The 56,731-nt window shown below is 62.9% G+C and carries 53 protein-coding genes and 1 tRNA gene (1 of these 54 cut by a window edge); 22 read left to right on the top strand and 32 right to left on the bottom strand.

The window, feature by feature from the left end; genetic code table 11:
• Positions 1-59 precede the first annotated feature (59 nt).
• From A3AC_RS0106790 to A3AC_RS0106765, 6 genes are all read right to left on the bottom strand, one after another.
• Positions 60-1,163 (bottom strand): CobW family GTP-binding protein, encoded by a 1,104-nt coding sequence (locus A3AC_RS0106790; protein ID WP_025598030.1) that lies wholly within the window; start codon positions 1,161-1,163, stop codon positions 60-62.
• Positions 1,164-1,363: 200 nt separating this feature from the next.
• A complete protein-coding gene (locus tag A3AC_RS0106785) occupies positions 1,364-2,566 on the bottom strand; it encodes a class I SAM-dependent rRNA methyltransferase (RefSeq protein ID WP_025598029.1) in 1,203 nt (400 codons plus the stop codon).
• 89 nt (positions 2,567-2,655) lie between these two features.
• The gene (gene xerC / locus A3AC_RS0106780) at positions 2,656-3,579 is read right to left on the bottom strand and encodes a tyrosine recombinase XerC (protein WP_025598028.1); all 924 of its coding nucleotides are present in this window, start codon (positions 3,577-3,579) and stop codon (positions 2,656-2,658) included.
• A gap of 64 nt (positions 3,580-3,643) precedes the next feature.
• Positions 3,644-4,363 (bottom strand): DUF484 family protein, encoded by a 720-nt coding sequence (locus A3AC_RS0106775; protein ID WP_025598027.1) that lies wholly within the window; start codon positions 4,361-4,363, stop codon positions 3,644-3,646.
• A 94-nt stretch (positions 4,364-4,457) separates the two neighbouring features.
• Entirely contained in the window at positions 4,458-5,321 is an 864-nt protein-coding gene (gene dapF / locus A3AC_RS0106770) for a diaminopimelate epimerase (protein WP_025598026.1), read from the bottom strand.
• A 111-nt stretch (positions 5,322-5,432) separates the two neighbouring features.
• Positions 5,433-6,317 (bottom strand): lipid A biosynthesis lauroyl acyltransferase, encoded by an 885-nt coding sequence (locus A3AC_RS0106765; RefSeq protein WP_025598025.1) that lies wholly within the window; start codon positions 6,315-6,317, stop codon positions 5,433-5,435.
• 273 nt (positions 6,318-6,590) lie between these two features.
• On the opposite strand from A3AC_RS0106765, the gene metK reads away from it, so the two are divergent.
• On the top strand, positions 6,591-7,781 hold the full coding sequence (gene metK, locus A3AC_RS0106760; RefSeq protein WP_025598024.1) for a methionine adenosyltransferase: 1,191 nt from the start codon (positions 6,591-6,593) through the stop codon (positions 7,779-7,781).
• Between the two features lie 270 nt (positions 7,782-8,051).
• On the opposite strand, the gene A3AC_RS0106750 is transcribed toward metK, so the two are convergent.
• Complete coding sequence (locus A3AC_RS0106750; RefSeq protein WP_025598023.1) at positions 8,052-8,423, bottom strand: hypothetical protein; 372 nt, start codon at positions 8,421-8,423, stop codon at positions 8,052-8,054.
• Positions 8,424-8,931: 508 nt separating this feature from the next.
• Here A3AC_RS0106750 and A3AC_RS0106745 point away from each other — a divergent pair.
• Positions 8,932-9,693 carry a phytanoyl-CoA dioxygenase family protein gene (locus A3AC_RS0106745; protein WP_025598022.1) on the top strand — a complete coding sequence of 254 codons (762 nt, stop codon included), beginning with the start codon at positions 8,932-8,934 and terminating at the stop codon, positions 9,691-9,693.
• 76 nt (positions 9,694-9,769) lie between these two features.
• On the opposite strand, the gene A3AC_RS0106740 is transcribed toward A3AC_RS0106745, so the two are convergent.
• Complete coding sequence (locus tag A3AC_RS0106740; RefSeq protein WP_025598021.1) at positions 9,770-9,976, bottom strand: DUF3185 family protein; 207 nt, start codon at positions 9,974-9,976, stop codon at positions 9,770-9,772.
• A gap of 210 nt (positions 9,977-10,186) precedes the next feature.
• Here A3AC_RS0106740 and mgrA point away from each other — a divergent pair, with 210 nt between their 5' ends.
• Positions 10,187-11,230: an L-glyceraldehyde 3-phosphate reductase gene (mgrA, locus tag A3AC_RS0106735; RefSeq protein ID WP_025598020.1), complete on the top strand. Its 1,044-nt coding sequence runs from the start codon at positions 10,187-10,189 to the stop codon at positions 11,228-11,230.
• A gap of 62 nt (positions 11,231-11,292) precedes the next feature.
• Here mgrA and A3AC_RS0106730 read toward each other — a convergent pair whose 3' ends face one another.
• Entirely contained in the window at positions 11,293-11,478 is a 186-nt protein-coding gene (locus A3AC_RS0106730; RefSeq protein WP_025598019.1) for a hypothetical protein, read from the bottom strand.
• Between the two features lie 301 nt (positions 11,479-11,779).
• Complete coding sequence (locus A3AC_RS29085) at positions 11,780-12,991, bottom strand: MFS transporter (RefSeq protein ID WP_035474850.1); 1,212 nt, start codon at positions 12,989-12,991, stop codon at positions 11,780-11,782.
• A gap of 459 nt (positions 12,992-13,450) precedes the next feature.
• Here A3AC_RS29085 and A3AC_RS0106720 point away from each other — a divergent pair, with 459 nt between their 5' ends.
• The 3 genes from A3AC_RS0106720 (at position 13,451) to A3AC_RS0106705 (ending at position 15,919) form a co-directional block, all read left to right on the top strand.
• Positions 13,451-13,663 carry a hypothetical protein gene (locus A3AC_RS0106720; RefSeq protein WP_006050502.1) on the top strand — a complete coding sequence of 71 codons (213 nt, stop codon included), beginning with the start codon at positions 13,451-13,453 and terminating at the stop codon, positions 13,661-13,663.
• Positions 13,664-13,762: 99 nt separating this feature from the next.
• Entirely contained in the window at positions 13,763-14,788 is a 1,026-nt protein-coding gene (locus A3AC_RS0106715) for a serine/threonine protein kinase (protein ID WP_025598018.1), read from the top strand.
• Between the two features lie 390 nt (positions 14,789-15,178).
• On the top strand, positions 15,179-15,919 hold the full coding sequence (locus A3AC_RS0106705; RefSeq protein ID WP_025598016.1) for a PepSY-associated TM helix domain-containing protein: 741 nt from the start codon (positions 15,179-15,181) through the stop codon (positions 15,917-15,919).
• Positions 15,920-16,007: 88 nt separating this feature from the next.
• Here A3AC_RS0106705 and A3AC_RS0106700 read toward each other — a convergent pair whose 3' ends face one another.
• From A3AC_RS0106700 to A3AC_RS0106640, 13 genes are all read right to left on the bottom strand, one after another.
• Positions 16,008-17,033 carry an XdhC family protein gene (locus tag A3AC_RS0106700; protein ID WP_025598015.1) on the bottom strand — a complete coding sequence of 342 codons (1,026 nt, stop codon included), beginning with the start codon at positions 17,031-17,033 and terminating at the stop codon, positions 16,008-16,010.
• On the bottom strand, positions 17,006-17,626 hold the full coding sequence (locus tag A3AC_RS0106695; RefSeq protein WP_025598014.1) for a CoxG family protein: 621 nt from the start codon (positions 17,624-17,626) through the stop codon (positions 17,006-17,008). Before A3AC_RS0106695 ends, A3AC_RS0106700 begins: the two co-directional genes overlap by 28 nt.
• Entirely contained in the window at positions 17,617-18,936 is a 1,320-nt protein-coding gene (locus tag A3AC_RS0106690) for a vWA domain-containing protein (RefSeq protein WP_025598013.1), read from the bottom strand. Before A3AC_RS0106690 ends, A3AC_RS0106695 begins: the two co-directional genes overlap by 10 nt.
• 5 nt (positions 18,937-18,941) lie before the next feature.
• Positions 18,942-19,826, bottom strand: coding sequence for an AAA family ATPase (locus A3AC_RS0106685; RefSeq protein WP_025598012.1), 885 nt, complete (start codon positions 19,824-19,826; stop codon positions 18,942-18,944).
• A gap of 94 nt (positions 19,827-19,920) precedes the next feature.
• Entirely contained in the window at positions 19,921-20,718 is a 798-nt protein-coding gene (locus A3AC_RS0106680) for an FAD binding domain-containing protein (protein WP_025598011.1), read from the bottom strand.
• A 22-nt stretch (positions 20,719-20,740) separates the two neighbouring features.
• On the bottom strand, positions 20,741-23,128 hold the full coding sequence (locus A3AC_RS0106675; protein WP_025598010.1) for a xanthine dehydrogenase family protein molybdopterin-binding subunit: 2,388 nt from the start codon (positions 23,126-23,128) through the stop codon (positions 20,741-20,743).
• 10 nt (positions 23,129-23,138) lie between these two features.
• Positions 23,139-23,681, bottom strand: a complete 543-nt coding sequence (locus A3AC_RS0106670) for a (2Fe-2S)-binding protein (protein ID WP_025598009.1) — start codon at positions 23,679-23,681, stop codon at positions 23,139-23,141.
• Positions 23,682-23,934: 253 nt separating this feature from the next.
• Positions 23,935-25,326, bottom strand: a complete 1,392-nt coding sequence (locus A3AC_RS0106665; RefSeq protein WP_025598008.1) for an amino acid permease — start codon at positions 25,324-25,326, stop codon at positions 23,935-23,937.
• 198 nt (positions 25,327-25,524) lie between these two features.
• On the bottom strand, positions 25,525-26,181 hold the full coding sequence (gene rqpR / locus A3AC_RS0106660) for a response regulator transcription factor RqpR (RefSeq protein ID WP_025598007.1): 657 nt from the start codon (positions 26,179-26,181) through the stop codon (positions 25,525-25,527).
• 10 nt (positions 26,182-26,191) lie between these two features.
• Positions 26,192-27,091 carry a sensor histidine kinase gene (locus A3AC_RS0106655; RefSeq protein WP_025598006.1) on the bottom strand — a complete coding sequence of 300 codons (900 nt, stop codon included), beginning with the start codon at positions 27,089-27,091 and terminating at the stop codon, positions 26,192-26,194.
• Positions 27,092-27,511: 420 nt separating this feature from the next.
• Positions 27,512-28,282 carry a ferredoxin--NADP reductase gene (locus tag A3AC_RS0106650; protein WP_013586862.1) on the bottom strand — a complete coding sequence of 257 codons (771 nt, stop codon included), beginning with the start codon at positions 28,280-28,282 and terminating at the stop codon, positions 27,512-27,514.
• 633 nt (positions 28,283-28,915) lie between these two features.
• Positions 28,916-29,713, bottom strand: coding sequence for an endonuclease/exonuclease/phosphatase family protein (locus A3AC_RS0106645; protein ID WP_025598005.1), 798 nt, complete (start codon positions 29,711-29,713; stop codon positions 28,916-28,918).
• Between the two features lie 151 nt (positions 29,714-29,864).
• Positions 29,865-30,431, bottom strand: a complete 567-nt coding sequence (locus A3AC_RS0106640; protein WP_025598004.1) for a hypothetical protein — start codon at positions 30,429-30,431, stop codon at positions 29,865-29,867.
• 289 nt (positions 30,432-30,720) lie between these two features.
• On the opposite strand from A3AC_RS0106640, the gene A3AC_RS0106635 reads away from it, so the two are divergent.
• From A3AC_RS0106635 to A3AC_RS0106615, 4 genes are all read left to right on the top strand, one after another.
• Positions 30,721-31,698 (top strand): AAA family ATPase, encoded by a 978-nt coding sequence (locus A3AC_RS0106635; protein ID WP_025598003.1) that lies wholly within the window; start codon positions 30,721-30,723, stop codon positions 31,696-31,698.
• Between the two features lie 305 nt (positions 31,699-32,003).
• Positions 32,004-33,110, top strand: a complete 1,107-nt coding sequence (locus A3AC_RS0106625) for an NAD(P)/FAD-dependent oxidoreductase (protein WP_025598001.1) — start codon at positions 32,004-32,006, stop codon at positions 33,108-33,110.
• Positions 33,111-33,282: 172 nt separating this feature from the next.
• Complete coding sequence (locus A3AC_RS0106620; protein ID WP_025598000.1) at positions 33,283-33,594, top strand: high-potential iron-sulfur protein; 312 nt, start codon at positions 33,283-33,285, stop codon at positions 33,592-33,594.
• A gap of 267 nt (positions 33,595-33,861) precedes the next feature.
• Positions 33,862-35,154, top strand: a complete 1,293-nt coding sequence (locus A3AC_RS0106615) for an MFS transporter (protein ID WP_025597999.1) — start codon at positions 33,862-33,864, stop codon at positions 35,152-35,154.
• A 186-nt stretch (positions 35,155-35,340) separates the two neighbouring features.
• Here A3AC_RS0106615 and A3AC_RS0106610 read toward each other — a convergent pair whose 3' ends face one another.
• Positions 35,341-36,897 carry an amidase gene (locus tag A3AC_RS0106610; RefSeq protein WP_025597998.1) on the bottom strand — a complete coding sequence of 519 codons (1,557 nt, stop codon included), beginning with the start codon at positions 36,895-36,897 and terminating at the stop codon, positions 35,341-35,343.
• A 200-nt stretch (positions 36,898-37,097) separates the two neighbouring features.
• Positions 37,098-37,796, bottom strand: a complete 699-nt coding sequence (locus A3AC_RS0106605; RefSeq protein WP_025597997.1) for a dienelactone hydrolase family protein — start codon at positions 37,794-37,796, stop codon at positions 37,098-37,100.
• A 306-nt stretch (positions 37,797-38,102) separates the two neighbouring features.
• Between A3AC_RS0106605 and A3AC_RS0106600 the strand changes: the two genes are divergently transcribed.
• Positions 38,103-39,203: an NAD(P)H-dependent flavin oxidoreductase gene (locus A3AC_RS0106600; protein ID WP_025597996.1), complete on the top strand. Its 1,101-nt coding sequence runs from the start codon at positions 38,103-38,105 to the stop codon at positions 39,201-39,203.
• 500 nt (positions 39,204-39,703) lie between these two features.
• Entirely contained in the window at positions 39,704-40,849 is a 1,146-nt protein-coding gene (locus A3AC_RS0106595; RefSeq protein WP_025597995.1) for a branched-chain amino acid ABC transporter substrate-binding protein, read from the top strand.
• A gap of 511 nt (positions 40,850-41,360) precedes the next feature.
• Here the strand turns inward: A3AC_RS0106595 and A3AC_RS0106585 are convergent.
• A complete protein-coding gene (locus A3AC_RS0106585) occupies positions 41,361-42,482 on the bottom strand; it encodes an MFS transporter (protein WP_442856484.1) in 1,122 nt (373 codons plus the stop codon).
• A 338-nt stretch (positions 42,483-42,820) separates the two neighbouring features.
• Here A3AC_RS0106585 and A3AC_RS0106580 point away from each other — a divergent pair, with 338 nt between their 5' ends.
• The 3 genes from A3AC_RS0106580 (at position 42,821) to A3AC_RS0106570 (ending at position 45,739) form a co-directional block, all read left to right on the top strand.
• Entirely contained in the window at positions 42,821-43,483 is a 663-nt protein-coding gene (locus A3AC_RS0106580; protein ID WP_025597992.1) for a HugZ family pyridoxamine 5'-phosphate oxidase, read from the top strand.
• 392 nt (positions 43,484-43,875) lie between these two features.
• Positions 43,876-44,178, top strand: coding sequence for an H-NS histone family protein (locus A3AC_RS0106575; RefSeq protein WP_006050476.1), 303 nt, complete (start codon positions 43,876-43,878; stop codon positions 44,176-44,178).
• 319 nt (positions 44,179-44,497) lie between these two features.
• Positions 44,498-45,739 carry a cation diffusion facilitator family transporter gene (locus A3AC_RS0106570; RefSeq protein ID WP_025597991.1) on the top strand — a complete coding sequence of 414 codons (1,242 nt, stop codon included), beginning with the start codon at positions 44,498-44,500 and terminating at the stop codon, positions 45,737-45,739.
• Positions 45,740-45,763: 24 nt separating this feature from the next.
• On the opposite strand, the gene A3AC_RS0106565 is transcribed toward A3AC_RS0106570, so the two are convergent.
• From A3AC_RS0106565 to A3AC_RS0106555, 3 genes are all read right to left on the bottom strand, one after another.
• The gene (locus tag A3AC_RS0106565) at positions 45,764-46,222 is read right to left on the bottom strand and encodes an Lrp/AsnC family transcriptional regulator (protein ID WP_006050474.1); all 459 of its coding nucleotides are present in this window, start codon (positions 46,220-46,222) and stop codon (positions 45,764-45,766) included.
• 90 nt (positions 46,223-46,312) lie between these two features.
• Positions 46,313-46,942 (bottom strand): exonuclease, encoded by a 630-nt coding sequence (locus tag A3AC_RS0106560; protein WP_025597990.1) that lies wholly within the window; start codon positions 46,940-46,942, stop codon positions 46,313-46,315.
• Positions 46,939-47,583, bottom strand: a complete 645-nt coding sequence (locus A3AC_RS0106555) for an MBL fold metallo-hydrolase (protein ID WP_025597989.1) — start codon at positions 47,581-47,583, stop codon at positions 46,939-46,941. Before A3AC_RS0106555 ends, A3AC_RS0106560 begins: the two co-directional genes overlap by 4 nt.
• Positions 47,584-48,223: 640 nt before the next feature.
• On the opposite strand from A3AC_RS0106555, the gene A3AC_RS0106550 reads away from it, so the two are divergent.
• Positions 48,224-48,826 (top strand): septal ring lytic transglycosylase RlpA family protein, encoded by a 603-nt coding sequence (locus tag A3AC_RS0106550; protein WP_442856472.1) that lies wholly within the window; start codon positions 48,224-48,226, stop codon positions 48,824-48,826.
• A 167-nt stretch (positions 48,827-48,993) separates the two neighbouring features.
• Here A3AC_RS0106550 and rsmI read toward each other — a convergent pair whose 3' ends face one another.
• Positions 48,994-49,872, bottom strand: a complete 879-nt coding sequence (rsmI, locus tag A3AC_RS0106545) for a 16S rRNA (cytidine(1402)-2'-O)-methyltransferase (protein ID WP_025597987.1) — start codon at positions 49,870-49,872, stop codon at positions 48,994-48,996.
• Between the two features lie 37 nt (positions 49,873-49,909).
• Here rsmI and A3AC_RS0106540 point away from each other — a divergent pair, with 37 nt between their 5' ends.
• The 6 genes from A3AC_RS0106540 to A3AC_RS30625 all read left to right on the top strand — a co-directional run bounded on the left by A3AC_RS0106540 (position 49,910) and on the right by A3AC_RS30625 (position 54,211).
• Positions 49,910-50,398 carry a YraN family protein gene (locus A3AC_RS0106540; RefSeq protein ID WP_025597986.1) on the top strand — a complete coding sequence of 163 codons (489 nt, stop codon included), beginning with the start codon at positions 49,910-49,912 and terminating at the stop codon, positions 50,396-50,398.
• Positions 50,399-50,659: 261 nt separating this feature from the next.
• Complete coding sequence (locus A3AC_RS0106535) at positions 50,660-51,247, top strand: phosphoheptose isomerase (protein WP_025597985.1); 588 nt, start codon at positions 50,660-50,662, stop codon at positions 51,245-51,247.
• A 25-nt stretch (positions 51,248-51,272) separates the two neighbouring features.
• Positions 51,273-52,064, top strand: coding sequence for a BON domain-containing protein (locus A3AC_RS0106530; RefSeq protein WP_025597984.1), 792 nt, complete (start codon positions 51,273-51,275; stop codon positions 52,062-52,064).
• Entirely contained in the window at positions 52,061-52,411 is a 351-nt protein-coding gene (locus tag A3AC_RS0106525) for a c-type cytochrome (RefSeq protein ID WP_025597983.1), read from the top strand. Before A3AC_RS0106530 ends, A3AC_RS0106525 begins: the two co-directional genes overlap by 4 nt.
• Positions 52,412-52,487: 76 nt before the next feature.
• A tRNA-Ala gene (locus A3AC_RS0106520) sits at positions 52,488-52,563 on the top strand.
• A gap of 94 nt (positions 52,564-52,657) precedes the next feature.
• Positions 52,658-54,211, top strand: a complete 1,554-nt coding sequence (locus tag A3AC_RS30625; RefSeq protein WP_025597982.1) for a site-specific integrase — start codon at positions 52,658-52,660, stop codon at positions 54,209-54,211.
• A gap of 52 nt (positions 54,212-54,263) precedes the next feature.
• Here A3AC_RS30625 and A3AC_RS0106510 read toward each other — a convergent pair whose 3' ends face one another.
• Together A3AC_RS0106510 and A3AC_RS0106505 are read right to left on the bottom strand one after the other, a co-directional pair.
• On the bottom strand, positions 54,264-54,923 hold the full coding sequence (locus A3AC_RS0106510; protein WP_025597981.1) for a hypothetical protein: 660 nt from the start codon (positions 54,921-54,923) through the stop codon (positions 54,264-54,266).
• A 215-nt stretch (positions 54,924-55,138) separates the two neighbouring features.
• Positions 55,139-56,731, bottom strand: partial view of an N-6 DNA methylase gene (locus tag A3AC_RS0106505; RefSeq protein ID WP_025597980.1) — the 3' portion only. It continues 987 nt past the right edge of the window; only the last 1,593 of its 2,580 coding nucleotides appear in the window; its start codon lies beyond the right edge, outside the window — the gene reads right to left on this strand; it ends in the stop codon at positions 55,139-55,141.

The raw sequence follows: 56,731 nt of genomic DNA, 5'->3' as shown, positions 1-56,731 counted from the left end.
GCCGTTGCCCTTTTTCGCAGACCATTGGCGCTCAGCGAGGTCATCCGGTGTAAATGCGCTTAGACCAGACAGGCGTCGAGGCCGTCGGTAATCAGATCTTGCGGCAATTCAATGCCGATAAAAACCATCTTGTTGGTCTTCTTCTCGGCAGGCTGCCACTTGGCCGCGAGGTCGCTGCCCATCATCTGATGCACGCCCTGGAACACGACTTTGCGGTCGACGCCCTTCATATACAGCACGCCCTTGTAGCGCAACAGGTGCTCGCCGTAGATCTGCAGAATGCCGCCGAGAAAATCCTCGAGCTTGTTCGGATCGAACGGACGATCGTTGCGGTACACGAACGACTTGATCTTGTCGTCGTGATGCGCGTGATGACGATGGCCGTGGTCATGACCTTCGTGGTCGCAATGGCCATGGTCATGATCGCAATTCGCGTGGTCGTGATCGTGATCGTGATCGTGCGTGTGGCCGTGCTCGTCATGCGCATGAGCGTGGCTGTGCGCGTGCTCGTCCTCGGCGAGGAAGTCCGGGTCGATCTCCAGCTTCGAATTCAGATTGAACCCGCGCAGATCGAAGATTTCCTTGATGTCCGCGTCGCCGAAGTTGACCATCTTGATCGCCGCCTTCGGATTCATATGCAGCAGGCGGTGGCGCAGATCGGCGAGCTGCTGTTCGTCGACGAGATCCGACTTCGTGATGAAAAGCCGATCGGCGAAACCGACCTGGCGCTGCACGACTTCATGCTCGTCCAGTTGATGGTTCGCGTGCTTCGCGTCGACCAGCGTGATGATCGCGTCGAGCAGGAATTCACTGGCGATCTGGTCGTCCATGAAGAACGTCTGGGCGACCGGGCCGGGATTGGCCAGGCCGGTGGTTTCGATCACCACGCGGTCGAAGTCCAGCTTGCCCGACTGCTTTTGCGCGGCGAGATCCCCGAGCACGCGCGACAGGTCGCCGCGGATCGTGCAGCAGATGCAGCCGTTGCTCATCTGGATGATCTGCTCGCTCGTGTCCTGCACGAGGATCTCATTGTCGATGTTCTCTTCGCCGAACTCGTTCTCGATCACGGCGATCTTCATGCCGTGCTTTTCGTTCAGGATGCGCTTGAGCAGGGTGGTTTTGCCGCTGCCGAGAAAGCCGGTCAGGATGGTGACTGGAATCATGTTGTTCGCCTATGTAGTCGTGAAACGATGCGTAATCGTATGCATAACGGGATGCATGAGCCGGGCGCGGCGGCCTCGCGGCGCGCAGCCTGTCTAGCCGGTTATTGAAACATATCTGCCCGCGCGGCGCTGGCAGGCCGCATTCGGAAACCGCCGCCGCGCCGCGCTTCACTGCGAAATAACCGTGAAGTTATAGGCGATCAGGCGATTTGCAACAGCAGGCCCTTCAGGTATTCGCCTTCCGGAAAGGCTGTCAGCAACGGGTGATCCACGCCCGCGCCCAGCCGCTTGAGAATTCGCGCATCGACGCGCGCGTCCGCGGCGGCGCTGGCCACGATTTTCTGGAACAGTTCGGGATCGATGGCGCCGGAGCACGAATACGTGAAAAGCAGGCCGCCCGGGCGCAGCAGCTTGAACCCGGTCAGGTTGATGTCCTTGTAGGCGCGTGACGCGCGGTCCACGTGTTCACGCGAGGGCGCGAATTTCGGCGGATCGAGCACGATCAGATCGAAACGCTCGCCTTCGTCGTACAGGCGACGCAGCGTCTTGAAGGCGTCCGCGTCGAGCCAGGTCGCGCGCTCTGCGTCAAAGCCGTTGGCCGCCACGTTCTGCTGCGCGAGGGCCAAAGCCTCGCCGGACGAATCGATTGAAACGACCCGCTTCGCGCCGCCTTTGAGCGCCGCCAGCGAGAAGCCGCCGGTGTAGCAGAAGCAGTTCAGCACCTCGCGATCCTGCGCGAACTGCTGCACCAGCAGACGGTTGTCGCGCTGGTCGACGTAAAAGCCCGTCTTGTGGCCGTTGCGGATGTCGACGTGGTAGCGCACGCCGTTTTCACTTGCGATCAACGTTTCCGACGGCGGCTCGCCCGCCAGCACGCCGGTGATCTGCTCGAGGCCTTCCTTCTGACGAATCGACACGTCCGAGCGCTCGTAGACGTTCGGACAACCTGTCGCGGCGACGAGCGCGGCGACGATCGCGTCCTTCCACGCCTCGACGCCCGCCGCCATGAACTGGCAGACGAGCTGGCTGCGCTGACCTTCGTCCTCAGCGACGTAGTGATCCACGATCAGGCCCGGCAGGCCATCCGCTTCGCCGAAAATCAGCCGCACGGCGCCGGTGTCGCGCACCATCGTTTGACGATGCGCGAGTGCGCGCTGCACGCGGCGCTTGAAAAAAGCATGGTCGATCGGCTCGGCTTCGTCGAAGCTCCACACGCGCGCGCGGATCTGCGAGTGCGGGCTGTAGGCGGCGCGCGCGAGAAACCGGCCGTCGTGAGCGCGCACCAGCACCGTCGCGCCGGGCGTGGGATGGCCGTCGATGCGGTCGATTGCGTTCGCATAGACCCACGGGTGGCGGCGCAGCAGCGATTTTTCTTTCGACGGTTTGAGCGTAACGGTATTCATGAGGGTGTCAGCGGGAGCAAGGGGCCGCGCGGCCGACTGCGCGCGCGGCGGATGAAGCAAGGCCGTGACTGGTGAGCCGACAAGCGGCGTCAGTCGCGTTTTTTGGCGCGCGGATGCGCCTGATCGTAGACCCGCGCGAGATGCTGGAAGTCGAGCCCGGTGTACACCTGCGTCGCCGTGATGCTCGCGTGGCCGAGCAATTCCTGTACGGCGCGCAGGTCGCCGCTCGACTGCAGCACGTGCGTAGCAAACGAATGCCGCAGCACATGCGGATGCACGTTCGCGGGAATGCCGGCGACCAGCGCCGCCCGCTTCACGCGCTCGCGCACCACGTTTGGCGACAGGCGATTGCCGCGCGCCGACAGAAACAGCGGATGCGGGTCGTGCTTGACCATCTGCTCGCGTACGGCGAGCCAGGCGTTCAGCGCGTCGAGCGCCTTGCTGCCGACCGGCACGATGCGGCGCCGGTTGCCCTTGCCGAGCACTTCCACTTCCGCGGAATCGAGCTTCAGCCAGCCGGCCGAGCGGTAGCCGTCGACGTCGGCGAAACGCACATCCAGACCGACCAGTTCAGCAAGGCGCAGCCCCGACGAGTAGAACAGCTCGAGCATCGCGTGATCGCGCAAACCTTCAGCCGATGCGGCCGGCGGACTTTCCATCAGGCGGTTCGCGTCATCGACGGACAGCGCCTTGGGCAACGTCTTGGGCCGCTTCGGCGCGCGCACGGTGGCGACGGGATTGGCCGGCAGATCGACGCGGCCCGCGAGCCAGCGGTAAAACGCGCGCCATGCGGACAGGCGGTGGCTGATCGAGCGCGCCGTGAGTCCGCCCGCGTGCGCGCGCGCTACGGCGCCGCGAATATCAACGGCGGTGAGGTTTTCGAGCGGCCGGCCTTTCGCCAGCAGCCGCAACTCGTCGAGTTCATGCGTGTAGCCGCGCAACGTGTGCGCCGACAGCCGCCGCTCGTGCTCGAGATTCGACAGATAAGCGGCGATGAAGTCGGTTTCGGTCACGATGGGCGGTGTTGGCTGGCTGACGGTAGCGGGCGGCTGAGGGCTGACGAATGCGCTCGCCGGCTCAGCGCGGCAGCAGACGGCTCAGCGCGGCGCTCGCAAGCGCACCGATCTGCGTGAGGAAGTCCGTCGCCATACCGTCGTGGAAGCGGCGGGCGTCCGCGGAGCCCATCACCAGCAGGCCGAAAACCGGTACTTCCTCGTTGGCTTCGGGGGCGCGCAAAGCGAGCAGCGCAATCGACTCAGTCGCGTGCGCCGGCTCGGGGGCAGCGCCGCCCGCCGGGTTTTCGTCGGCTCCTGCGGTAGCCGGCACGAGCCACTGCGCCGCCTCGAAGCCGGTGTTGGCGCCGCAGTAAGGCGCCGTGAGGCTGTTCGCGAAGATTCGCACTTCTTCGCCGACGTGGCGCGCGAAATCCGCCTGAGCGTATTGTTCGGCGACGTCCCAGACGCGCAGTGCCGCTTGCGGCACGTCAAAAATCTCGCGCAGGCCGTTCGCGATGGTGCGCGGCAGCGCGTACGGATCACGCTCGGCCATCACGCGGATGGTCCAGCGGTTGAACTTGGACGCGATGCTGTCGTTCTCGTGGCCGTAACGCAGCAGTTCGGCGAGACGGCGTTCGAGATGCTTGTTCTTGTCGCGCAGCATTTCCATCTGCCGCTCCTGCAGCGACACCGCGGCCTTGCCGTGCGGGTTCGCGAGCCGGATGGTCGCGAGCACTTCCGCGTGTTCGGCGAAGAATTCGGGGTTGGCGAGCAGATATTCGGCGACTTCGCGATCGTTCATGGTTTCGGCTAAAGAACTACGGGGACGACGCCTTCATGCGACGCGTCGATCAATGAGTTAATGAATCGTGCAGGGACGATTGAGCGGCCCACGTTCAATCGGCCAGCTCGATCTCGCCCTGGAAAACGGTGGTGGCCGGGCCGGCCATCAGGAGCGGTTCGCTTTCCTTATTGCTGTCCCACGAAATGGTGAGCTTGCCGCCATGCGTATGAACGAGCACCGGCGCGTCGAGCAGCCCGCGGCGAATGCCCGCGGCCACTGCCGCGCATGCGCCCGTGCCGCACGCCAGCGTTTCGCCGGCGCCGCGCTCATAGACGCGCAGCCTGATCTCGCTGCGGCCCACAATCTGCATGAAGCCCGCGTTCACCCGCTGCGGAAAGCGCGCGTGGCGCTCGATCACCGGGCCTTCGACGAGCACAGGAAACGCTTCCACGTCATCCACCACCTGCACCGCGTGCGGATTGCCCATCGACACGACCGAAATCCAGCGCGTGGTGCCGTTCACGTCGAGCGGCCAAAGCGTGTCCGCGCCTTCGCGACGTCCTTCGAGACCCTTGGTCGCGAACGGCACGCGTTCCGGCTCGAACACGGGTGTGCCCATGTCGACCAGCACTTCGCCGTTTTCCTGCATGGTCAGCGTGATGGTGCCTTTCTGCACTTGCACGCGCACGCTGCGCTGATCGGTCAGGCCGCTGTCGCGCACGAACTTCACGAAGCAGCGCGCGCCGTTGCCGCAATGCTCGACTTCGCCACCGTCGCAATTGAAGATGCGATATCTGAAATCGACGCCTTCGACCGTGGGCTTTTCAACCAGCAGCAACTGGTCGGCCCCGACGCCGAAATGGCGGTCCGCGAGCGCGCGCACCTGCGCCGGCGTCAGGTTGACGGGTTGCGTGTAGCCGTCGAGCACGACGAAGTCGTTACCCGCCCCATGCATTTTGGTGAATTTCAGTTTCATCACGCTATTGTAAGTGACGCGCCCGCCAGTGAGCCGAACGGCGCTGTATTTCCGCGCCCGGTTGGTTTGCAGTTCTGACGAGGCGGCGAGGCCATGCCTTGCCGGCCTTGTTCAATAAACGCCCGGCTCGCCCGGCGGCCGGGTCTTGAAACGCTTGTGGACCCAGTAGTACTGCTCGGGCATCGACGGAATCTGTTCTTCAAGGAACGCGTTCATGCGCCGCGCGTCGGCGTCGTCGTCGCCGGTCGGGTAGTTGTCCCACGGTTTGAACACTTTCAGGCGATAACCCTTGTAGTTGGGCAGCACTTCGCCGATGAACGGCACCACCTGCGCGTGCCCGACTTTCGCCAGACGGCCGACGGCGGTCAGCGTACAAGTGGGCACGCCGAAGAACGGCACAAACGTAGAATTGCGTGCGCCATAGTCCATGTCGGCACCCAACATGACCGGCTTGCGCTCGCGCAGCCAGCGCAGCACGATGCGCGCGCTGTCGGCGCGGCTCGCCATGTCCGCGCCAAAACGCGCGCGCGCCGCCTTGGCAACTTCCTCGACTTCCGGGTTGGACATCGGCTGATAAAGCGAGCCGCATTGCCGCTTGAGCGAGTAATTGAGAAAGATCGAGCCCGCCTCGATGCCCACGAAGTGAAAGCCGAGAAAGAGCGTGGGCGGCAGGTTCGGGTCGGTCAAGTCGATTGCGCTGTCCACCTGGATCAGCTTCTCGAGCTTTTTCGCCGAACCGAACCATTGCACGCTGCGTTCGAGATAGCTGCGGATCGCGTGGCGAAAATGCTTTTGCGCAACTTCCTCGCGGCGCTCGTCGCTCCATTGAGGAAAGCACAGCTTGAGGTTCGTGTGGACGATGCGCTTGCGCCGGCTCGGAATCTGATAAAGCAGCCAGCCGAGTCCGTCGCCGAGACGGGCGACGAAACCATACGGCAACAGGGCAAACAGTTTCAGCAAGCCGATCGCGAGCCGGGGGCCGAAGCGGCTCAGCATGCGGCCTCCGGGAAGGCATTTCGCGTGACGCGGTTCAGGAAAGCAGAGAAGTTGACGTAATACCGCACTCGTGATCACTCTGTGACAATCATTGGAAGTCGCTATAATAAGGGCTTCGCCGAGTTAATAGACAACTTGCGGGGCGAAGCCAGGCGGTGCGATCCATGTGATTCGCACCGGCCGGTAAGGTAATCCGCTAAAGCGTCGCCGCTTCAGACTCCCGAAGCTGGCTACGTGAATATCAACCGTAACCACAAAACAGGAGTCTGCAACGTGGCAAACGACTATCTCTTCACCTCCGAATCCGTTTCTGAAGGCCATCCCGACAAAGTCGCGGACCAGATTTCGGACGCGATTCTCGACGCCATCCTGTCGCAGGACAAATACTCGCGTGTCGCAGCGGAAACGCTGTGCAACACCGGGCTGGTGGTCCTCGCGGGTGAAATCACCACGACCGCGAATGTCGATTACATTCAGATCGCGCGCAACACGATCAAGCGCATCGGCTACGACAACACCGACTACGGCATCGACTACCGCGGCTGCGCCGTGCTCGTCGCGTATGACAAGCAGTCGCCGGACATCGCGCAGGGCGTGGACCGCGCGCACGACAACAACCTCGATCAGGGCGCGGGCGACCAGGGTCTGATGTTCGGCTACGCGTGCGAGGAAACGCCGGAACTGATGCCGCTGCCGATCCACCTGTCGCATCGTCTGGTCGAGCGCCAGGCGAATCTGCGCCGCGACGGCCGCCTGCCCTGGCTGCGTCCGGACGCGAAGTCGCAGGTCACCGTGCGTTATGTGGACGGCAAGCCGCATTCCATCGACACCGTGGTGCTCTCCACGCAGCATTCGCCGGACATCGATCTGGGCACGCTGCGCGAAGCGGTGATCGAAGAAGTCATCAAGCCGACGCTGCCGGCTGATCTCATCAAGGGCGACATCAAGTTCCTCGTGAACCCGACCGGCCGGTTCGTGATCGGCGGCCCGCAAGGCGATTGCGGTTTGACGGGCCGCAAGATTATCGTCGATACGTATGGCGGCGCCGCACCGCACGGCGGCGGCGCGTTCTCGGGCAAGGATCCGTCGAAGGTCGACCGTTCGGCTGCATACGCCGGCCGCTATGTCGCGAAGAACATCGTGGCCGCCGGCCTCGCTTCGCGCTGCCTGATTCAGGTGTCGTACGCAATCGGCGTCGCGCAGCCGACCTCGGTCATGGTCAACACGTTCGGCACGGGCCGCGTGTCGGACGCGACCATTACGCGTCTCGTGCAGGAGCACTTCGATCTGCGTCCGAAGGGCATCATCCAGATGCTCGACCTGCTGCGTCCGGTCTACGAGAAGAGCGCAGCTTACGGTCACTTCGGCCGCGAAGAGCCGGAATTCACGTGGGAAGCCACGGACAAGGCGCTGGCGCTCGCGGAAGCCGCCGGCACGGAGCCGGTCGCCGCGTTGGCGGATTGACAAAAACCCCGCCGGCTCGCGCGCGGCGGGGTTTATGAAGTGAGATGGTCAGTCTGACCGAAACGGCTCGATCGGCTTATCGCTGATCGGGCCGTTTTTATTGCGTCTCTTTGCCTTGATGCGCTTCGCGCATTGCTATGTCGAATAGACACGGCCCGCCATCGACGCGGCCCGCCACACCACGACGACACGATACGCCACGACGACACGATACGCCACGACGAGCCGCGCCATGCAGGCGCAGCGTCGTAATGCAACCAGTGGCGCCTCTTAACGCGTCGCGAATGCGAACGCAAACCAGCCGGTGCTGCCGTTCGTCGACATGCGACGCGGACGGCGGCTCGCGCTTTGCGACCGCGCTGCGACGGGCGCGCGCGGAGGCGTCGTCAGACGCAACGGCGTCGGCTTACGCAGCAGCGTGCGTAGCGAAAAGCGGCGTGAACCGCCGCGCATACGCAAAGCAGAGAAGAATGAGTTGAACCAGGTGCGAATGCCGTCGACCGCTTTCGCATCACGCCATTGTTCGCCGAGGGCACGCGTGCGCGTGGCGTGATGACGCAGCGCGCGCACGACATGACGGCGCGCCGGACGGGCCGCTTTCAGGGCGGCGCGGGTAAAACGTGTGCTCAGAAGAGTATGCATGGCTTTACAGGTGGGCAGCGTGTCGCGCGATGAAATGTGCGCCAGCAGCAGCACCAAGTGTGCCAATGGCGGTCTCGCGACGGACGACGCGGGAGCCCGAAACTGAGTGGAGAACTGCGCGATGCAAAACGCCGGGGTGGGCGGCGCCTTCGGGCTCCAGAGCCCCTGACACGCAAAAGCAGGCGGGAATAGCGATCAACATGCGTGCAGGCTACACGGGAGTGATGACGTCAGAAAGTCGGTTTTTACCCTGCGAATACGGGTTATCACGGACCCGCGCAGTGTGCGCGGCCCGAGCGCGTGCCTGGCGCGTGGTTGTTCTCGCAGCCGATTCTCGTGCGCCGCTGCACAGCCGGCGTGCGTTAGCAAGCCGCGTGCCGCCTGCAATTAGTGCGCGGCTTGGGCACTTGCATCAAATCCGGGGCGAGATGCGACGGCGAAACAGCAGGCGGTATGATCGCGCCCGTTTTACAATCGAGCATCGGTTAGTCGACGGTCACGGAACACCATGTCACTCCATTCGAAGAAAGAGCAGATCCACACGCTACGTGAGCAGGGCTTTGTCGTCGTGCCAGGCCTCGTGTCGGCCGAGCGTTGCGACGAGATGAAGCAGATCGCGCAACGTCAGCTGGAGGAAGCCGCCGCGCCGATCGAGTTCGAAGCGGATCTGCAATATCCCGGTGCGCCGCCTTCGAAACTCGCGCCCGGCGGTCACACAGTGCGGCGCTTACTGGACGCGTATGGGCGCGACCGCAGTTTCGCGCAGTGGGCAACCGCGCCGGAAATTCGCGGCTGGATGGAGTTGTATTTCGGCGAAGAGCCGCGCCTGTCGCGCGCGCACCATAACTGCATGATGACCAAGCACCCGGCGTACGGCAGTCTGACCGGCTGGCATCGCGACGTGCGTTACTGGTCGTTCGAGCGCGACGACCTCGTTTCGGTGTGGCTCGCGCTCGGCAATGAAACCGTCGACAACGGCGCGCTCTGGTTCGTGCCGGGTTCGCACAGCACCGCATTTACCGGCGAGCGCTTCGACGAGGCCAAGTTCTTTCGCTCCGACCTCGAGGAAAATCAGGCGTGGATTCGCGCCGCGGTATCGCCCGAACTGAAAGCGGGGGACGTGGTGTTTTTCCACTGCAATACGCTGCACTCCGCGGGCAAGAATCTGAGTGATCAGGTGAAGTTCTCGCTGGTGTTCACGTATCACGGCGCGAGCAATGTGCCGTTGCCTGGCACGCGTTCCGCAGCGAAGCCTGAAATCGCTTTCTGATTCACACTGCTAACGCATTGCGGCGGCGCATTTCGTGCAAAACCGGCGTGAGCGTGCAACGCCGCCGCTTCACCGCCTAGCGCTTGCGCCCCGACAACGCGATGCCCGTAATTCCTGCGAGCGTGGCCACCACGCCGCCGACAATCAGCATGATCGCCTTGTTCGACGGCGAGCCAGTAAAGACGCGCGAGACGTCGCTGCTCACCGAATTGAAAGCCTGCCCGCCGAAATACAGCAGCAATACGCCGCCGACAATCAGCGCAATTGAAATCGCCTTCGTCATTTAACGCTCCCTAAGCTTGACCGGCCAAAGTGTAGGGGACGTGCAAGCCCTCGTCCATCCTGTGCGGCGCGCTCTGCAGCCGGCGCGTCGATTGGCTACCATAGCGGTCTGACCGCATATAAAAACGAACTCACAGCAGCACGCCTCCCGCAGCATGCGATTGCCCATGCCCGAGATCACCGGGCGCTATCATCATCAAGGACATCAGCAATGGCTTACGAAGCAGCTTCAGAACGCTATTCGGACATGCAGTACCGCGTGTGCGGCAAGTCGGGCCTCAAGCTTCCCGCGCTGTCGCTCGGCTTGTGGCACAACTTCGGCGATACCACGCCGCTTTCCACGCAGCGCGAGATTCTGCGTGCCGCGTTCGATCTCGGCATCACGCACTTCGATCTTGCGAACAACTACGGGCCGCCGTACGGCAGCGCCGAAACCAACTTCGGCCGGCACTTCAAGGACGACTTCAAGCCCTATCGCGACGAACTGCTGATTTCGTCGAAGGCCGGCTGGGACATGTGGCCGGGTCCGTATGGACAAGGCGGCGGTTCGCGCAAATATGTGCTCGCGAGTCTCGATCAGAGTTTGAAGCGCATGGGACTCGACTACGTCGACATCTTCTATTCGCATCGCTTCGACGCGAACACGCCGCTCGAGGAAACCGCGGGTGCATTGGCGAGCGCCGTGCAGCAGGGCAAGGCGCTGTACATCGGTATTTCGTCGTACTCGGCGAGCAAGACGCTGGAAATGGCGAAGCTGCTCGCGGAATACAAGGTGCCGCTGCTGATTCATCAGCCCGCGTACAACATGCTAAATCGCTGGATCGAACGTGAGTTGCTCGACACACTCGAACAGGTCGGCGCGGGGACGATTGCCTTTACGCCGCTTGCGCAAGGTCTGCTCACCGGCAAGTATCTGAATGGCGTGCCGCAAGACGCGCGCGTGAACAAGCCCGGCGGCGCGTCGCTGAAGCAGGAGCATTTGAGCGCGGAGAATATCGAGCACGTGCGCAAGCTGAACGAAATCGCGCAGCGTCGCGGCCAGAGCCTCGCGCAAATGGCGCTCGCCTGGGCGCTGCGCGATCCGCGTGTGACCTCGGTGCTGATCGGCGCGAGCCGCGCGGAACAGGTGCGCGAAAACGTCGGCGCGTTGAAGAACCTCGCGTTTTCGAAAGAAGAACTCGCGGAGATCGACCGCTATGCGACCGAAGGCGGCATCAACCTGTGGGAGAAACCGTCGACGGATCAGGCGATCTGATTCCGGCGACGCTGCCGCCACGCATGTGAGAAGAAAGCCGCCGTAAAGGCGGCTTTTTTTCGCTAGACGAGTGCCGGCAAGCCTTCGACCAGCACGACCGCGAAGACGACACCGAGTAGCGCACCCAGCACGCGCAGCACGTTGTGCCGCAACTCCGTCTTGCAAGGCAGCGCACCGACGAACAGGGCCCCGGCCAGCGCCATCGGAATGACCAGAATGAAGTCGCCGATCGTGAAATAGGTCGTCATACTCGTCTCCTTTTATATTTGACGCGAAAGCAGCGGCTCATTTGAACCGTGCGCTGCCAACGCTCGATTTGAGTATAGATGACGTCTGAAGCGACGTAGCCGCCGGCCGTAGCTTGCCGACGCCGATTCGCAAGTCGCAGAAGCCAACGCCCGCAAGGCTCGCCGCGCTTGTGGCGCTGCAGCAAAACGCGCCCCGAAAGTGAAGCGTTTGCTTACACAGCCCTTACTCTTTATCGGCTTTCGATGCGGCGCGAATCGCAGAGGCGCTCGAAATCTGGCTGCAATCGCCCCCCGTTCGGGCTCAACCGTGAGCCGGGTCGAGCCGGCCCAATCTGAGCGCGGCCAGCATGCCGATCGCGAGCAGCGCGGCCACGAGAGCGGCGACGCCGCTCCATCCAAAGCCGGCCCACATGTGGCCGCCGTATGAGCCGACCACGCTCGAGCCGATGTAGTACGCGAGCAGATAAAGCGCGGCCGCCTGGCCCTTGGCTTCTTTCGCGAGACGTCCGACCCAGCCGCTCGCCACCGCGTGTCCCGCGAAGAACCCAAACGTCACGCAAGCGATGCCGCCGACAATCGCTGCCAGCGGGCTCAACATCGTGAGCGCGAGCCCGACGCCCATCAACAGCAAGCTCGCCGCAAGCACGCGGGCGCGCCCGAACGTGTCGGCCATGCGCCCCGACCACGGCGACGCGACCACGCCCGTCAGATACACCACGAAAATCGCGCCGATCTCCGTTTGACTCAGACGGTACGGCGGCGCGAGCAGCCGGTAGCCGATGTAGTTGTACAGCGTGACAAAGCTGCCCATCAGCACGAAGCCGAGCAGGAACAGCAAGGGCAAGCCCGGCCGCGTGAACTGGCGCAGGAGCGCGCTGCGGTGATGCGTGAAGCCGAGCCCGCGCCGCGGCACGAAATGACGCGACGGCGGCAGCAGCGCGCGAAACGCCAGCATGGATAGAAGCCCGAGCACGCCGATCGTGCCTATCGCGACGCGCCAGGAGAACAGATCCGCGACCACACCGGTGATAACGCGCCCCGCCATTCCGCCGATTGCCGTGCCGCCGACATACAGACCCATCGCGAGGCCGAGACCGTCGGGATGCACTTCCTCCGCGAGATAGGCCATGGCGACGGCCGGCACGCCGCCGAGCGCGAGACCTTCGAGCGCGCGCAACACGAGCAACTGGTGCCACTGCGGCGCAATCGACACGCCGATGGTAAGCAGCGCCGAAACGGTCAGCGACATCGTCATCAGCTTGTGACGGCTCCAGCCTTCGGACACAAAGCCGGCCGTGAAGATGGAGAACGCGAGCGCCGCCGTCGACAGTGAGACGGTAAGGCTGCTTTGCGCAGGCGTCACGTTGAACGCCGAGGAAAACGATGGCAACAGCGGCTGCACGCAGTACAGCAACGAGAACGTGGCGTAGCCGGCGAACAGCAAGGCGATGCTGGCGCGCCAATAGGCGCGGGTGCCGCGTTCCAGGTAAGGGGTATCGGAGGCGTTGGGCACGGCAAGAAAGAACCAGGACTAAATGCGGAAAAGGCAGAGTGCAAACGGCGGCAACATCGAAGCACGGCGCAGTATCCGCCGGTTGTGTCTTGACGGACACTCGCAGACGCCGCGCCTGCAAAGCAGTTAAGGATACGCTGAAAATTGCGCGAGAGTGTGCGAAACGGGCGCGAGCCGTGCTGACGCGCCTCGTTTTTGATATCTGCGCCCGGCAGGGTTTATGATGGTCTCGTCGCGGCGCCGCGCGTCGTGACGAATCAGCGGAAACGACGGGTGAAACGCCCTGACTTCCCGCTATCAAGGGCCCCGCAAAACGGGAACAATGACTCGAAACTCTCACGCGTATTCACGCGCAGCAGTTTGGGTGCGTACGCAACGTTACCGGCGAAGCGGCGCTTTTATCATCACCTTGACCGGCATGAATCCATAAAGCCGGCTACGGGAGAACGGGGAAACATCATGCAAATCGGTTCCATTGTCCGATCGGTGCATATCGCCGTGCCGCAAGGCGCGCGCGGAATCGTCATGCGCATTCTCGGCGACATGGCCATGGTGGCGTGGTATGCCGGCGAGCCCGGCGCTTCGCCGCAACTGAACACTGAGCCCTTTTTCCTCGAAGACCTTATCGACACTGGCGAGCTGGTGCGTCCGTCAAGCGCGCAGATGCATTAACGCGGTCGTGGTTTTGCGCGTCTGCCGCCTGCCTCGCAGACGCGCGCCGCAGATCGCGCCACACTCGTCTTTGACGGCGGCGCGGCGCACAATGCGGGCATGAACGACATTCTCGATCCACAGGACGGCGCCGCGCGCGGCGTGCCTTTCGCCCGGCTCCAGCCGGAAATCGTGCTCGATGCGCTCGACAGCGTGCTCGCCACAGTCGGCGTGCGCACCGATGGGCGCATGCTGCCGCTCAACAGCTACGAAAATCGCGTGTATCAGGTGGGCGTCGAAGACGGGCCGCCGGTGGTCGCGAAGTTTTATCGTCCCGAGCGCTGGAGCGACGCCGCCATTCTCGAAGAACACGCGTTCGTCGCCGAACTCGCCGTGCGGGAAATTCCCGCGGTGCCGGCGCGCGCCTTCGAAGGCCGCACGCTGCATACGTTCGAGGGCTTCCGTTTTTCGATATTCGAGCGCCGCGGCGGACGCGCGCCGGACCTCGACCGCCGCGATACGCTCGAGTGGCTTGGGCGTTTCATCGGGCGCATCCATGCGGTCGGGCAGACGCGGAACTACATGGAGCGTCCCGCGCTCGACATCCAGACGTTCGGCTACGAGCCGCGCGACTTCCTGCTCTCGCACAGTTTCATTCCTGATGACGTGCGCGACGCCTGGCAAACTGTCGTCAATCTCGCGCTGGAAGGCGTCGAGCGCGCGTTCGAGCGTGCGGGCGAGATCCGCATGCTGCGCATGCATGGCGACTGTCATCCGAGCAATGTGCTGTGGACGGACGCGGGTCCGCATTTCGTCGACTTCGACGACAGTCGCATGGGCCCAGCCGTGCAGGACTTGTGGCTGCTGCTGCCGGGCGAGCGTGCCGAGGCGTCGCGTGCGCTCGCCGATCTGCTCGCCGGCTACGAAGACTTCTGCGACTTTGAGCCGCGAGAACTGCATCTGATTGAAGCGTTGCGGACGCTGCGGCTGATTCACTATCAAGCGTGGCTTGCGCGCCGTTGGGACGATCCCGCGTTTCCGGCGGCGTTTCCCTGGTTCAATACGCAGCGTTACTGGGAAGACCGCATCCTTGAAATGCGCGAGCAGCTTGGCGCAATGCAGGAAGGGCCGCTGTGGCCCGTTTGAACGCGCGCGTCGCGCCAAACGGTTCGGCACACGCGGGCGCCCGCGCTTGCACGGGCGGATGAACGCGCGGATGAACGGGCAACGCGCTCATCGTTTGTCTACCGACGCAGTCAGGCGCTCAAAGCGCCAAAGCGACATGCTCGTCACGCCGCGATTGAGCAAACGCGTCAATTGTGTAATGATAGCCATTCTCAATTGAAGGGCATCGCCAGCTTCCTGTCACATTTCTCCTCCTCTGTGACTGCCAGCCAGCCTCTCAACGGGATGGCTCCGGACCGCAAGCCGGAGCCATCCGCTCTCTTCTTGTCAAATTCCTCCGCTGCCGGCTTATGAGCGCGCTGCGTATCTGCGCGCCGGCGGCGGCCTAACCCGCTGTACCGGAGCATGGATGTGAACGCGCCTGATTCGATCGATTTGAAACCCGCTGCCGATGGCGCCTCACGCTACGTCGCACATGACGAGCCGCCCGGCCGTCATCTGATGGACGGCGCCGAGCAGGCGGTGCGACGTCAGCGTTCGCGGCGCGCGAACTTCATCAAGTGGCTGCGCAAGGTACATGGCTGGGTCGGCCTGTGGGGCGCGGTGCTCGGGCTCATGTTCGGCGCGACCGGCTTTCTGCTGAACCATCGCGCGGGTCCGATGAAGGTGCCGACGGGCCAGCCGCAAGTCGAGGAATTACAGATGGCCGTGCCCGACAAGCCGTTCCATTCGCCGATGGACATGGCGAAGTGGCTCAAGGGCGAACTGAAAATCGACGGCAAGCCTGGCAGGATGAAACGCGAGCCGGCGCATCCGGTGGCGTGGGGCGATCGCAGCACGATTCAGCCGGAGTTCTGGCAGGTGGCATTCGCCGCGCCCACGCAGAATGTGCAGGCCGAGTACTGGGTCGGCAACGGCTTCGTCGCGGTGAAACGCACGCAAAACACCTTTCTCGCGACGATGACGAACCTGCACAAGGGCGTGGGCCTGAGCATCGGCTGGATGCTGCTGGTCGACACGATTGCCGGCTCGCTGATCCTGCTTTCGCTCACGGGCGTGCTGTTGTGGACCGAACTGAACAAGCGCCGTGTGGTGGGCGTCGTGCTGGTGGGCGGATCGATCATCGCCGCCGTGGTTTGCGGTTTGATGTGAGCGCCGGGCCTGCCGTGCGCGCTTCAGGCGCGAGTGGCAGGCGAGCACGCGACCAGGCATTGCCGGCCGCGTCGCCTGAGTCCAGCGCCTAGGCGCTGCAAGCCGCGCCGCCCGCTGAGGCCGCAGTTTCCCGCGCGGCCTTTGCGCCTTCAACCTGAAGCAGCGTTGGCAACGAAACGCCGTTTTTGGCCGCAGTCACTTCCGCAAGAATCGACACGGCAATTTCGGGCGGCGTACGGCTGCCGATATAAATGCCCACAGGTCCGTGCAAACGGGCCAACTCAGTCTCGCTGAGATCGAACTCCTTGAGCCGCTCGCGACGCGCCTGGTTATTGCGCCGCGAACCCAAAGCGCCGACATAGAACGCCGGTGTCTTGAGCGCTTCCATCAATGCCAGGTCGTCGAGTTTCGGGTCGTGCGTCAGCGCGATCACCGCGCAGCGTTCGTCGAGCTTCATATCGAGCACGGTGTCGTCCGGCATGGTTCGAACGATCTTCGTGCCGGGAATGCTCCACTCTTCCGTGTACTCCTCGCGCGGATCGCAGACGGTGACCTGATAGTCGAGCCCCACGGCAATGTTGCACAAGTAGCGCGACAACTGCCCGGCGCCGATCACGAGCATGCGGTAACGCGGGCCGTGAATCGTCAACAGGCGCTGGCCGTCGAAATGCACGCCGTCGGTGGCGAGCGCCTTGCCGAGCCGCGCCTGGCCCGTTCTCATGTCGAGTTCGCGCGCGACGAGCCGGCCCTCTTCGACCGCATTGCAAAGTTCGGCAATGCCGCTTTGCGGCGTCAACGGTTCGAGCACCAGTTGAATCGTGCCCCCGCAAGGCAGTCCGAAGCGGTGCGCTTCTTCGGCAGTGATGCCGTATTTCACCGCCTCAGGCCGCGTTTGCTCGATGCCCTGCTGGCGCACGCGATCGATCAGATCGTCTTCGATGCAGCCGCCCGAAACCGAGCCGACCACGAGCCCGTCGTCGCGCACGACGAGCATCGCGCCCTCGGGCCGCGGCGACGAGCCCCACGTCTTCACCACCGTCACCAGTAGCGCGCGATGTCCTTCCTCAAGCCAACGGGCGCTGGATTTCAGGACTTCGAGATCCACGCTGTCCATGATTTCTTCCTCTTCGTTGCATCGCCGCCGGACTCGCCGTCCGCGGCTTCGGTCGATGCAGTATTGTGCCCCGCCGCGTCTGCCGCTGCAGTGTCGGCGCCATCGGTGGCGTCGTCTGCATCCACGGCACTGGCAGTGTCGCCACCGCCACCGCCACCGACCCGTGCGCTGAAGCGCTTGAAGAATTCGCCGGCGATCTTGCGCGCCGCGCCGTCGACGAGCCGCGAGCCGATTTGAGCCAGCTTGCCACCGACCTGCGCGTTCGCCGTGTAGCTGAGCTTTGTCGCCGCGTCGCCGTCGGCTTCGAGGGTGACGCGCGCGTTGCCTTTGGCGAAGCCGGCTGCGCCGCCTTGGCCTTCGAACACGATGTTGTACGCGTTCGGTGCGTCGATATCGGCGAGTTGCATGCGTCCCTTGAAGCGCGCCTTGACCGGGCCGACCGCCGCGCTGAGCACAACGAGATAGGCGTTTTCGCCGTCCGGATCGATGCTTTCGCAGCCCGGAATGCAGGCGCGCAGAATCTCCGTGTCGTTCAGCGCGTCCCACGTGCGCTGTTGGGAAACCGGCAGCGTATGAGTTTCGGTCAGTTCCATGAACTTGCTCCTGCGGTTTGCGTGGCAAGAACGCCCGGACGCGGCGCACGCGCGAGTTGCACGAAGTCGCGGCCGAACGCGGCCAGGCTCTCCAGATTATGAACCGGTCGATGCGCGTCGACATATGGCAGGATCGCCTGCACGCCGCGCGCCTTCGGAGAAAAGCCGCTGAAACGCAGCAGCGGATTGAGCCATACGATTCGGTGCGCGAAGCGGCGCAGGCGGGCCATTTCGGTGTCGAGCACGTCGATCGCTTCGTGATCGAGGCCATCGGTCACGAGCAGCACTGTCGCGCGCCCGGCGAGCACGCGGCGCGCCCAACGTCGGTTGAACTCGGCGAGCGCCGCGCCGATGCGCGTGCCGCCCGACCAGTCGACAACCTGTTCGGTGAGCGCCGCAATCGCCACGTCGGGATCGCGTTCGCGCAGCCAGCGCGTCGCGTTGGTGAGCCGCGTGCCGAATAGAAAGACCTGCAGGCGTTCGCGCGACTGAACCAGCGCGTGGCAGAAGTACAGCACCGCGCGCGAATAGCTGCTCATCGAGCCGGAAATGTCGAGCAACAACACGAGCGGCGGCTTGCGCTCCACGACCGCGCGATACTTCCACACGGTCCAGTCGCCGCCCGCGCGCACGGCTTGGCGCGCGCTCGCGCGCAAGTCCGCGTGCGTGCCGCGCGACGCGGCCCTCAGGCGGCGCGTCGGCTCCTTCGCGAGCGGCAGACGCTGTGCGCGAATCAGATGACGCAGCGTGCGCCATTCATCGGCGGAAAGGGTGTCGAAGTCGCGGTGACGCAGCCGCTCTTCAGCGCTGAACGTGACGTGCGCACGCAGTTCCTGCTGCCCGGTTTCCTGCGGCTTTTGCGTATGCGGCGAGGGCGGCGCGCGGACTGCGAGCGCGTCGGCGAGACGGTTGTTGCGTTTGGGCGGCGGCAGGCCGTCGCGGACTTTCGGCAAAAGGAGCGCGCGCAGCTTGCCTTCCCAATCCGGATCGCGCCAGAACAGCTCGAACGCGGCGTCAAAGAGTTCTCGTTCGTCGGGCGCCGAAACCAGCGTTGCCGCGAGCGCGGCGCGTACGTCGTCGCGGCGTGCGAGGTCGATATAGTGCAGGGCGGCGAGCGCGTCGACGGCATGCGCGGGCGACATCGGCAGGCCCGCGCCGCGCAATACGCGCACGAAATGAACGACGTTGCGTGCAAGCGTAGGCGTGCCGTTTTCCAGCGATGCAGCGAGTTGCTCCGCGGCGTCTGCATGGTTTCGCGCGGCGGGAGCTTCGCCGTGGTTCGAGTCATCAACGCGAGTAGGCGTCGTCATGTTCGCTATTCCGGCGCGGCGAGGCACTGTGCGATCTGCGCCGCGTCGACACGCGCCAGATCGTCCTGATACTTGAGCAGCACGCCGAGCGTGTTCTGCACCGATTGCGGATCGAGCTCCGTCACCGAGAGCGCTTCGAGCGCCCGGCACCAGTCGATAGCCTCCGCAATCCCCGGCGCCTTGAACAGATCGATGCCGCGCAGCCGGTGCACGAAATCGACCGCGCGCCGCTGCAATTGTGCGGATGTTTGCGGCGCGCGCGCGGCCACGATCTGCAGTTCGCGATCGCGCTCCGGGTAGCCGATCCATTGATACAGGCAGCGGCGCTTCAATGCGTCGTGCACTTCGCGCGTGCGGTTCGAGGTCATCACGACGAGCGGCGGCTGTGCCGCGCGCACCGTGCCGTACTCGGGAATCGACACCTGAAAGTCGGACAGCAGTTCGAGCAGGAAGGCTTCGAAGGGCTCGTCGGCGCGGTCGATTTCGTCGATCAGCAGCACGCGTCGCACGCCCGGATTTTCGTCGGGCAGCAGCGCTTGCAGCAGCGGACGCTTCAGCAGAAATTCGCTGCGATACAAAGTGTCGTTATCGGGCCGCTCGCCCGCGGCTTCGGCAAGACGCAGCGCCATGATCTGCCGCGGGTAGTCCCACTCGTAAAGCGCGCTGGCGGTATCGAGTCCTTCATAGCATTGCAGCCGCAGCATCGACGTGCCGAGCATGCCCGCCGCCGCTTTGGCGAGCTCGGTCTTGCCGACGCCCGGTTCCCCTTCGACGAACAAAGGACGCTCCATGCGTAGCGCAAGGTACAACGCCGTCGCCAGTTCGCGGCTCGCGAAATAGTTCTGGGCGGCGAGTTGCGCGAGGGTGTCGTCGATTGAAGCGGGGTGCATGGCGTTCCTGAATCTGCGCGATCAGCGGCGCGCTTGAGCGACTCCTGCCGGCGCGAGCGTGGGGACTCGCGCCGGTGGTCCATACAAAGGATGGCTAACTATTTGTCTTCGCCACCGCGCGCGCGGCGAGCACCGGAATCAGATGCGCGCGATATTCGGCGCTCGCGTGCATGTCGTCGTTCAGATTCGTGGCGGGCAAGCTAACCGCACGCGCGGCCTCGGGCGTGAAATTCGCCGATAGCGCGGTTTCCAGTTCGGGCACGCGAAACACCGAAGCCGCCGCGCCCGTCACCGCGACGCGTACGCCGTTCGCGAACTTCGCAACGAATACGCCGACGAGCGCGAAATGCGACGCGGGATTGCGGAATTTCTCGTACGCCGAGCGCTCGGGCACGGGAAACTCGACGGCGACGATCAGCTCGTCCGGTTCCAGCGCGGTCTCATACATGCCGACAAAAAAGTCGCTGGATGAAATGCGCCGCTTCTGCGTAACGATGGTGGCGTCCAGACCCATTGCCGCCGCCGGGTAACACGCGGCCGGGTCGTTGTTGGCGAGCGAGCCGCCCAGCGTGCCGAGCGCGCGCACCTGGCGGTCGCCGATATGCGCGGCGAGTTCCGCGAGCGCCGGCAACGCGCGGCGCAAGTCGGCGTGCTCCGCGACATCCGCGTGACAGACGGCTGCGCCGATCTTCACCACATTGGCATCTACGGTGATGGACTTGAGCGCCGGAATGCGCGTCACGTCGATCAATTGCGACGGCTGCGCGAGACGCAGCCGCATGGTGGGCAACAGGCTTTGTCCGCCGGCGAGAAACTTGGCGTCGCTGTCGGCGGCGATGGCTGCGGCGGCCGCTTGCGGGTCCGTCGCGCGTTGATACTCGAATGAATACATGTCGAATGCTCCGCTCAGGATCTCAGTGGGCTGCCTGCGTGGCCGCGTGGATGGCCGACCACACGCGATGCGGCGTAGCCGGCATTTGCAGATCGGTCACGCCGAGCGGCGCGAGCGCGTCGATGATCGCGTTGATCACCGCCGGCGGCGAGCCGATCGCGCCCGCTTCGCCGCAACCTTTGACGCCGAGCGGATTGTGCGTGCACGGCGTGCCCTTCGCCGTTTCCACGGTGAAGTCCGGCAGGTCCGACGCGTGCGGCATCGCGTAATCCATATACGAGCCCGACAGCAGCTGACCGCTTTCCTTGTCGTACACGCAGCGCTCCAGCATGGCTTGCCCGATGCCTTGCGCGAGACCGCCGTGCACCTGGCCTTCGACGATCATCGGATTAATCACGTTGCCGAAATCGTCGACGGCTGTGAACTGCTGGATTTCGCACACGCCGGTGTCCGGATCAACCTCGATCTCGCAGATGTACGCGCCCGACGGATACGTGAAATTGCTCGGGTCATAGAACGCGCTTTCTTCGAGGCCCGGTTCTAGCACTTCCAGCGGATAGTTGTGCGGCACATACGCCGCGAGCGAAATCTCCGCGAAGGCCTTCGTGCGATCGGTGCCGGCCACGCGGAACACGCCGTCCTTGAACTCGATGTCTTCCGCGGCGGCTTCGAGCAGATGTGCGGCGATTTTCTTCGCCTTCGCTTCGATCTTGTCGAGCGCCTTCATGATCGCCGAGCCGCCGACCGCAATGGAGCGCGAGCCGTATGTGCCCATGCCGAACGGAATGCGGCCGGTGTCGCCATGCACGATCTCGACGCTTTCGAGCGGAATGCCGAGGCGGTCCGCGACCACTTGCGCGAAGGTCGTTTCGTGTCCCTGGCCGTGACTGTGCGAGCCGGTAAATACCGTGACCGAGCCTGTCGGATGCACGCGAATCTGGCCGACTTCGAAAAGACCCGCGCGCGCGCCGAGCGCACCCGCGATGTTAGACGGCGCGAGACCGCATGCCTCGATATAGCAGGAGTAGCCGAGGCCGCGCCGCTTGCCGTTTTTCTCCGATTGCTGGCGGCGCGCTTCGAAGCCTTTCACATCGGCGAGTTCGAGCGAGCGCGCGAGGATCGCTTCATAGTCGCCCGTGTCGTAGGTGAGGCCGACCGGCGTCGCGTACGGAAACTCGCGGATGAAATTGCGGCGGCGAATTTCGGCCGGGTCGATCTTCATCTCGCGCGCGGCCGTTTCGACCAGACGCTCGACCACATAGGTCGCTTCGGGGCGGCCCGCGCCGCGATAGGCGTCGACAGGAACGGTGTTGGTGAAGACCGCCTTGACCTCGGCGTAGATGGCGGGCGTCGCGTATTGGCCGGCCAGCAGCGTCGCGTAGAGGATGGTCGGCACGCTCGAGGCGAACGTGGACAGATACGCGCCCATGTTCGCAATGGTGTGAATGCGCATGCCGAGGAACTTGCCGTCGGCGTCGAGCGCCAGTTCCGCTTTCGTCACGTGATCGCGGCCATGCGCGTCCGAGAGGAAGGCTTCGGAGCGCTCGGCGGTCCACTTCACGGGTCGGCGAATTTTCTTTGACGCCCACGTCAGCGCGACGTCTTCCGCGTACAGAAAAATTTTCGAACCGAAGCCGCCGCCGACGTCGGGCGCAATCACGCGCAGCTTCGACTCCGGCAATGACAGCACAAAAGCGGCCATCAGCAGCCGCTCCACGTGCGGATTCTGATTTGCCACGTAGAGCGTGTAGCTGTCGTCCTGCGACGAATAGCTTGCGTTCACCGCGCGCGGTTCGATCGCATTCGGCACGAGACGGTTATTGACGATGTCGAGCGTGGTGACGTGGGCGGCTTTGGCGAAGGCGGCGTCGGTGGCGGCTTTGTCGCCGTGGCCCCAGTTGTAGCAGACGTTGTCCGGCACCTCGTCGTGAACGGCCGGCTGGCCGGGGTCCGCCGCATGCGCGGTATCGACCACGGCGGGCAGCACGTCGTAATCGACTTCGATCAATTCGGCAGCGTCTTTCGCGGCCTTGATCGAATCCGCGATCACGAGTGCGACCTGATCGCCGACGTGACGCACTTTCGTGTGCGCGATGATCGGATGCGGCGGCTCGTTCATCGGCTTGCCGTCCGTGCTGTGGATGAGCCAGCCGCACGGCAGGCCGCCGACGTTCTCGGCAGCCATATCCTTGCCGGTGAAGATGGCGACCACGCCGGGCGACTGTTTGGCCGCCGTCGTTTCGATGCTGTTGATCTTCGCGTGGGCGTGCGGCGAGCGCAGGAAGACCGCGTAGGTTTGCTGGGGCAGAAGAATGTCGTCGGTGTACTGGCCGTTGCCGGTCAGGAATCGATAGTCTTCCTTACGTTCGACGGAAGCGCCGATCAGGTTGTGCGTTTCGGGTGCGTTCATCGTCGGCTCCTCAGGCGGTGGCTTGCGTGGTGGAGGCTGCGGCGGCATTCGCGTTGGTGCTTGCTGCTGTGCTTGCCGCGCCGGACGATTTCATCCCTTCGGCTCCTTCGAGCACTGCTTTCACGATGTTGTGATAGCCGGTGCAGCGGCACAGATTGCCGTCCAGTTGCGCGCGGACGTCATCGCCGGTGATATCCGGTTGACGCTCGACGAGCGAGATCGCGCTCATCACCATGCCGGGCGTGCAGAAGCCGCATTGCAGGCCGTGGCAGTGCTTGAAGGCGGCTTGCATGGGATGCAGCGCGCCGTCTTTGGCGAGGCCTTCAATGGTGGTGACACGCGCGCCGTCCGCTTGCGCCGCGAGGATGTTGCACGATTTGATCGCGCGCCCGTCCAGGTGGATGGTGCATGCGCCGCACTGGGCCGTGTCGCAGCCGACGTGCGTGCCGGTGAGGCGGAGTTGATCGCGAAGGAACTGAACAAGCAGGGTGCCGGGCTCGACTGAAGCGCTGATGGGCGCGCCGTTCACCGTCAGACTAATGCTGATCGCCATGAAGTCGTCTCCTGATGGGGGAAACCGGACCGCTTTTGTTCTGCCTTCAGCCTGCCTGTTCGTTTTGATCCGGTTAGGGTGCTGCGGTTTTTTATGAGTCTGCCGAAAAGTAAAGCACAAATTGGGCGGGGACGCTATGAGGGGTTTTTTGCCTGGGGCGGGCTTTGGTTTGATTGGGTTAAAAGCGACCACACCCTCGCGACCTCAAGGAAAGGCCAAGGGGCTTGAACCGGCCGCAGGCAGAAAAAAACGCTTACACCGCCAACTTCGACCTTCTCCTCGAATACCCAAAGTAAATCACCATCCCCACCACCAGCCAGACCACAAACGCCACCCACGTCACCGCCTGCAGATTCGCCATCAAAAACAGACACGACGCCACAGCGAGCACCGGCACGACCGGCACACCCGGACACCGGAACGCCCGGGGCAACTCCGGATGCGTCTTGCGCAAAACGAGAACCGCAATCGACACCATCGAAAACGCCGCCAGCGTGCCGATGTTGATCAGTTCCGCCAACACATTCAACGGCACGAGCGCCCCAATCAGCCCGAAGAAAATGCCGACCAGCCAGGTCGTGAAGAACGGCGTCGCAAAGCGCGGATGCACACGCGAAAGCCGTGCAGGCAGCAACCCATCGCGCGACATCGCGAAGATCACGCGCGTCTGGCCGTAAGCCATCACGAGGATCACAGTCAGCATGCCGAGCACCGCGCCAAGGTCGATAAAGCCCGCCACCCACTTCTCACCTGCGACCTGCAACGCGTACGAAACCGGATGCGAAATGTTCGCGAACTGCGCCGACGGCACAATGCCCGTCACGACGGCGGCCACCGCGACATACAACACCGCGCACACGCCGAGCGACGCGATGATGCCGATCGGCAGGTCGCGCTTCGGGTCTTTCACCTCTTCCGCCGCGGACGACACGGAGTCGAAGCCGATGAACGCGAAAAACATCACCGCCGCCGCGCCGAACACGCCGTTCCAGCCGTTCGGCATGAACGGGTGCCAGTTTGCCGGCGTCACGTGGAACACACCCACGGCGATGACGAGCAGCACCACGGTCACCTTGATTGCGACCATGATGTTGTTGATCCGCGCGGATTCCCGCACGCCGACCGACAACAGGGCGGTGATCGCCATCATCACGAGGAACGCCGGCAGATTGAAGAGCGTTTCATGGCCGGGCAACGCGCCCGGCGCCGCCGTCAGCGCGACCGGCAACGACACGCCGAAACCCGACAGCAGCGATTGGAGATAACCCGACCAGCCGACGGAAACCGCCGACGTCGCAAGCCCGTATTCAAGCATCAGGTCCCAGCCGATGATCCACGCGGCCAGTTCGCCGAGCGTCGCATACGAATAGGTATAGATGGAACCTGCGACCGGAATCGTCGACGCGAACTCGGCGTACGCGAGCGCCGCGAAGCCGCACGCGACGGCCGCGATCAGAAACGAGATCATCAGCGCGGGGCCGGCCTGGACGGCGCCCGTTCCGGTCAGCACGAAAATGCCGGTGCCGATGATGGCGCCGACGCCGAGAAACGTCAGGTCCAGCGCGCCGAGCGCTTTCTTCAGGCCGGCGTTTTGAGCGCTCGTCGCGAGCATGTGCTCGACGCTCTTCTTGCGAAACAGGGACATTGGCGGGGGTCTCCAGTAGTGCACGCGTGTCGCGCGCCGAATGTCGGGGAAACCCGCGATTTTAGCGGATGCGCGCGGATGCACCTTTCTGGGACGCGCTTGTTGGGAACGGGAGGAGTTCAGCGGATATCGCGCCGTGGCGACCAAGCGGCGCCACCCGGCAGCCACACAGCGCGGGACGCGCCGCAACAGCGGCGCTTAACCTGCCATCGCCGGATTGAGGTCGACGAGGCGGTTGCTCATCACATAGAAGGTGAGTTCCGCGTTGTTGCGCAGTTTCATCTTCTCGAGCAGGCGGGTTCGGTACACGCTCACGGTTTTGACCGACAGCGACAGCGCCTCGGCAATATCCGTCAGCCGTTTGCCCGACGCGAGCATGCACAAGGTCTGATATTCGCGGTCGGAGAGCTTTTCGTGCGGCAACTGCTCGCCGTCGAAGGAGACGTAGTCGGCGAGCGCTTCGGCCATCGCCGGGCTCACGTACTTGCGGCCGGCCGCGACCTGCTGGATGGCGCCGATCATCTGCGCGGCGTCGACGGTCTTCGACAGATAGCCGGCGGCGCCGGCTTTGAGCGCGCGCACCGCATACTGATCCTCGCGATACATCGAGAACATCAGCACGGCCACGCGCGGCGCCTTGCGTTTCAGACGTTTCAGCACTTCGACGCCATTCATGTCCGGCAGCGAAATGTCCAGCAGCACTACGTCGTAACTGTGGGCGGCGACGGCGTCCAGCGCCTCGGCACCGGTCTGCGCCTCGGTGACTTCGCGGGCCACGCCGCGATCCAGCAGCAACTGACGCACGCCCTGGCGAACCACGGCGTGATCGTCGGCGAGCAGGATGCGCAGGCTCATGACGGCTCGCTCACGATTGCGCTGCGCGCAGCCCGGCGAACCGGGCGTCGGCGAGCATGGCGTCCCACGCGAAGCGCGCGCGCACGAGCGTGCCGCCCGTGCTTTCGTCCGCGCCTCGCCGGGTCTGACTCGAGCCCTGCGGCTCGGCGCGCCGGGCGGTCACGCGCAGTGTGCCGTCGAAGGCCGCACAGCGCGCCTTCATCCCGCTCAGGCCGAAATGGCCGCTTCTGCGATGGGCGTTGCGCGAAACGCCAATGCCGTCGTCGCTGACGATCAGCGTCAGATGACGGCGGCTGGTTTCGATGCGCACGTCGGCGGATTCGGCGCGCGCGTGTTTGGCAATATTGTTCAGCGCTTCCTGCGCGACGCGGAACACGGCCAGCGCCGCGTCGGCCGGCAGCCGCGTGAGACGCACGTCGGCCGCACAGACGAAGCTCGTGCGCAACTGCGTGCGCGCGGCGAACTCGCCCGTCCACTGGGCGAGCGCACCTACGATTCCTGCTTCGAGCGACGGCGCATGAAGTTCGGCCACCGCATGACGGGTCGCGGCGCAAACGGCGTCGAGCGAGCGGTTGGCCACGGCAAGCGCGGCCCAGCATTGTGAAGGAGCGTCTGCCGGCAGCCACGTTTCGACGCCGGCGAGCGCAAAGCGCGTCGCGGTCAACTCGGCGCCCACGCCGTCGTGCAGCTCTCGCGCGACGTGGCGGCAGGCCGCTTCCTGCGCCCGAACGAGTTCGGCGGACAGCTCGCGCACCCGCGCGCGCAGGCGCGCCAACTCTCGCTCCGCCGAAGCCGACGCACAGGCCGGATCCGCCGCCGGATCGGATGCAGCGACGCCATTACCGCAACCGTCGCGCGACAACAGAGCGGAAGAAGGGCTGGTGAACGGGACGACAGTCGGCGTATCCATGACTTTTTCTCAGAAAGCAGCGTGGACAGCGAAAGGGTGGCGCATCGGCGCCGCGACGACGGAAGAACGCATCAGGTCTCTGGCCTCCAGATGGCCGTATCAGGTCAGCACGACAGGCAAATCACTACGTGGCAACGTAACGAAATTTACATTCAGTAACAAGCAGGTCGTACCATGAGCGGCGATTGAAGCGACGAACGGTGCGCCGCGATCATATCTTAAAAAAAAGAAAAATGCAGTCCCACCAAGGGTTAGCGCCAATATCTCGGGTACTGGTTGAGATTGCTCAGCGCTTCGCATGTAGGAATAATGCCGACACCGAATGTCAAATGTACGACTCGAAATTGTAACGGCGAAAAAAAAGGAGCCAGACGGCTCCTTTTCCTTTGGGCGGCGGCATGAGCCGCGAAAAATATCGGCTTAGCCGACGAACGCCTTCTCGACCACATAATGGCCCGGCGCATTGTTGCTACCTTCCTGGAAGCCCATGTCGTCGAGCAGCTTGCGCGTGTCGCGCAGCATGTGCGGGCTGCCGCACAGCATCACGCGGTCGTCTTCGAGCGAAAAGCCGGGCACGCCGAGGTCGGCGAACAGCTTTTCCGTTTCGATGAGTTCCGTGATGCGGCCGCGGTTCTGGAACGCTTCGCGCGTGACCGTGGGGTAATACAGCAGCTTTTCCTGCACCAGTTCGCCGAGGTGCTCGTGCGCCGGCAGGTGGTCTGTGATGTATTCCTTGTACGCCAGTTCGTCGACGAAACGGCAGGTGTGCGTGAGGATCACGCGCTCATAGCGGTCGTAAATGTCCGGGTCCTTGATGATGGACATGAACGGCGCGAGGCCCGTGCCGGTGGACAGCAGCCACAGCGTCTTGCCCGGCAGCAGGTTGTCGGCCATCAGCGTGCCGACCGGCTTCTTGCCGATCAGCACCTGGTCGCCCACCTTCAGGTGCTGCAAACGCGACGTGAGCGGGCCGTCCTGCACCTTGATGCTGAGGAACTCGAGGTGTTCTTCATAGTTCGCACTTGCGAGGCTGTACGCGCGGAGCAGCGGCTTGCCGTCGACTTCGAGGCCCACCATCGTGAACTGGCCGTTTTCGAAACGGAACGACGGATCGCGCGTGCAGGTGAAGCTGAAAAGCGTATCGGTCCAATGATGGACGCTCAGGACGGTTTGTGAATTCAGGTTGCTCATGGCTTCGTGGATAGTGCGAAAACAAAGGCGGCCAGTCGTTCAAGCCGGCCGGCGCGGCAAGGGCGATGCTGCGCCCACCCGCTGGCGGGAATGGCGCGCAATCCGCTATTTTAGCGCGCTCGCCGCCAGTGGGCCGAGCCGCGGCGATTGAGCGCGTGAACAGTGGGCCAGAAAGCAGACCCAAAGGCGGATCAAAAGCGAATCGAAAGCAAATAAAGCGCTCGAGCGGCTGCTGTCAAACGCCGCTCGTCAAGCTTGTCAAACGGGTTACCGGTGCTGGAAGCGTCGGCGCCGGATCTGGCCGGTCCGGCCGGTTCCGGCTACGCCCGGCGACGGGAAGTACATGGCGTGATCGCAACCGCGCGTCACCAGGGGTACGGCGATGGGCGAAGGCCGCGCAGGGCGGCTGCCACCAGCTGATCCGCCGACCGGCTGGCGCCGGGTAGGCGCGCCGCGCGGGCAACATTTTCAGGATGATACCCAAAGCCGCCGTGCGGCGCAGCATAGACCCTGCCACTAAAGCAGGCAAACGCGCGGTCCGAACGCAACCGCCTCAAAACCGCCGTTCCGACGGTGACGACGCTCGCGCGCGAAGAGCCGTATGAAGCGCCGCATGAAGCGCCGCGCCCGCCGTCACTCGACGCGCAGCCGCGCCATATACGGCAGATGGTCCGACAGCCACGCAGTTTCCTGCGTCGGCGGAATCCATTCAATCGGCTTCATGCCGCGTATGAACATCTTGTCGAGCGCGAGCGCGGGCGAGAAGGCCGGGAACGTGCGGCCCGATTCGCCGAGCAGCGTGGCAACTTCATGCAGGCCGTGCTCGCCGAAAAGCGGCACCGAGTCGTTGCGCCAGTCGTTGAAGTCGCCCGCCAGCACGAGCGGGCCGTCTGGCGCTTCCTTGGCGATCCAGTGGGCGATCCAGTTCATCTGGCGCAAGCGCGCCGAGCGCGTGAGCGCGAGGTGGGCGCACAGCAAGGTAACCGAGTGTCCGCCGAAGGTCGCGCGCGCGACCAGCAAGCCGCGCTTTTCGAAGCGATGAGCAGAAATATCCCAGCGTCCGCCCAGATCGAGCGGATGCGGCGACAGGATCGCATTGCCGTGCCGCCACGACGGCTTGAACACATTAGGCCCGAGCGCAATTTCCAGTTGCAGCGCGCGCGCGATTTCGGTCGCCTGACAATGCCAGACATCGCTCAAAGGATCGGTGACGGGCGCACCGAAGCTGCTCGCCAGTACCGGCGACGGCATGCGGCGCGCCATCGCTTCCTGCAGGAAGTAGGCGTCCGCGTGGGTCGACTGGACCCAACGCTGCATGGCTTGCCAGGCTTGAAAACCGAGCGGCGTGCGTCCTTTGTGCAGGTTCCAGCTCACCGCCACGAAATCCTTGGGTGCTGTGCTTTCGCGGATCAATTCTTCGGGGTTTCGCATGCCGCGTTATCCACGTGTTCTGTTTTCGGAGCTTCGATTATTCGTGCGTTATGCGCGCGACGTTCAGGTTGGCTCTTCAGGTTCGCTTTTCAACCCTTGCTTGCAGTTCATTGGCCACTTGCTCGCAGCCGATGCGCCAGGGCCCACCGCCTCAGTTCACCGGACTGGCCGCGCTTGCGGCGCTGGCCGCATTGGCACCGCTAGCGGCGTTGGCGGCATTCGCTGCATTCGCGCCGTTTGTCAGACTTGCGCGCACGCGGTAGACGAGCGCTGGATCCTTGTCGATGATGGTCCAGCTTGTCCATTGCCCTGCCGTCACCTTGAGACCCGGATGGCTCGCGCCCACCTGGCGCGGCTGCGGCGGCAGCTTGCAGCCGGTGTCGGTCTGGCGCGCGGCGGTGTCCTCCAGCGTTTCCTGCGCCTCGATAGAGAGCGTCACTTCGTTGCCCTCGGCCCGCAGCGGCGACACCGTGAGCGTGCGCGCGAGGTCGATGCTGCCCGCCGGCTGGTCCTTGCAGCCGACGTTATGCTGCACCACCTTGTGATGCGTGTCCGTGCGCGCCTGGCCGACGGTGGTGGTGCCCTCGAACGTGTCGATCTGCTGCCCGTCGCGCAACACTTGCAGTTCCCACTGCACGACCTGCTGCGGCGGCCGTTGCTGCGCGTGAGCAAGCAGCGAAGTGCCGAGCAGCAAAGCCACGATACTGGTTTTCCACATAGAACGCTTCTCCGGTGACTGCGTCGTGCAGCCCGATCAGAGGGCCATCTTACGCCTGATGAGCGGAACGCTTTTCTGACACGCTAAACGGGGCCGGGTTCAGCAACAATCCATTTCGACGGACGCCGGTAATGCCTGCTGCACAGCGGCGCGGCTTGCCGCGACACGCCGGCTGTTAGCAGCAGAGCCGCACGACTGCTGGCTTGCGTGCCGATCTGTCCTCGTTAAACTGATCCTGAAACGGCGCCGACCGACGCCGCCCAGCAAGGCCAGCCAGACGGGGTGAGCAATGACAACAGCAATGGTCAAACAGGAAATTGCCGTGGCATCTTTCAGTCAGGTGTACGACCTCGATCAGGTCGAGACCGCACTGAACGATCTCGGCGAAGGCGCAAACGAGGCATTGCGCACCACCTACGAAAAGATGCTGAAAACCGGCAATCTGCGCTTCTGCGTCAAGCCGAACCGCATGCCGTCCATCGACGATCTGATCGACGCGCTGCCGAACTTCGCCGACCCTCTCGACGACATCCGCAAGCAGGTCGCGCTTTGTCTCGAGACCGAGGACCGCCTCGAGCTGATGCCGATTCTGCTGCTCGGCGACCCCGGCATCGGCAAGACGCATTTTGCGAAGCAGTTAGCGCGCCTGCTCGGCACGGCTTACCAGTACGTCGCCATGAGCTCGCTGACGGCCGGCTGGATTCTCTCGGGCGCGTCGTCGCAATGGAAAAACGCGAAGCCGGGCAAGGTGTTCGACGCGCTCGTGAACGGCAGCTATGCAAATCCGGTGATTACCGTCGACGAAATCGACAAGGCCACCGGCGACTCGCAATACGATCCGCTAGGCGCGTTGTACGCGCTGCTGGAGCACGATACGGCGCGGAGTTTCATAGACGAATTCGCCGAGATTCCGATCAACGCCGGGCATGTGATCTGGATTGCCACGGCTAACGATGAGCGCGCGATTCCCGAGCCGATCGTGAACCGGATGAACGTGTACGAAATTCCGCCGCCGGACCGCGACGGCGCGCGCCGCATCGCGCAGTCCATCTATGCGGAGATTCGCGGCGCGCACAACTGGGGTCTGCGTTTTCCGGAACTGCTCGGCGACGCTGCGCTCGACGCGCTGAAGAACGCGTCGCCCCGCGAAATGCGCCGTGCGATTCTGAACGGCTTTGGCGCTGCGCGTATCGACGGGCGCGACGAGATTGACGGCGGCGATATACGGCTCGATTTCGGCAACCGTCGCAGGCCGATCGGCTTTTGAGTGTCCGAGCGCCGTTCTTGCGGCAGAAGCGGTGAGTGCCGGCACCCTCCGGTTGTCGGCACTTCCACAAAAACCGGCGCCTCTCAATGCCGACATCGAATTCCAGCATTAGTCAGCAACGGCACGCGCCAACAGACGTCTGCCTCTGTGCGGCGTCGTACAATTTCACGCAGCGGCTGCGAGACAGTTGCAAAACGGCATTGCGTTCGGCAGCGAGCGGTGCACGGCGTTCGTTGGCCGCATGCTGTTGCCATCTATATTGGTGAACGAGGCGGCGCGCGGCGAAGTCGGCTGCGTCGAGGGACATGGATCAGATCGAATGTGTCGTGATCGGCGCGGGCGTGGTCGGGCTCGCGATAGCGCGCGCGCTGGCGGCGCGCGGGCGTGAAGTGATCGTGCTGGAAGCCGCCGAGGCGATCGGCGTGGGCACGAGTTCGCGCAACAGCGAAGTGATTCACGCGGGCATCTACTATCCGCGCGGCTCGCTCAAGGCAACGCTGTGCGTGCGGGGCCGCGAGATGCTCTACGACTACTGCGTCGAGCGTAACGTGCCGCATTCGCGCTGCGGCAAGCTGCTGGTCGCGACGTCGAACAATCAGATTCCGCAGCTCGAAAGCATCATGCACAAGGGCCGCGAAAACGGCGTGCTCGACCTGATGCGCATCTCCGCAAGCGAGGCGCAGGCGCTCGAGCCGGCGCTCGAATGCGTCGCGGCGGTGTTCTCGCCGCAAACGGGCATTGTCGACAGCCATCAATTGATGCTGGCGTTGCAGGGCGACGCCGAACGCGACGGAGCGATGTTCGCGTTCCACTCGCCCGTCGAGGCGATCGAGGCCGGCAATGGCCGCTTTGTCGTCAAGGTCGGCGGCGACGCGCCCGCCACGATCAGTGCCGCGTGCGTCATCAACAGCGCGGGGCTGCATGCGAACGCGCTGGCGCGCAGGATCCGCGGACTCGACGCGCGCCACGTTCCGCCGCTCTACCTCGCGCGCGGCAACTACTTCAGCATCTCGGGACGCGCGCCGTTCAGCCGCCTGATTTATCCGATGCCGAACGAAGCGGGACTGGGCGTGCATCTGACCATTGACCTCGGCGGCCAGGCGCGTTTCGGTCCCGACGTCGAATGGGTCGATGCAATCAGCTACGAGGTCGATCCGCAGCGTGCCGAAGCCTTTTACGCAGCGATTCGCGCTTATTGGCCCGCGCTGCCGGACAACGCGCTGCAGCCCGCGTATGCGGGCATCCGTCCAAAGCTTTCGGGACCTGGCGAGCCCGCCGCCGATTTCGTCATTCAGGGACCGGCCGCGCATGGCGTGCGCGGCCTTGTGAATCTGTTCGGCATCGAATCGCCGGGGTTGACTGCGTCGCTCGCAATCGCGCAGCGGGTCTGCGAATTGAGCGGGCGCGCGTGAGCAGAGCGTCGCCGAACATCACGCGACGCAATGCGATGCAGTGCGATGCGAACTCGTAGCGATTCGCTTATCTCTATCATTTGACCCGTCACTTGCGACGGCTTCGTTGCTATGCTTGGGGACCGCTGTCATCAGAACGGCGATCAGTTCAATATAAATGGAGTGAGTCCCCATGAAAGCATCCCGTCGTACGTTTTTGATTTCCAGCATCGGCGTTGCGTCGTCGCTCGCACTCTCGCGCCAGGCGTTTGCCGAAGCACCGAAGGTCGCCGAAAGCGATCCGACTGCACAAGCGCTCGGCTACAAGGAAGACGCCAGTAAGGTCGACAAGGCGAAGTTCGCGAAGTATGCACCGGGCCAGGACTGCGGCAACTGCAGCTTCTATCAGGGCAAGGCAAGCGATCCGTACGCCCCCTGCCCGATGTTCGCGGGCAAGCAGGTGGCAGCGAAGGGTTGGTGCAGCGCATACAACAAGAAGGCCTGAGCGTGCGTTTCTCAAGCCGCGTTCATGTCTTGACCGAAGTGCGCTGCAACATCGCGGCGCGCCGCTGAAAGGCGACCGGCAAGGCGCCTCCCGACATACGCGGCAGGCGCCTTTTTCCGCTATTTTCGCGCTGATTGCGGCTTGAAAACGGCCGGCGCGCTCTTTACACTCCAATGCGATTTGCCGCGGCTCGCGTTTCTTCGCGTGAGTACGTCAAGGCGCCGGCAGGAACCGTCACAAGACACTTTCCGGAGGCTCGTCATCCGCATGTCACCCGCGTCGAGAAGCCTCAATACCCGCGCCGTCGTGGCGGCGGTCATTGGCAACGCGCTCGAGTGGTACGACTTCACCGTGTTCGGCTTTCTGACGGTGGTCATCGCGCAATTGTTCTTTCCGGCCGGCAATGACCATGCGTCGTTGCTGCTCGCCGCGGCGACCTTCGGCGTGGCTTTCGTGATGCGGCCGGTGGGCGGCATTGTCCTTGGACTTTATGCCGATCGCGCGGGACGCAAGGCGGCGCTCGCGCTCGTCATCGCGTTGATGACGCTCGGCGTCGTGCTGCTCGCCATCGCGCCGCCCTATTCGGCAATCGGCATCGGCGCGCCATTGATGATCGTGCTCGGCCGCCTGCTACAAGGTTTTTCCGCCGGCGGCGAGTTCGGCAGTTCGACGGCGCTGCTGATCGAAGCGGCGCCGTTCTCGAGGCGCGGCCTTTACGGCAGCTGGCAGATGGCGAGTCAGGCGGCCGCCTTGCTGCTTGCTGCGCTGGTAGGCGCAGCGGTCACACATGGCTTAACGCCGGAAGCGCTCGGATCGTGGGGCTGGCGCGTGCCGTTCATGATCGGTCTGCTGATTGGGCCGGTGGGCATCTACATTCGCCGGCATCTGGCGGACTCCGAAGTGTTTATCCTCGCGCAAAAGACGGCGCGGCGCGCGAGCTTGCGCGAGCTTTTCAACGGCCATAGCCGCGACGTGCTGTGCGGGCTTGGCTGCGTCATCGCGGTGACGGTGACGATCTACGTGCTAATCAGCTATCTGCCGACGTTCGCGGTCACGCAACTGAAGCTTCCTTATGGGCAGTCTTTCTACGCGGTGATCGCCGGCAATCTGCTGCTGATGGGCCTCTCGCCGTTGACGGGCGCCTGGTCGGACAGGATAGGGCGAAAGTGGCTTTCGCTGTGGTCGCTGGTGCTCACGCTCGCGATCATCTATCCGCTCTTCGCGTGGCTCGCGGCGGCGCCGAGCGTGTCGAAGCTGGTGGCGGTGCAGGCGCTTCTTTGCATTACCTTGTCCGGCTATTACGGACCGTTCGGCGCGATGATCGCCGAGCTTTTCCCGGCCCATGTGCGCTCCACGGGTTTATCGCTGGCCTACAACGTTGCGGTGATGATGTTCGGCGGCTTCGGACCTTTTGTTGTCACATGGCTCACCGAGGCGACCGGTTCGCCGCTCGCGCCGACCTACTACGTGATGGCTGGACTGGCTGCGTCGATCGTGGCGGTCGCGTGCATGCCCGGCCAGCGTCACGTCGATCTGGACGCGCGACGCAAGCCGGCTTGAGCGCTTCGCAACGTAATTCCTCTGTGCCGTCGCCACGCAATACACGCTGGGTCTTGGCAACGCAATGCTCCGTTCGGCCTTCGCAAACGCAACACACGCTGCGCCTCGGCAACCCAATGCGCTGCGCCCCGCGCCTTCGCAAAATCAATACATCCGGCCGCTTCGTAACGCAATGCCCTGTCCCGCCTAGCTGCGCGCCTTCATCAGCGGTGGCCGTTTGTCGAACCACGGCCGCGCCGCTTCGAGTTGCGCGGCGAGACGCAGCAGCGTCGCTTCGCCGCCCTCGCGCGCCGCGAACTGCACGCCGATGGGAAGTCCGCGCGCATTCCAGTAAAGCGGTACCGACATGGCCGGCTGGCCGCTCAGATTGAACAGTTCGGTGCAGCCCGCCCACGCGAACGCCTTGTTCGACGCCTCCGCGAGCAGCTTCTTCAGCAGCGGTTCGAGCGGCATCGCGCTGACCGCGCGCATCTGCATCCGCTCGGCCGGCGTCGGCAGCATCTCGCCGATCTTGATGGGCGCGCCGGCGAGCGTCGCGCAGAGGATCACGTCGTAGCGGCTCAACAGCTCGGTCAGACGCGCGGTGATGCGGCGCTGTTCTTCGAGCGCAGTGGGAAGGCCGCGCTCACCGAGCTTGCGGCCGACGTGAGCCATCGCCCATGTCGATATTTCGAACTCGTCGCGCAGCGGCTTGCGTCCGCTGATGCGCTCGGCGTTCAGCACGAGGTCTTCGGCCGTGACGGACCACAGCGTGAGAAACGCATGCCTGACCGACGCGAAATCGATGCCAAGCGAAATCGGCTCGATATTGTGGCCGAGCGAGCGGGCAAGCTGCGCGGCGTCTTCGAGTGCGGCGCGCGCATCGGCGGAAAGCGACGTGGCGAGCATCGGCTCGGTGACGTAGGCAATGTTTAGCGGTCTGCACGGCTCGCGGCTTGCGGCGAGAAACGTCCCCGGCGCGCCGAGCGGACGGTCCGCGTTGCCCGCGAGCAGGTCCAGCAGCAATGCACTGTCGCGCACGCTACGCGAGACGGCGTGATCGACGCCAAGTTCTCCGGCCACGACCGCAGTAGCCATGCGCGGCACGCGCCCGCGCGACGGCTTCAGCCCAAAGAGGCCGCAGCACGAAGCGGGAATGCGGATCGAGCCGCCACCGTCCGACGCATGCGCAAGCGGCACGATGCCTGCGGCGACCGCCGCCGCCGCGCCGCCGCTGGAGCCTCCCGGCGTATGGTCGAGGTTCCACGGATTGCGGCACGCGCCGAATAGTTCGGGCTCCGTATAAGGCATCTGGCCGAGCTCGGAGGTGCTCGTCTTGCCGAAGATGTTCAGGCCCGCTGCTTTGGCGAGCGCGACGACCGGCGCGTCGTCGGCGGGAATGAAGTGGCGGTAGTGACGGCTGCCCATGGTCATGCGCAAACCGGCGACCGCGGCGCCCAGATCCTTTATCAGGTAGGGCACGCCGGCAAGCGCGCTCTGCGCCGTTAGTAGGCCGCCGGCATCGAGGCCATTCGCGCCGCCCGCACCGTTCACACCATTCGCACCGTTCGCCATGCTCGCGTCGTAACGCGACGCGCGTTCGCGGGCTGCGTCATAGTCCTTCAGTACGATCGCGTTGATCGCGGGATTGACCGCCTCCGCGCGCGAGATTGCGGTGTCGAGCAACTCGCGCGCGCTCGCTTCGCGAGTGCGTACAAGTTCGGCAAGCCCGAAGGCATCATGGGCGAGATAGTCTGAGAGCACGAAAGGATCCTCGCTGCCGGATATTGAAGGTGAGTTCTCGGTGCACGCGAGCGGCGCCTCGACGGCAACCTTCGGCGCGAGCGTCGAACCGCGTGCGTCGGCGCGCACAAAACAATGCGGCGCGCCAGCGACGCGCCGCATTTCACAGCGTAACCGAACTGACTTGAGCGCGGCCGGATGAGCCGCGCCCAACGCATCACTTAAAGCCGCTCGCCGAGGAAGGTCAGCGTGCGGCCATGCGCGAGCGCAGCGGCGCGCTGGTTATACGACGCACGGTCCGAACAGTTGAAGCCGTGATCGGCGTTCGGATAGATGTGAAACTCGGTATCGGTGCGGCCGGCAAAGCGTTCCTGAATCTGGCCGACGGCCGACAGCGGAATATGCGCGTCCAGTTCGCCGTAATGGAACTGCATCGGCACCTTGATCTTCGCGGCTTCGTCAAGCCGGTTCTGGATGCCGCCGCCGTAGTAGGCGACCGCAGCGTCGACACTGCCGCGCGCCGCCGTCAGGTACGCAAGCAGTCCGCCGAAGCAGAAGCCGATTGCAGCGAGCTTGCCGGTGACTTCGGGCATTGCGCGCAAAGCCGCGGCAGCCGCGCCGATATCGTCCGCGGCCTGGTTCGCGTCGAGCTTCTGCATCAGTTCGACGCCCTTCGCACGGTCGGCGCCTTCATATGTCAGCTCGACGCGCGGCTGCACGCGCCAGAACACGTCCGGTGCGAGCGCCACGTAGCCGTCTTGCGCATATTGATCCGCGACTGACCGGATATGGCTGTTCACGCCGAAAATTTCCTGAATGATGATGACGGCCGGTCCCTTGCCGCCTTTGGGCAGCGCCAGATAGCCGCCGAACGTGTCGTTGCCGGCAGGAATGTCGATCCATCGGGAAGTGATGCTCATGGTGTTCTCCATAGTCGCGCGCGACCGGGCGAATCCGGTCTGCGAGTTGGGTCGAAGGGAATGCAAGAGGCGCGAATGCCTGAAGCGGGCGGTCAGTTTGCCACCAAAAGAAAGCCGGTGCAGGCAGGGCACCCAAAGCCGGGCCGGCGGCGCCTGGAGGAGAGGCGTGGCGTGCGTCGTCAGCGCAATCTCATAGGACGATTGAAACGTTCTCGATAATTCATTTTTCCGTTGCGCGTTGCGCCGGTACAGTCCAGGTTAGCGGTTCGCCGGTAAGCGAGCGGATTGCGCGAAGGAGAATCCATCATGAGTCAAGGCAACTCTGTGACACCGTTTGTCGAACGTTTTGCATTGCGAGTGCCAGTCGTGCAGGCGCCGATGGCGGGCGCCACCACGCCCGAACTGGTCGCGGCGGTGTCCAATAGCGGCGGCCTCGGCACGCTGGCGGGCGCGGCGCTCTCTCCGGAGAAAATTGCGAGCGACGTCGCGGCGATCCGCGCGCTGACCGATCGCCCGTTCGGCGTCAATCTATTCGTGCTGGAGCCCGCCGCGCCCGACGACGCCACTGTGCGTCGCGCGCTCGAAGCGATCGATCCGGTGCGCGCGGACCTCGGCTTGCCGCCGGGCCGGCCGCTCGAACGCTATGCGCCGGATTTTCGCGCGCAACTCGAGGCGCTGATCGAATCGCGTGTGCCGGTGGTGAGCTTCACGTTCGGGCTGCTTTCACGTGAAGACGTCGCGCGGCTGCATGCGAACGGCCAGTATGTGATCGGTACCGCGACGCATGTCGCCGAAGGCGTCGCCTGGCGCGACGCGGGCGCCGATGCAATTGCCGCGCAGGGCTCGGAGGCGGGCGCGCATCGGGGCACCTTTATCGGTTCGTTTGAAGAAGCGCTGGTCGGCACCATGGCGCTTGTACCGCAACTCGTCGACGCAACCGGGCTGCCGGTGCTTGCTGCGGGCGGCATCATGGACGGACGCGGCATCGTCGCCGCGCTTGCGCTCGGCGCGCAAGCGGCCGTCATGGGCACGGCGTTTCTCACGTCTCGCGAAAGCGCGATACCGCAAGCATGGAAAGAGCGGCTGCGCTCGATAACCGACACGTCCACTTCGGTAACGCGCGCGATCACAGGCCGCCATGCCCGCGGCATACGCAATCCGCTGATGCAGCGTTTGAGCGAAGCGCCGCAGAAGATCGCGCCGTATCCCGTGCAGAACGCATTGACGCAGGAGTTGCGGCAGACCGCCGGCCGCGCGCAGAACGGCGACTACCTGTCGCTGTGGTCGGGGCAGGGCGCGCCGCTTGCCCGCGCGCGCCGCGAGGACTTCGGCGCGGCCGAATTGATGGCGCAGCTCGAAGAGGAATGGCGTGCGGCAAGCGCACGCATCGCCGCTTTCCAACCCTGAGCGGCAACGAGTCAGCGGCGCGCCGCCCCCGCTTGCGGCGCGCGTGGTTTTCAGCAAACCCTGGCTGCACGAGACGATTGCAGCCCGCTCGAAACGTTATTCGAAAACACATTCGAAACGCCATTCCGAAACCATCCGGAACGTTAACGGTTTGGCTCGCGAAAAGCTTTAGTCGGTACTTCGCACGCATGGCCCACATAGCGCAAACCCGCATGGGCCGGTGCTTTGCAGGCCGCACGCCGAGCCGGAAGCCGGCGCCGCTGGATAAACGCTATTAGTGTTGATCCCACTTCCTCAAAAAAGTCCCACAAATTAATTTGATGGCCTACACTTGCGCGCAAGTACGGTTTGCCGCCTGTCACAAACAGTCCGGCAGGCGTGCTGCCAAGTGCATGAACGATGCAACCGGCGTGGTCGTCCACGGGACTGAGCGACACGTGTTGGGGAAGCGGGGGCACAGGGCGATTACGTTGTTTTTGGGACCGAAACTGGAGACTTACATGAACATCAAGATTCAAAAGCTGTTGCCGATCAGCGCTGCGGCGATGCTGTTCGCAACGTTGGCAACAACGGCCGCAGCGGACACGGTCGTCAAGATCGGTCACGTTGCACCGCTGACTGGCGGTATCGCTCACCTGGGGAAAGACAACGAAAACGGCGCGCGCCTCGCGGTTGAAGAAATCAACGCGAAGGGCCTGACGATCGGCGGCCAGAAGGTCACGCTGCAACTCGACGCACAAGACGACGCAGCCGACCCGCGTACTGCAACGCAGGTCGCGCAGAAGCTGGTCGACGATAAAGTCGTCGCAGTGGTCGGCCACCTGAACTCGGGCACGTCGATTCCTGCTTCGAAGATCTATAGCGATGCGGGCATCGTGCAGATCTCGCCGTCGGCAACGAACCCGGCCTACACGCAACAAGGCTTCAAGACGACGTACCGCGTCGTCGCGACCGATGCGCAGCAAGGCCCGGCACTGGCTAACTATGCAGCCAAGGGCCTGAAAGTGAAGAGCGTCGCGATCGTCGACGACTCCACCGCTTATGGCCAGGGTCTCGCGAACGAATTCGAAAAGACGGCGAAGTCGCTGGGCCTGAATGTGATGTCGCATGATGCGACGAACGACAAGGCTGTCGACTTCCGCGCAATTCTGACGAAGATCAAGGGCGAAAACCCGGACGCGATCATGTACGGCGGCATGGACGCCACCGGCGGCCCGTTCGCGAAGCAAGCCAAGCAGCTCGGCCTGCGCGCGAAGGTGCTGGCAGGCGACGGCGTATGTACCGACAAGCTGTCCGATCTGGCCGGCGACGCAACCGACAACATCGTCTGCTCGGAAGCCGGCATGGCGCTCGAGAAGATGGAAGGCGGCTCGGCGTTCCAGGCGAAGTATCAGAAGCGTTTCGGCCAACCGATCCAGATCTACGCTCCGTTCACGTATGACGCGGTGTATATCATCGTCGACGCAATGAAGCGCGCTGGCTCCACCGATCCGGCGAAGATTCTCGCAGCAATGCCGAACACCGACTACAAGGGTGTGATCGGCCAGACTTCCTTCGACTCGAAGGGCGATCTGAAGCACGGCGTGATCTCGCTGTACAACTACAAGTCGGGCAAGAAGACGCTGCTCGACGTAGTGAAGATGTAATACGCATGTGCGCGGGCAGCGTTGCGCTGTCCGTGGATGCATGATTGGAAGGCACGCGTACCTTGGGTCGCGTGCCTTTTTTCTTTGGGCAGACGGCTATCCGTTTGGCCGTGGGTTGGCGTGGCAGTTGGGTTGCGCAATCGTTTGCGCTTCGTTGATTGTGGTGAATTGCTGGCGCGCATGGCATGCGAGGCGTGCAACTTACTCAGCACTGCTACTTTCGCGCTTCGCGGTGAATGCGCGCCGCGTCTGACGCCTCGTCCGCGTGCGTGCCGCTGAACGTGCGTTTCAACCAGACCGGAAAAAACAGCGAGCCGATGGCGGGCCGCAGCCGTCGAAAATCAGGCAGGACAACGGTTTGCGGGGAACGACGCCAGTCGTGAATGACCTGCGCGAGGTGAATGTGCGCTGGAACACGTTTGCGTGGAACCCGCACATAACGTAACGCTGTGCCTAAGCGAAGGCTGATCCGCGGAGCCCGGCTTCCCGCGCGGCGGCGCGGGCGTGCTCGCTAGATTTTCAGGCGTTGTAGCACCTTCGGACCGGCGATCGCTATGAGTGCGCAGCACACGGCGACCACGGAAAGCCCGATCGACAGATTGGTCACCTGCGCGACCGCGCCGATCACCACCGGCCCGAATAGCAGCCCGAAGTAAGCAAGCCCCGCGACGTGCGCGAGCCCTTCGGCGGCATGGACGCCCTTCACGCTCGCGGCGGCGGCGAACAGCACCGGCATCATATTGGCGAGGCCGAGGCCCATCAGCGTGAAGCCGGTCAGCGCCGCGACCGGCGTCGGCAGCAACAGCGCGCCGATCATTCCGACTAGCGCGAGCGTCGCGCTTCCCATCACCAGTTGCGGAGCCCCGAAGCGGGCGCGCACGGCGTCGCCGGCAAAGCGCGCGGCGGCCATGCCGCCGGAAAACGCCGCATAGGCGGCGCTGGCGGAGGCCGGCGTCGCGAGAACCACGTCGCGCATATAGACAGTCGCCCAGTCGTACATCGCACCTTCCGCGATCAGCGCGACGAGCGCCACGGCGCCGAGCGCCCACAACGCAGGCGAACGCCAGCGGCTCGCGCGCGGCGTCGCCGAGTCCGGATGTTCGTCGTGCGGCACGTGCGGCAGCACCGACGGGCACGCCGCGATCAACACCAGCGCGCTGACGGCCGAGGCCAACGCCAGATGCACGACCGGCGCCATGCCGTGCGCGAGCAGCGCGCCGCCGGCCGCTGCGCCGAACATCCCGCCGACGCTGAACATGCCATGCAACGACGACATGATCGGTTTGCGCAGCGCCTTTTCGACGGCGCTGGCTTCAGCGTTCATCGCGACGTCGAGCGTGGCCATGCCCGCGCCGAACAGGGCCAGCACGATCAGCAACAGCCAGTAAAACGGCACGACGAGGATCAGCGCGACGCAGACCGCCATCACGAGGCCGCCGGTGAGGCAGGCACGCCGGGTGCCGACGCGCGCGATCCAGGACGCATTGGCCGCCATTGCCCCAATTGAGCCGCCGGCGACCGCGAGCAGCGCAAGCGACAGCATCGCGGGACTGAGGTGGAAGCGGTCCCGCACGGTCGGCACGTGTACGCCCCACGAGCCGTACACCATTCCGGCGATGAAAAACAGCGCCATCGTCGCGATGCGCGCGCGCTGACGCGCCGTGTCGGACAGGTTCCGGTGGGCGGCGGGAATGGCGGTGAAGTCGGTGGAGCGATCGGACACGGAAGTCTCGTGAAAGCGAAGGGTGCGAAAGAAAGCGTAGTGAAAGCGAATTTCCGATTCTAACGAAGCGCGCTGTCTTATGCTTGAACCCACGGAATTGCGGATTTGTCGCGCGTCGGGCCGGTTCTTGCGGCCCCGCGCGCGCCGGCCCGCGGGTTTGGCCAGTACGCACGCCACATGCCTGGCGCAGGCGCGTCGGTTGTCTGCGCCGATCAGCGGCGCAAGCGTTCATTCATCGAGGTAGGCACTTGAATATTCCTGCACAAGCACCCTTGCACCTGTTGCATACCGCCGCGGTCGGCACGCTCGCCACGCACGCGCGTCAGCCGGAAGGCTTCCCTTATCCGTCCGTGCTGCCGTTCGCGCCTGACGAGGCGCATCGGCCCACCATTCTGGTGAGCCGGCTCGCAGAGCATACGCATAACCTGCACGCTGATCCGCGCGCCGGATTTCTGGTCGTCGACGCGCCCGACGGCGATGTGCTCAACGGTCAGCGCGTCACACTGCTGGGCACGTTCGAACCCGTCGATCCGGCGCCGGCGCTCGTTGCCCGCTATCTGCGCTATCACCCGGACGCGGAACGCTATCTCGTGCTCGGCGACTTCACGTTCTGGACGATGAAGCTCGACCGCCTGCGTTATATCGGCGGATTCGGCGCGATGGGGTGGCTCGGCGGCGATGAACTGGACCCGCTCCCGGCGCTTGGTCGCGACGACGAAGACGCGCTGATAGGCGAATTTGCCGATGCGCTGTACGGTGCTTCGGACTATCAGCTGATCGGAGTCGACCGCTATGGCGTCGATTTGCGTCAAAACGGCCTGCGCAAGCGTTTCGCATTCGACAGCGCGAAGCCGGACATGGAAACCTTGCATGCGGCGCTAGAAGATTGCATTCGACGGCAAGGGAATTAGCGGTTTATGGGCTATTCGGGAAAACCTTATTGGCGAAAAACAGCGTGGCACCGCGACTGCAATATGTTACGACGTTTCATGTCGAAGCTCTCATGAAATGAAATGTTTCCCACAATAACCTGTCTTAATTTTCATGGGCTGATAATTAATCCCATATTTACCGATTCGTGCGCCGTTTCTTTGCAGAATGCGGATGCAGCTAAATGAAAGCTGTCGGACGACAGTGCGGCGCAGCGAAAGTTTTTGAAACGGGCAGGTATTAGTTTTACGCCCACGCATTTGTAGTCTTTCTATTTTGTGTTAATCTCCCGTTCAATTCCGAGGCATGAACACCTTCAAAGGGCAAGCCAGCTTCAGACTGGCAGTCATTAATCCAAACCACAAGGGAACCTATGTCTTCCTACAAGGAACTACTCGCGCAGCGAGAGAAGCTGGAAAAGCAGATCGAAGAGGCGAAGTCGCGTGAATACGCGGAAGTACTGAACGAAATCAAACAGAAAATGGCCGACTACGGCATTTCGCTGAGCGAACTCGGCGGTGGCCGTGCGCCTAAGGGTGCCAAAGCCGCCCGGCCGCGCGCTGGTGTCGCGCCTAAATATCGCGACCCTGAAAGCGGCAGCACCTGGTCGGGCCGCGGCAAACCGCCGCGCTGGATTGCCGGTATGGATCGCGACAAGTTTCTGATTCAGAAGTAATCAGGACCAAGGCTTACTGGCACTTGCCCGAGATTAATCGGCTGCCATTCCTGCCGCATTTAAGTAATACGAATACCGGGCCATGGCCGCGAGCGCGCCGGGCTCCTCCGTAAAGGCCGCGTGTGGTTGCAGACGCGGCCTTTTCGCTGTTGCGTTCATCGCGCAAGTGCGAAGGCGTGCCGCCGCTTCACATAATTCGAATGCGAATGGTTTTTGTTTCCATAAGCGATTGATTCTAAACGCTGTTTTTGGCATTGGACACTCGTTCTTACCGCCGGACGGGTAGAATGAAGGGATTGAACGCCCACTTCTTCTTCACATGCCTTCCGCCGCCGCCGAATCAGTTGAGAAACACCGTGTCGCGCGCAAAAGTACGTTTGTCAGTATTGCGCTGAATGCGGTATTGATGGCGCTGCAAATTGCCGTCGGCGTGTTTGCTCACTCGCAGGCGTTGGTAGCCGACGGCATCCATTCTCTCGCAGATCTGATTTCCGATTTTGTGGTGCTGTTCGCCAATCGGCACAGCGGCGCAAAGCCGGACGCCGATCATAATTACGGCCATAGCCGCTACGAAACGGTCGCGTCGTTATTCCTTGGCGCGCTGCTGATCGCAGTCGGCTTCGGCATGTTATGGCGTGCCGGCACGCGCCTCGCCGATCTCGAAAACATTCCCGCCGTCCACCTGAGCGCGCTCATTGTGGCGGCGCTCGTCCTCGTCTCGAAAGAGGCGCTGTTTCGCTACATGCTGCGCGAAGCGCAACGCGTGCGCTCCGCCATGCTGATTGCGAACGCGTGGCACGCGCGTTCGGACGCTGCGTCGTCGCTGGTGGTTGCGCTCGGTATTATCGGCAGCCTTGCCGGTGTGCGGCTGCTCGATCCGATCGCGGCCGCGATCGTCGGCTTCATGGTGGCGCGCATGGGATGGATGTTTGGATGGGACGCGCTGCAGGATCTGTCCGACCGCGCGCTGGACGAAGCCGCCACCGCCGACATGCGCGCGCTGCTCCTGTCCACGCCCGGCGTGCGCGACGTCCACGAAATGCGCACGCGCAAAATGGGCGATTTCGCGCTTGTCGATGCGCATATTCTGGTCGATCCGCTGATTTCCGTGTCGGAAGGACACTACATCGCGGAGACGGCGCGGCTTCGGGTGCTGAACGACAGCCGCGTACTTGACGCACTGATTCACGTCGATCCGGAGAACGATGCGGTTGCGCATCCACCCGTCGGTTTGCCGCCGCGCGAGCGGATCGTCGCGGACATCAACGCCGCGCTCGCGGCGGGCGGCGCGAAGGCAGCCGCGGTGAACATCCATTATCTGAGCACGGGGCTCGACGTCGACGTGGTGCTGCCGGCGCAGACATCGCATGATCCGGACAGCGGGGACGCCAAAGGGCTCGAACGCGTAGATCTCGCCGCGCTCAAGCGGCGGATCGGTGCGCGCAGGCTGCAGGTGCTGCGCGAGGTCAGCACGCCGGCGACGCAAAGCGGTTCATCCACGCAAGCGAGTGCTGCGGGTGGTCGTCGTGATCAGAGCGCGGCGCCGCACAGTACTGCTTGAGCCGAACGATCGCGTACCGCCGCCTCAAAGCGGCAACTGCGTATCGAATTTGATCTCACGCAACACCACGCTCGTGCGCACTTGCGCGACGGCGGGAATCTTGAAGATGCGTTCGTGCAAAAACGTGTCGTACGCCTTGATGTCCGGCGCGACGATCTTGAGGATGTAGTCGGACTCGCCGGTCGTGCTGTAACACTCGGTGACTTCCGGGCAGGTCGCGATTTCCCGTTCGAACTGCTCGACGCCGCCTTCTGTGTGACGCGTGAGGTGAATGTGCGCGAGCGCGCAAACGTGCAGCCCCAGTTTTTCGCGATCCAGCAGCGCGGTGTAGCGCTGAATCACGCCCGATTGCTCCATGTCCTTGATGCGCCGCCAGCAGGGCGTGCTGGACAGACCGACCTGATCGGATATTTCTTGCACCGAACGGCGTGCATCCAGCTGCAGAAGGCGCAGGATTTTTTGAGAGAACGTATCGAGTGTCAACTGCGCCTCCGTTAGCGTCGCCGTATCACCGCATGGTAGAGGGCTCGAAAACGAAACGCAATGCAAAACGCCTCCAGCGAGGGAGATTACCTAATTTGCCGGTGCCTCAGCGGGATTTTGTCCTGAGGCGTCCCCTTCTTGACTGGCCGTTGCGCCGGCCGCCTGCAGCGCGCGCAGATCTTTCAGCATGTTGCAGAAAAGCGCGCCCTGTTCGATGGCGTCGTCGAGCGCGACGTGGGTGTGCGGATGCTCGTCGAACCAGTGTTTCGGAAAGCGCGGTTTGATGTTCTTGCGATACGGCAGGCCGGTCATCGCGAAGGCGAGCGTCTTGATGTCGAGCGCGGACCACGAAAACGGGCAGCGGCCGACAAAGCGCATCATGTACCAGAACATATAGGTGAAGTCGAAGCCGGCGGGCATGGCCACGAACACTGGCTTGCCCGGCAGCGCCTCGACCCAGTCGACATAAGCCGCGAGCGCCGCGTCGGGACGCTGCAAGTCCGTGCGGCACGCCGCCCACGCCTCAGGCTGGGTCTTCCACCATGCTTCCTGCACCGGGTGCGGGGCGGCGCCCTCGAGCAACTCGAGGTTAGCGGAGAAGGTGGCGATCAGCTGCTTGTCTTCCGTGAAGGCGGCCGAGGCGAAGCTCAGCATCGAATGCGGGCCGGGGATCGGGCCATCCGCTTCGACGTCGGTGCTGACGTAGATTTCGCTGCTCATGCGACGACTCCGTCGGCGACGTAGGGATTACTGCGCCGCTCGGCGCCGAACGTCGAGGTGGGGCCGTGGCCCGGCACGAACGTGACGTCATCCCCGAGCGGCCACAGTTTTTCGCGGATGGACCGAACCAGGTCCGCATGGTTGCCCCGCGGAAAATCCGTGCGGCCGATCGAGCCCGCGAACAGCACGTCGCCGACCAGTGCGAGGCGATGTGCGCGGCTGAAAAACACCACGTGGCCCGGCGTATGGCCGGGGCAGTGATAGACCTCGAGGGTCTCGTCACCGAACAGCACCGTGTCGCCCGTGCGGAGCCAGCGGTCGGGCTCGAATGCATCCGCGGCGGGAAAGCCGAAGCGCGTGCTTTGATCCGGCAATTTGTCGAGCCAGAAGCGCTCGTCCGGATGCGGGCCCTCGATCGGCACGCCGTAATGCGTGGCCAGCGCCTTTGCGCCTGCGCAGTGGTCGATATGACCGTGCGTCAGGAAGACTTTTTCGACGCTCACGTTCTGGCGCGCGATCTCACCCTGGATCACTTCCAGGTCGCCGCCCGGATCGACGACGGCCGCGCGTCCGGTCGCCTCGCAAACGAGCAGCGAGCAGTTCTGCTGGAACGGCGTAACGGGGATCAGTGTGACTTTCATGGATGACTGCGCGGGGAAAACGTTGATTGTACCGGCGTCTCAACCATGCGCGCCGAGGCTCGTCGCACATCTGCAAGCGTTGGGCCAGCGGGCTTTTGTCTGCCGATTTTTGCAGCAATGGTGAAGATTCATCAAGGTTTTCAGTCGCTTAGCAACACAGAATTCTGTTTTGGGTATAATGGAGCCCATGCACGAGGAATCGTGCTGCCACAAGGCGATGCGTCCCCATCAAAAATGGGAGCGCGGATCGCCACTCAAGTAAGGGCTGTCGCGGTATGACGGCCATCAGGTATCGATGCATTCGATGCACACGTCTTGCCCAGCCAGGCGCCGCGCGCCTGCTACGACTCTAACCGTCGTGACGCTGGGTGGGGCCTACGCCGCCGTTCCTGCGCGTTGAACTTCGCGCGCAAGAACGTGTTTGCCACGTTCGATGGCGGCATGTGGGGTCTGGTCAGGCTGCCGGGGACAGGTTGCGCCAGACGTGAAAATTAACCGTGCGGTAGCAGCTGAGTGAGCTGCGTCCGGGCTTCGACGTACTGCGCTCGTCTGCGCGGCGCGTTGTCGTCCCTTGCCGCCGGAGTCGCAGCAACACGCTCAACGATGCGTGATGCGGCTCGACAATGTGATTGCACGTCTTATGAAAACTCGGTTATCCCGTGGTCTGGGGACTCTTTTTGCCTTTTTTGTGCTGGCCGGTTGCGCGACGCCCCCGGGCGCCGACAACAGCGTCGCAAACGCTGTGCCGCTCCGCACGAACAATGGCCAAGCCGCTTCCTTCGGACCGCAAGCCTACGGCAGCGCGCCGGCCTCGGACGCCGCTGCCAAGGGCCCGTCGCTGGCCGACGCGAAGCCCCTCACGGATGACGGCTCCGGCGTGTCGGACTTCCATCAGACCGGCCGCGCCTCCTGGTACGGCCGGGGCTTCCATGGCCGCCGCACCGCGAATGGCGAACGCTACGACATGCACGCGCTGACCGCGGCGCATCGGACGCTGCCGCTCGGCTCATACGTGCGAGTGACGAATCCGGCCACGTCGCGCTCCGTCGTCGTACGAATCAACGACCGCGGGCCATATGCGCGTGGCCGCGTGATCGATCTGTCGATGGCGGCGGCGAACATGCTCGATATGCGGCACGCGGGCACCGCGCGTGTGAAGATCGAAGGATTGACGCAGGAAGAAGCGCGCGCCGCGCGTGAAGAAATGCTCGCGTCGAACTCGGGATCGACCGCGCAGAAGTGATTCTCTGGCGGCGCTCGCAGCGCCGCCGCGTGACATGGGGCAAACGAACACGTTGCGCCCGGTTGTCATAGAACAAGAAGGGCCGCTCATCGGGATGAGCGGCCCTTCTTGTTTTCGTGCGGCTGTGCGACTGAAATGTCGAGATTTGCAGCGCCGCCGTTTCCGCGTTACTCCTCGTCCTTCTTGAGCGCAAGCGCGCGCGTGTAGAGCACGTTGCGCGACGCGCCCGTGATCGCCGCCGCGACCTTCGCCGCGCTGCTTACCGTCAATTCTTCCAGCAGGGTTGCCAGCAACGCGTCGTGATCGTGTTCGCCGGCCGCTTCCTGTCGCGCGCCTTCCACCACCAGCACGAACTCGCCGCGTTGCCGGTTGGGATCGGCGGCGAGCCACGTTGGCCCTTCGGCCAGGGTGCCGCAATGCAAGGCTTCGTGTAACTTCGTCAGTTCTCGCGCGATCAGCAGCTTTCGTTCGCCGCCCAATGCATCGGCCAACGCCTGCACTGTTTCTACGATGCGGTGCGGCGCTTCGTAGAACACCATTGCGTGCGGATGACTGGCCAGCGATTGCAGCGTGGCGGCACGCGCCTTCGGCTTGGGCGGAAGAAAACCGAGGAACGAGAACGTCGCGACCCAATCGCCGGCTGCGCTCAGCGCCGTCGCAAGCGCATTCGCGCCCGGCAGCGGAATCACGGCAAGACCCGCTTCGCGAACGGCATCGACGAGTTTTGCGCCCGGGTCCGAAATGCCGGGCGTACCCGCGTCCGACACATAGGCCACGCGCTCGCCGGCTTGCAGATGTTCGACGATGCGTTGCGCGGCAGCTCGCTCGTTGTGCTGATGGACCGCGATCAGCGGCTTCGAAATGCCATAGCGCGCGAGCAACTGACCAGTGTTGCGGGTGTCCTCGGCGGCGATGCGATCCACGAGTCCCAGCACATGCAGCGCGCGCAGCGTGATGTCGGCGACATTGCCGATTGGCGTGGCCACCACATACAGCGCGGCGGCGGGGTACTGCTGTCCTTGCGCGAGTTCGAAGAGAGGAGTCATGAGGCAGAAAACGCAAACGGACGGAACGAGGCCGTCATTGTGCCACGCAGGGGCAGACGCTCCGGGCGGCGTGCCTGTTGAGAGCGCAACTCGCGCGAAGCCCGCGCCCAGGCCGAAGCCGAAGCCGTGTGCCGTTCCGCCCGACAACTTTTCCGGGCAGGCGGGGTCCAAACTCGTCGGCGCGGCTTTCGAGCTACGCGCGCAGGAGTTTTTGCAGCGCCAGCGCTTGCGTCTGGTCGCGCGCAATGTGTCGTGCCGCGGCGGCGAGATCGATCTGATCATGCGCGAGCGCGACGGTGCGCTGGTGTTCGTCGAAGTCCGGGCGCGCGCGCAACGCAAGTATGGCGGCGCGGCGGCCAGCATCGGCTGGCAGAAACGGCAGCGGATCGTGCGCGCCGCGCAGCATTACCTTGCCACCCAGGTTTCGCGCGCAGGTCCGCAGCCCGCTTGCCGCTTCGACGTGATTGCTTTCGAAGCCGGGCGGCTCGTCTGGTTGCGCGACGCTTTCCGTGCCGACGAAGTCTGACGCAATGCACGGAGAACGCGTGTTAGTGCGATAAACTTGCGCTCGCGTGCGAGCTACGGGGCGGTGGACAACAGGCAGCGCAACAAGGCGACGCACTTCACGACGGCGCATGTCGCGAGGTGTTCCGGGGCCACCTGTTCACGTAACGCGTTGCACCCAAAGTTCGCGGCGCGCAGCAACGCGGCCCGCGCAACTTCATGAACACGACTTCACAACATGGCCGCGCATTGCGGCTCACAAGCGGTAGAAGATAGAGACTCGATGTCAGTCGAACGCATTCAACAACACTTCCGCGATAGCGCGGCAGTCAAACTAGAAGCCCTCGAAGCGTTGTCGATGCCGATCGCCGCAGCGATCGACACGATGTTCGCTGCGCTTGCCAACGGCAATCGCATTCTTGCTTGCGGCAACGGCGGCTCCGCGGCCGACGCGCAACATTTCGCCGCGGAGCTGATCGGCCGCTTCGAACGCGAGCGGCCTGGCTTGCCGGCCGTCGCGCTCAGCACCGATACCTCCGTGCTCACCGCAATCGCCAACGACTATTCGTTTGAGCAGATCTTCTCGAAGCAGGTGTGGGCGCTCGGGCAGCCCGGCGACGTGCTGCTCGCGATCAGCACGTCGGGGAATTCCGCCAATGTGCTTGCCGCGATCGAAGCCGCGCACGAGCGCGAAATGATCGTCGTCGCGCTGAGCGGCAAGGGCGGCGGACGCATGCAGGAAGTGTTGAGCGACACCGACATCCACGTGTGCGTGCCCTCGGATCGCACCGCGCGCATCCAGGAAGTGCATTTGCTGACCATCCATTGTCTGTGCGACGGCATCGATGCCATGTTGCTGGGCGAAGACTGAGATTGATCCGAAGGAGAGCTAGTTGATGAGCGTATTCCGCGTCAAGAAGACACTGGTGAGAACCGTGCTGGTGGTTGGGTTCGCGGCGGGATTGTCCGCGACGTTGCAGGGTTGCTTTCTCGCCGTTGCGGGCGCGGCAGGCGGCGGCGCGCTGATGGCGACCGACCGGCGCACGCTCGGCGCGCAGACCGAAGACCGCGAGATTCAGGTGAAGGCGCTCTCGCAGATCAGCCAGAACCTGCCGGACTCCGCGCATGTGAACGTGACTGTGTTCAATCGTCGCGTGCTGCTGACCGGCGAAGTGGCAGGCGACGCATCGAAGCAGCGCGCCGAGAGCATCGTACGCGGGCTGAACAACGTGAATACGATCGTCAACGAACTCGCGATCATGCCGGCCAGCTCGTTCTCGTCGCGCACGAATGACACGTACCTCGAGACGCGCGTGAAAACTGCGCTGATCGCCGAGAAGGATATTTCGGCGAATGACTTCAAAGTCGTCGCCGAGCGCGGTTCGGTGTATCTGATGGGCCTCGTCACAATGGACGAAGGCAATCGCGGTGCGGACGTGGCGAGCCGCGTGCCGGGCGTCGCGCAGGTCGTGAAGGTGTTCCAGTACATCCAGCCGCAGGAAGCCGCGGCGGCGGCCGCTGCTGCGGCCACGGCGCCAGTCGCCGCATCGCAGCCGGAGGCGAGTGCGGCGACGGTGGGAGCGATTCCGGACTCGTCGGTGAGCGCGCGGCCGCTTGAACAGCAGGCGCCGGCGCCGGTCACGAACTCGAACGCGGTGCATCCGGGCAATCCGAAGGCGACGCAATGAAGCGTGCGGTTGCCGGAGTTCTGATGGAGTTGACGTTGAGCGCGGCGGCGGGCTTGTTCGGCCCCGCAGCGTTTGCTGCCGATGCACCGCGCGGTCAGCGCGTCGCCAGCGCGAATGCGTGCATGGGCTGCCATGCGGTGGATCGCAAGCTTGTCGGTCCGTCGTTTCAACAGATCGCTGCGCGGTATAAGGGTGATGCGGCCGCGCCTGCTAAATTGGCGCGCAAGGTGAAGGACGGCGGCTCGGGCGTGTGGGGCATGATTCCCATGCCCGCGCATCAGTCGATGAGCGATGCGGACATTCGCGCGGTGGTCGATTGGGTGCTGGCGGGGGCGCCCGCGAAGTGAGCTTGGGCGGGAGGTTTTGTCGCGGTTTGTGGCCTGGCAAAACGGAAAATGCCTGTGCTAGAATTGGTCGAATGTTGGGGGGGTAGCTCAGCTGGGAGAGCGTCGCGTTCGCAATGCGAAGGTCGGGAGTTCGATCCTCCTCCTCTCCACCATTCCAACCTGTTGATTGGCTTGAAAAATCAGCAGGATCAATGACTTACGAAGGTGCGGCAGCCGGTGTAACATACACCACCCTTTCGTAAGCTCATGACAAATCATCTTCTGAAGCGCGGTAGTCGCTACTACATCCGCCGTAAAATTCCCCTCGACCTGCAGGCCAAATACCAAGGCCGGAAAGAGATCGTTAAGGCTCTAGGCACGTCCGATCCCCTTGAGGCACGTAAGCTCGTCCGCGAAGAAAGCGTAAGACTGGATCGCGAGTTTGATCGCGTACGTCAGGAATCGTTTTCCCCTGTGCCCCCAGCGGAGCCGGTCTACGATCCGGAGCGGGGCGGCTATGTGTGGCCCCTTGTTCCCGGATATGACTTTGATTTCGCCGCAAGTAAATATGTCCCGACACCGCCGCGCCGTGTACTTACCGCTGCAGAGCAAAAGGCCGTGGAAGCACACGAGGAATGGCTAGCCTATGAAGGCCATGACGAGATAGCTCGGCTGGATCTTGAAGATGAGGCTCGCGAGGAACGTATCGAGGAAGCAAAAGAGGCGCTGCGCCGTCTATGGGCCGAAACCGGCACTGTGCCAACGCCGCCAGTAGCAGCAAGCTCGCCGGTCGTTCGACTATCGCAGGTTAGAGAGACGGCACTGGAAATGACTTCATCCAGTCCTTCCGCCGGTCATCTTGCTGCTTTGGTTGGGCAATGGGCAAAGGAACGGACGCCCGATGTGCGCACAACTAATGCCGCTGATTTGGTTGTGAGGCGGTTTTACGAGCATGTGGGACGTATTCCTGTCGCGAGCATCTCACGCGCCCACGTGGTCGCCTTCAAAGAAAAATTGCTGGAATCCGGTCAAACTCCGGTTAATACCGACAAGCAGTTGACCATGCTACGCGCGCTCCTGAATTTTGCTGTGGCGAATCTGCAGGCCACTTCCAATCCCGCACAGGGTGTAAGGGTGGGGGAGCGAAAGAACGCACGGGCAGCACGCTTACCCTTCGATCTTCCCGCGCTGCAAGCGATATTTTCCACTCCGATCTATACCAAAGGAGAACGTCCGGAGGGCGGTGCTGGGGAGGCGGCGTATTGGTTACCGTTACTTGGGCTGTTCACAGGTGCTCGGATCGAGGAATTGTGTCAGTTGCGACCCGAAGACATCTTTGAGGAGACCTACGGCACGGCCAACGGGGAGTCGCACAAGTGTTGGGTGTTGCGGATAACGGATGAGGGGGCGGGGCAGGGAGTGAAGAACGCTACCAGCATCCGACGTGTTCCCCTCCATCCGGAACTTCTGGCACGTGGATTTTTGGATTACGTCGCCAGTCAGCGTGGCAAATTCCGCGTCTTCGATAAGCTCAAGCCCGACAGTAAAGGTTCGGAGTCCGGGAACTGGTCCAAATGGTTCAGCAAGCAACTAAGGCATGTCTGCAGAGTCGAGAACAAAAAAATGGTGTTCCACAGTTTCCGCCACCTGTTCAAGGACTTATGCCGGAATGCCGGCACCCATGAGGATGTGAGTGATGCGCTATCGGGCCACAGTAGCGGCAAGGTGTCACGCCGATACGGGGGCCTTTCGTATCCCCTCGCGCCGCTTGTTGACGCTGTATCCCGTATTCGCGTACCTGGTCTCCAGCTACCTATCTGATGCACGCGCATACACAGCCCGACTCTAACCCGCGCTTGGCTCAACAGGCGCGTTACTTCTCGTGCGGTGACTCTTCAGTAGGAAACGTCGCCTTGCCGTTTTGTACAAACTCAAGCAGATGCGTCATGCGACGGTAGTGGGCCATCAAAAGCTTCATCGAGATCTCTTCATTCCCGGTGATGGCGTCCATCGCTTCGAGGTTCTTGTAACCCAATCCCTTGGCCAGTTCCACCGAAATGGCGTGAGCCGATTTCAATTGAGCTGCCGTCGCTTTCAGGTTTGCATCCCGGTTTTTTCGGCGCATTTCGTTGATTTCTGTAATCAACTTGTACGCCTTCTTGGCAGCGAAAAGCAGCGAAGGGACCGCTCCGGCAACAACCGGCAGGGCGGCGGCCAACTTATAAATGACGGCGACATTGGATGCTAGGTCAAGCCATCCGGGTGATGTCTTCTTGATACCCGCGATCATCGGACGGTCATCAGCATGAATCTGCTTGTCAAACAGTGCATATGCATGGACGACGCTATAGCCACCTGCCCAAGGGTAGGTAGAAAGAGGATTTTTCTCGTTACTTAATGCGGTATGAGTTTTGTAATCGAGACAGTAAAGCCACGCATAACACTGTTCTAGCAAATGCGGGAACGTGTAGAAGTCCGATAAGCTCCAGTCCTCCGCACCCAAGATAATGCGGTACGTATTTTTCTTGTTCAAACCTCTACCCCGCTCGATTTCTGCTAGTTAATGGGTAAGCCGCTTGCGCTGCTGATCTTACCATTTCTCGTCTAGTCTGCGTCCGGAACGGAGAGCGGTATGTCGAAAACCGCCTGCGCTCGCGCGCTAGATTCGCGGTAAGCAGAGGTCGGCCGCAATTGCAGCAGGAAGCGCGAATGCGGCCGACAGAGAGGGGTTCCAAAACGGAAGTAACTTCAAACCTTGGGAAGCATCTGTCGCACGGCTTCATTTAAATCGATCGAATACTCAGAAACCTTTTTCTGAGAGTCGTCTATTTCATCCGCAATAGCGTTCTGAAGATCTTTGATTCGCTTCCGTTTTGAAGCGTCAGTCTTAGGAATCAGCAATTTTTGAAGGTCCTGAGGGTATAGGCGGTCTCTGATAGATCCCGTAGTAACAATATCAATATAAAACTTATAGAACGGAGTTCGCAGCAGCCCGATAAGATATTCTGCATCGATTCCATCAGGCCGTACGACATGGTAATCCGGACTTATCAGTCCCCCAGCTTGACTTTCATCGATAACACCGACGCTACCGATATTAATGCGCATTGGGTTGTAAATGATATCACCAGCCTCAACCTTCTTTTGGGGTGTCAGAATATCTTCCCCCCGCACCACCTCGCGAGTTGTCACTTTGCCATCACTTGATATGGATAAAAACGAATACTCTGCGTCTAGCTCCTTAGCCGTCTTCGGCCGAAATCGATCTGATACCGGCTTTACTCTTTGGCCTATAGGCTCCATGTGACTTTCAAAATGCTTTATTTTTTCTTGGAATACATAGTACGAGGGATCCATTCTACCGATCAGCTTGCTGGCTCGCATTTTAAATAACACCTTACCGTCTTCTCTCGCGCCCCTGAGCGATTGGTCGCGACGTCTGAAACTCTTGATTCCGTAAAGGCGCTCGGCAAAATCAAATATATCTAACTCTTCCAAATTTCCGTCGGAGCCATCGTTAATATCTTGTAAGATCTGATCCAGATCATTTGGTTCACTGCCGTTCTTTGTCTTATCTCCGCCGAATTCGCTTCCCACATTTTCTGAATCCGCCATAAGTATTTCATAATCATACTGTGGATTCTTAGAAAGCAGTGACTTAAAGTCGGCGAAGTTATCGTCTATTTTTTGGTCATCAATAAAATTCTTTACACTTTGGGTGTATTTCTGAAGATACAGCACCACGGTATTAACGGTAGGTATTCCAGATTGAACAAATGTGTGAGTTGGTAAATTAACTATGCCTCTCACCCATGCATTCTTTAGTATTTGCATGCGTAGATCCGCGTAGGAACCTGCACTCAGCAGCCCGGTAGGGAGGACGATTAGAAGCCTACCTTCTGGTCTCAGCAAGCGAAGCGCTTTTTCGACGAAAAGAACCTCAGTTTTCTGCGACGCCTTTATCTTCCTGCGCGAACCAAAATCGTAATGAGATAAAATCTTGGTGTCTTTTTCACGCGCGCCGAAGGGCGGGTTGGCAAGTATCAACGTGCACCCGCTGCCCTCCACATTCTCATCGTACTCTGTCACTTGATAGGGATTTCCGGAAAAATCCTCGAACGCTAGAGCATTACCGCGAACCACACATTTACCGTCGCCCCACAGTAGCATGTTCATCCGTGCCGTTCTTGCTGCTCGGGGCTCAGCATCAATGCCAAATATCTGTGAAACCTTTATATCTTCGAGGAGAGCATGACGAGTCGTGCCAAGCCGTTTAATCGTCCCGGCCGGCAATACTTCGACTTCGCTCTTCATCTTCTCGTAGGCTTTGATGAGGAAGCC

Origin of the sequence: Burkholderia sp. WSM2230, from assembly GCF_000472445.1 — a bacterium.
Taxonomy (GTDB): domain Bacteria; phylum Pseudomonadota; class Gammaproteobacteria; order Burkholderiales; family Burkholderiaceae; genus Paraburkholderia.
This window is presented reverse-complemented; position numbering and strand designations above follow the sequence as displayed.

Coding starts and splice junctions, on each gene's coding strand:
- A3AC_RS0106790 (WP_025598030.1), bottom strand. CDS start 1,163: ATGATTCCAGTCACCATCCTGACCGGCTTTCTCGGCAGCGGCAAAACC.
- A3AC_RS0106785 (WP_025598029.1), bottom strand. CDS start 2,566: ATGAATACCGTTACGCTCAAACCGTCGAAAGAAAAATCGCTGCTGCGC.
- A3AC_RS0106775 (WP_025598027.1), bottom strand. CDS start 4,363: ATGAACGATCGCGAAGTCGCCGAATATCTGCTCGCCAACCCCGAATTC.
- dapF (WP_025598026.1), bottom strand. CDS start 5,321: ATGAAACTGAAATTCACCAAAATGCATGGGGCGGGTAACGACTTCGTC.
- A3AC_RS0106765 (WP_025598025.1), bottom strand. CDS start 6,317: ATGCTGAGCCGCTTCGGCCCCCGGCTCGCGATCGGCTTGCTGAAACTG.
- A3AC_RS0106750 (WP_025598023.1), bottom strand. CDS start 8,423: ATGCATACTCTTCTGAGCACACGTTTTACCCGCGCCGCCCTGAAAGCG.
- A3AC_RS0106745 (WP_025598022.1), top strand. CDS start 8,932: ATGTCACTCCATTCGAAGAAAGAGCAGATCCACACGCTACGTGAGCAG.
- A3AC_RS0106740 (WP_025598021.1), bottom strand. CDS start 9,976: ATGACGAAGGCGATTTCAATTGCGCTGATTGTCGGCGGCGTATTGCTG.
- mgrA (WP_025598020.1), top strand. CDS start 10,187: ATGGCTTACGAAGCAGCTTCAGAACGCTATTCGGACATGCAGTACCGC.
- A3AC_RS0106730 (WP_025598019.1), bottom strand. CDS start 11,478: ATGACGACCTATTTCACGATCGGCGACTTCATTCTGGTCATTCCGATG.
- A3AC_RS0106720 (WP_006050502.1), top strand. CDS start 13,451: ATGCAAATCGGTTCCATTGTCCGATCGGTGCATATCGCCGTGCCGCAA.
- A3AC_RS0106715 (WP_025598018.1), top strand. CDS start 13,763: ATGAACGACATTCTCGATCCACAGGACGGCGCCGCGCGCGGCGTGCCT.
- A3AC_RS0106700 (WP_025598015.1), bottom strand. CDS start 17,033: ATGGACAGCGTGGATCTCGAAGTCCTGAAATCCAGCGCCCGTTGGCTT.
- A3AC_RS0106695 (WP_025598014.1), bottom strand. CDS start 17,626: ATGGAACTGACCGAAACTCATACGCTGCCGGTTTCCCAACAGCGCACG.
- A3AC_RS0106690 (WP_025598013.1), bottom strand. CDS start 18,936: ATGACGACGCCTACTCGCGTTGATGACTCGAACCACGGCGAAGCTCCC.
- A3AC_RS0106685 (WP_025598012.1), bottom strand. CDS start 19,826: ATGCACCCCGCTTCAATCGACGACACCCTCGCGCAACTCGCCGCCCAG.
- A3AC_RS0106680 (WP_025598011.1), bottom strand. CDS start 20,718: ATGTATTCATTCGAGTATCAACGCGCGACGGACCCGCAAGCGGCCGCC.
- A3AC_RS0106675 (WP_025598010.1), bottom strand. CDS start 23,128: ATGAACGCACCCGAAACGCACAACCTGATCGGCGCTTCCGTCGAACGT.
- A3AC_RS0106670 (WP_025598009.1), bottom strand. CDS start 23,681: ATGGCGATCAGCATTAGTCTGACGGTGAACGGCGCGCCCATCAGCGCT.
- A3AC_RS0106665 (WP_025598008.1), bottom strand. CDS start 25,326: ATGTCCCTGTTTCGCAAGAAGAGCGTCGAGCACATGCTCGCGACGAGC.
- rqpR (WP_025598007.1), bottom strand. CDS start 26,181: ATGAGCCTGCGCATCCTGCTCGCCGACGATCACGCCGTGGTTCGCCAG.
- A3AC_RS0106655 (WP_025598006.1), bottom strand. CDS start 27,091: ATGGATACGCCGACTGTCGTCCCGTTCACCAGCCCTTCTTCCGCTCTG.
- A3AC_RS0106650 (WP_013586862.1), bottom strand. CDS start 28,282: ATGAGCAACCTGAATTCACAAACCGTCCTGAGCGTCCATCATTGGACC.
- A3AC_RS0106645 (WP_025598005.1), bottom strand. CDS start 29,713: ATGCGAAACCCCGAAGAATTGATCCGCGAAAGCACAGCACCCAAGGAT.
- A3AC_RS0106640 (WP_025598004.1), bottom strand. CDS start 30,431: ATGTGGAAAACCAGTATCGTGGCTTTGCTGCTCGGCACTTCGCTGCTT.
- A3AC_RS0106635 (WP_025598003.1), top strand. CDS start 30,721: ATGACAACAGCAATGGTCAAACAGGAAATTGCCGTGGCATCTTTCAGT.
- A3AC_RS0106625 (WP_025598001.1), top strand. CDS start 32,004: ATGGATCAGATCGAATGTGTCGTGATCGGCGCGGGCGTGGTCGGGCTC.
- A3AC_RS0106620 (WP_025598000.1), top strand. CDS start 33,283: ATGAAAGCATCCCGTCGTACGTTTTTGATTTCCAGCATCGGCGTTGCG.
- A3AC_RS0106615 (WP_025597999.1), top strand. CDS start 33,862: ATGTCACCCGCGTCGAGAAGCCTCAATACCCGCGCCGTCGTGGCGGCG.
- A3AC_RS0106605 (WP_025597997.1), bottom strand. CDS start 37,796: ATGAGCATCACTTCCCGATGGATCGACATTCCTGCCGGCAACGACACG.
- A3AC_RS0106600 (WP_025597996.1), top strand. CDS start 38,103: ATGAGTCAAGGCAACTCTGTGACACCGTTTGTCGAACGTTTTGCATTG.
- A3AC_RS0106595 (WP_025597995.1), top strand. CDS start 39,704: ATGAACATCAAGATTCAAAAGCTGTTGCCGATCAGCGCTGCGGCGATG.
- A3AC_RS0106585 (WP_442856484.1), bottom strand. CDS start 42,482: ATGGCGCTGTTTTTCATCGCCGGAATGGTGTACGGCTCGTGGGGCGTA.
- A3AC_RS0106575 (WP_006050476.1), top strand. CDS start 43,876: ATGTCTTCCTACAAGGAACTACTCGCGCAGCGAGAGAAGCTGGAAAAG.
- A3AC_RS0106570 (WP_025597991.1), top strand. CDS start 44,498: ATGCCTTCCGCCGCCGCCGAATCAGTTGAGAAACACCGTGTCGCGCGC.
- A3AC_RS0106560 (WP_025597990.1), bottom strand. CDS start 46,942: ATGAGCAGCGAAATCTACGTCAGCACCGACGTCGAAGCGGATGGCCCG.
- A3AC_RS0106555 (WP_025597989.1), bottom strand. CDS start 47,583: ATGAAAGTCACACTGATCCCCGTTACGCCGTTCCAGCAGAACTGCTCG.
- A3AC_RS0106550 (WP_442856472.1), top strand. CDS start 48,224: ATGAAAACTCGGTTATCCCGTGGTCTGGGGACTCTTTTTGCCTTTTTT.
- rsmI (WP_025597987.1), bottom strand. CDS start 49,872: ATGACTCCTCTCTTCGAACTCGCGCAAGGACAGCAGTACCCCGCCGCC.
- A3AC_RS0106535 (WP_025597985.1), top strand. CDS start 50,660: ATGTCAGTCGAACGCATTCAACAACACTTCCGCGATAGCGCGGCAGTC.
- A3AC_RS0106530 (WP_025597984.1), top strand. CDS start 51,273: ATGAGCGTATTCCGCGTCAAGAAGACACTGGTGAGAACCGTGCTGGTG.
- A3AC_RS0106525 (WP_025597983.1), top strand. CDS start 52,061: ATGAAGCGTGCGGTTGCCGGAGTTCTGATGGAGTTGACGTTGAGCGCG.
- A3AC_RS30625 (WP_025597982.1), top strand. CDS start 52,658: ATGACAAATCATCTTCTGAAGCGCGGTAGTCGCTACTACATCCGCCGT.